The organism is Thermomonas flagellata (assembly GCF_022419185.1).
Lineage (GTDB): Bacteria > Pseudomonadota > Gammaproteobacteria > Xanthomonadales > Xanthomonadaceae > Thermomonas > Thermomonas flagellata.
Map to the genome: position 1 here is coordinate 1 of NZ_JAJOZK010000001.1, position 56,124 is coordinate 56,124.

The 56,124-nt window shown below is 74.4% G+C and carries 47 protein-coding genes and 1 tRNA gene (1 of these 48 only partly in view); 28 read left to right on the plus strand and 20 right to left on the minus strand.

What is annotated here, in order from left to right:
- A partial coding sequence (locus ML340_RS00005; RefSeq protein WP_240095400.1) for a hypothetical protein occupies window positions 1-225 on the minus strand: 225 nt, incomplete at its 3' end.
- Between ML340_RS00005 and ML340_RS00010 the strand changes: the two genes are divergently transcribed.
- The 6 genes from ML340_RS00010 (at window position 224) to rpoH (ending at window position 4,728) form a co-directional block, all read left to right on the plus strand.
- Window positions 224-379 (plus strand): hypothetical protein, encoded by a 156-nt coding sequence (locus ML340_RS00010; protein ID WP_240095403.1) that lies wholly within the window; start codon window positions 224-226, stop codon window positions 377-379. The genes ML340_RS00005 and ML340_RS00010 overlap by 2 nt on opposite strands.
- 127 nt (window positions 380-506) lie before the next feature.
- Window positions 507-1,196, plus strand: coding sequence for a cell division ATP-binding protein FtsE (locus ML340_RS00015; protein ID WP_240095405.1), 690 nt, complete (start codon window positions 507-509; stop codon window positions 1,194-1,196).
- The gene (gene ftsX / locus ML340_RS00020) at window positions 1,189-2,142 is read left to right on the plus strand and encodes a permease-like cell division protein FtsX (protein ID WP_240095407.1); all 954 of its coding nucleotides are present in this window, start codon (window positions 1,189-1,191) and stop codon (window positions 2,140-2,142) included. Before ML340_RS00015 ends, ftsX begins: the two co-directional genes overlap by 8 nt.
- Window positions 2,139-2,984, plus strand: a complete 846-nt coding sequence (locus tag ML340_RS00025) for a response regulator (protein WP_240095409.1) — start codon at window positions 2,139-2,141, stop codon at window positions 2,982-2,984. Before ftsX ends, ML340_RS00025 begins: the two co-directional genes overlap by 4 nt.
- Window positions 2,981-3,712, plus strand: coding sequence for a uracil-DNA glycosylase (gene ung / locus ML340_RS00030; protein ID WP_240095411.1), 732 nt, complete (start codon window positions 2,981-2,983; stop codon window positions 3,710-3,712). The genes ML340_RS00025 and ung overlap by 4 nt, the downstream gene beginning before the upstream one ends.
- 137 nt (window positions 3,713-3,849) lie before the next feature.
- Window positions 3,850-4,728, plus strand: coding sequence for an RNA polymerase sigma factor RpoH (gene rpoH / locus ML340_RS00035; protein WP_240095413.1), 879 nt, complete (start codon window positions 3,850-3,852; stop codon window positions 4,726-4,728).
- A gap of 70 nt (window positions 4,729-4,798) precedes the next feature.
- Here the strand turns inward: rpoH and tal are convergent, their stop codons facing one another.
- Together tal and ML340_RS00045 are read right to left on the minus strand one after the other, a co-directional pair.
- On the minus strand, window positions 4,799-5,743 hold the full coding sequence (tal, locus tag ML340_RS00040) for a transaldolase (RefSeq protein ID WP_240095414.1): 945 nt from the start codon (window positions 5,741-5,743) through the stop codon (window positions 4,799-4,801).
- Window positions 5,744-5,795: 52 nt separating this feature from the next.
- Window positions 5,796-7,982 carry a primosomal protein N' gene (locus ML340_RS00045; protein WP_240095416.1) on the minus strand — a complete coding sequence of 729 codons (2,187 nt, stop codon included), beginning with the start codon at window positions 7,980-7,982 and terminating at the stop codon, window positions 5,796-5,798.
- Window positions 7,983-8,419: 437 nt separating this feature from the next.
- On the opposite strand from ML340_RS00045, the gene ML340_RS00050 reads away from it, so the two are divergent.
- The 4 genes from ML340_RS00050 to sppA all read left to right on the plus strand — a co-directional run bounded on the left by ML340_RS00050 (window position 8,420) and on the right by sppA (window position 15,727).
- The gene (locus ML340_RS00050; RefSeq protein ID WP_240095418.1) at window positions 8,420-9,733 is read left to right on the plus strand and encodes a DUF3106 domain-containing protein; all 1,314 of its coding nucleotides are present in this window, start codon (window positions 8,420-8,422) and stop codon (window positions 9,731-9,733) included.
- 120 nt (window positions 9,734-9,853) lie between these two features.
- Complete coding sequence (locus ML340_RS00055) at window positions 9,854-12,304, plus strand: hypothetical protein (RefSeq protein ID WP_240095420.1); 2,451 nt, start codon at window positions 9,854-9,856, stop codon at window positions 12,302-12,304.
- Window positions 12,305-12,403: 99 nt separating this feature from the next.
- Window positions 12,404-13,756 (plus strand): MATE family efflux transporter, encoded by a 1,353-nt coding sequence (locus ML340_RS00060; protein ID WP_240095422.1) that lies wholly within the window; start codon window positions 12,404-12,406, stop codon window positions 13,754-13,756.
- Between the two features lie 75 nt (window positions 13,757-13,831).
- Window positions 13,832-15,727 carry a signal peptide peptidase SppA gene (sppA, locus tag ML340_RS00065; RefSeq protein WP_240095424.1) on the plus strand — a complete coding sequence of 632 codons (1,896 nt, stop codon included), beginning with the start codon at window positions 13,832-13,834 and terminating at the stop codon, window positions 15,725-15,727.
- Window positions 15,728-15,771: 44 nt separating this feature from the next.
- On the opposite strand, the gene ML340_RS00070 is transcribed toward sppA, so the two are convergent.
- Entirely contained in the window at window positions 15,772-15,921 is a 150-nt protein-coding gene (locus ML340_RS00070; protein ID WP_240095426.1) for a hypothetical protein, read from the minus strand.
- A 66-nt stretch (window positions 15,922-15,987) separates the two neighbouring features.
- On the opposite strand from ML340_RS00070, the gene ML340_RS00075 reads away from it, so the two are divergent.
- A complete protein-coding gene (locus tag ML340_RS00075; RefSeq protein WP_240095428.1) occupies window positions 15,988-16,767 on the plus strand; it encodes an SDR family oxidoreductase in 780 nt (259 codons plus the stop codon).
- Window positions 16,768-16,782: 15 nt separating this feature from the next.
- Here ML340_RS00075 and ML340_RS00080 read toward each other — a convergent pair whose 3' ends face one another.
- The 8 genes from ML340_RS00080 to ML340_RS00115 all read right to left on the minus strand — a co-directional run bounded on the left by ML340_RS00080 (window position 16,783) and on the right by ML340_RS00115 (window position 30,066).
- Complete coding sequence (locus tag ML340_RS00080; RefSeq protein WP_240095430.1) at window positions 16,783-17,445, minus strand: DUF4124 domain-containing protein; 663 nt, start codon at window positions 17,443-17,445, stop codon at window positions 16,783-16,785.
- A gap of 2 nt (window positions 17,446-17,447) precedes the next feature.
- Window positions 17,448-18,155 carry a hypothetical protein gene (locus ML340_RS00085; protein WP_240095432.1) on the minus strand — a complete coding sequence of 236 codons (708 nt, stop codon included), beginning with the start codon at window positions 18,153-18,155 and terminating at the stop codon, window positions 17,448-17,450.
- 46 nt (window positions 18,156-18,201) lie between these two features.
- Window positions 18,202-19,683, minus strand: coding sequence for an FAD-dependent oxidoreductase (locus ML340_RS00090; RefSeq protein ID WP_240095434.1), 1,482 nt, complete (start codon window positions 19,681-19,683; stop codon window positions 18,202-18,204).
- Window positions 19,680-24,134, minus strand: coding sequence for a glutamate synthase large subunit (gene gltB, locus ML340_RS00095; RefSeq protein WP_240095436.1), 4,455 nt, complete (start codon window positions 24,132-24,134; stop codon window positions 19,680-19,682). Before gltB ends, ML340_RS00090 begins: the two co-directional genes overlap by 4 nt.
- Before the next feature lie 216 nt (window positions 24,135-24,350).
- A complete protein-coding gene (locus ML340_RS00100) occupies window positions 24,351-26,909 on the minus strand; it encodes a DNA topoisomerase I (protein WP_240095438.1) in 2,559 nt (852 codons plus the stop codon).
- A gap of 174 nt (window positions 26,910-27,083) precedes the next feature.
- Entirely contained in the window at window positions 27,084-27,575 is a 492-nt protein-coding gene (locus ML340_RS00105) for a Smg family protein (RefSeq protein WP_240095440.1), read from the minus strand.
- Window positions 27,576-27,625: 50 nt separating this feature from the next.
- Window positions 27,626-28,789 carry a DNA-processing protein DprA gene (gene dprA / locus ML340_RS00110; RefSeq protein ID WP_240095442.1) on the minus strand — a complete coding sequence of 388 codons (1,164 nt, stop codon included), beginning with the start codon at window positions 28,787-28,789 and terminating at the stop codon, window positions 27,626-27,628.
- Window positions 28,790-28,866: 77 nt separating this feature from the next.
- Window positions 28,867-30,066, minus strand: coding sequence for a LysM peptidoglycan-binding domain-containing protein (locus ML340_RS00115; protein ID WP_240095444.1), 1,200 nt, complete (start codon window positions 30,064-30,066; stop codon window positions 28,867-28,869).
- 155 nt (window positions 30,067-30,221) lie between these two features.
- Between ML340_RS00115 and def the strand changes: the two genes are divergently transcribed.
- Genes def through ML340_RS00145 form a run of 6 tightly spaced genes read left to right on the plus strand, consistent with a single transcriptional unit; the run spans window position 30,222 to window position 36,756 of the window.
- Window positions 30,222-30,737: a peptide deformylase gene (gene def / locus ML340_RS00120; protein ID WP_240095446.1), complete on the plus strand. Its 516-nt coding sequence runs from the start codon at window positions 30,222-30,224 to the stop codon at window positions 30,735-30,737.
- A gap of 4 nt (window positions 30,738-30,741) precedes the next feature.
- Window positions 30,742-31,659: a methionyl-tRNA formyltransferase gene (gene fmt, locus ML340_RS00125; protein WP_240095448.1), complete on the plus strand. Its 918-nt coding sequence runs from the start codon at window positions 30,742-30,744 to the stop codon at window positions 31,657-31,659.
- Window positions 31,656-32,942: a 16S rRNA (cytosine(967)-C(5))-methyltransferase RsmB gene (gene rsmB / locus ML340_RS00130; RefSeq protein ID WP_240095450.1), complete on the plus strand. Its 1,287-nt coding sequence runs from the start codon at window positions 31,656-31,658 to the stop codon at window positions 32,940-32,942. Before fmt ends, rsmB begins: the two co-directional genes overlap by 4 nt.
- A gap of 28 nt (window positions 32,943-32,970) precedes the next feature.
- On the plus strand, window positions 32,971-34,623 hold the full coding sequence (locus tag ML340_RS00135) for an ArnT family glycosyltransferase (RefSeq protein WP_240095452.1): 1,653 nt from the start codon (window positions 32,971-32,973) through the stop codon (window positions 34,621-34,623).
- Window positions 34,610-35,614 (plus strand): glycosyltransferase family 2 protein, encoded by a 1,005-nt coding sequence (locus ML340_RS00140; RefSeq protein WP_240095454.1) that lies wholly within the window; start codon window positions 34,610-34,612, stop codon window positions 35,612-35,614. The genes ML340_RS00135 and ML340_RS00140 overlap by 14 nt, the downstream gene beginning before the upstream one ends.
- Entirely contained in the window at window positions 35,611-36,756 is a 1,146-nt protein-coding gene (locus ML340_RS00145; RefSeq protein ID WP_240095456.1) for a glycosyltransferase, read from the plus strand. Before ML340_RS00140 ends, ML340_RS00145 begins: the two co-directional genes overlap by 4 nt.
- Window positions 36,757-36,775: 19 nt before the next feature.
- Here ML340_RS00145 and galE read toward each other — a convergent pair whose 3' ends face one another.
- Window positions 36,776-37,765: a UDP-glucose 4-epimerase GalE gene (galE, locus tag ML340_RS00150; RefSeq protein WP_240095458.1), complete on the minus strand. Its 990-nt coding sequence runs from the start codon at window positions 37,763-37,765 to the stop codon at window positions 36,776-36,778.
- Between the two features lie 74 nt (window positions 37,766-37,839).
- Here galE and ML340_RS00155 point away from each other — a divergent pair, with 74 nt between their 5' ends.
- The gene (locus ML340_RS00155) at window positions 37,840-39,456 is read left to right on the plus strand and encodes an ArnT family glycosyltransferase (RefSeq protein WP_240095460.1); all 1,617 of its coding nucleotides are present in this window, start codon (window positions 37,840-37,842) and stop codon (window positions 39,454-39,456) included.
- Here ML340_RS00155 and ML340_RS00160 read toward each other — a convergent pair.
- The 3 genes from ML340_RS00160 to ML340_RS00170 are packed head-to-tail and all read right to left on the minus strand — an operon-like array spanning window position 39,409 to window position 42,347.
- Entirely contained in the window at window positions 39,409-40,899 is a 1,491-nt protein-coding gene (locus tag ML340_RS00160) for a PH domain-containing protein (RefSeq protein WP_240095462.1), read from the minus strand. The genes ML340_RS00155 and ML340_RS00160 overlap by 48 nt on opposite strands.
- A gap of 21 nt (window positions 40,900-40,920) precedes the next feature.
- A complete protein-coding gene (locus ML340_RS00165) occupies window positions 40,921-41,430 on the minus strand; it encodes a PH domain-containing protein (RefSeq protein ID WP_240095464.1) in 510 nt (169 codons plus the stop codon).
- Window positions 41,427-42,347 (minus strand): lauroyl acyltransferase, encoded by a 921-nt coding sequence (locus ML340_RS00170; protein WP_240095466.1) that lies wholly within the window; start codon window positions 42,345-42,347, stop codon window positions 41,427-41,429. Before ML340_RS00170 ends, ML340_RS00165 begins: the two co-directional genes overlap by 4 nt.
- 49 nt (window positions 42,348-42,396) lie before the next feature.
- Between ML340_RS00170 and dtd the strand changes: the two genes are divergently transcribed.
- From dtd to ML340_RS00185, 3 genes are all read left to right on the plus strand, one after another.
- On the plus strand, window positions 42,397-42,837 hold the full coding sequence (gene dtd, locus ML340_RS00175) for a D-aminoacyl-tRNA deacylase (protein WP_240095468.1): 441 nt from the start codon (window positions 42,397-42,399) through the stop codon (window positions 42,835-42,837).
- Between the two features lie 117 nt (window positions 42,838-42,954).
- Entirely contained in the window at window positions 42,955-44,820 is a 1,866-nt protein-coding gene (gene rpoD / locus ML340_RS00180; RefSeq protein ID WP_240095470.1) for an RNA polymerase sigma factor RpoD, read from the plus strand.
- 80 nt (window positions 44,821-44,900) lie between these two features.
- A tRNA-Ile gene (locus tag ML340_RS00185) sits at window positions 44,901-44,976 on the plus strand.
- On the opposite strand, the gene ML340_RS11985 is transcribed toward ML340_RS00185, so the two are convergent.
- Both ML340_RS11985 and ML340_RS00195 read right to left on the minus strand, forming a co-directional pair.
- Window positions 44,933-46,180 carry a sensor histidine kinase gene (locus ML340_RS11985; RefSeq protein ID WP_425608251.1) on the minus strand — a complete coding sequence of 416 codons (1,248 nt, stop codon included), beginning with the start codon at window positions 46,178-46,180 and terminating at the stop codon, window positions 44,933-44,935. The two genes, ML340_RS00185 and ML340_RS11985, sit on opposite strands and share 44 nt — an antisense overlap.
- Window positions 46,177-46,857 carry a response regulator transcription factor gene (locus ML340_RS00195; RefSeq protein ID WP_240095472.1) on the minus strand — a complete coding sequence of 227 codons (681 nt, stop codon included), beginning with the start codon at window positions 46,855-46,857 and terminating at the stop codon, window positions 46,177-46,179. Before ML340_RS00195 ends, ML340_RS11985 begins: the two co-directional genes overlap by 4 nt.
- A gap of 119 nt (window positions 46,858-46,976) precedes the next feature.
- Here ML340_RS00195 and ML340_RS00200 point away from each other — a divergent pair, with 119 nt between their 5' ends.
- The 4 genes from ML340_RS00200 (at window position 46,977) to hemC (ending at window position 51,454) form a co-directional block, all read left to right on the plus strand.
- Window positions 46,977-48,950 carry an LTA synthase family protein gene (locus tag ML340_RS00200; protein ID WP_240095474.1) on the plus strand — a complete coding sequence of 658 codons (1,974 nt, stop codon included), beginning with the start codon at window positions 46,977-46,979 and terminating at the stop codon, window positions 48,948-48,950.
- A gap of 59 nt (window positions 48,951-49,009) precedes the next feature.
- The gene (locus tag ML340_RS00205; protein WP_240095476.1) at window positions 49,010-49,678 is read left to right on the plus strand and encodes an alpha/beta hydrolase; all 669 of its coding nucleotides are present in this window, start codon (window positions 49,010-49,012) and stop codon (window positions 49,676-49,678) included.
- Between the two features lie 64 nt (window positions 49,679-49,742).
- Window positions 49,743-50,483, plus strand: coding sequence for a LytR/AlgR family response regulator transcription factor (locus tag ML340_RS00210; RefSeq protein ID WP_240095477.1), 741 nt, complete (start codon window positions 49,743-49,745; stop codon window positions 50,481-50,483).
- A 56-nt stretch (window positions 50,484-50,539) separates the two neighbouring features.
- Window positions 50,540-51,454, plus strand: a complete 915-nt coding sequence (gene hemC / locus ML340_RS00215; RefSeq protein ID WP_240095479.1) for a hydroxymethylbilane synthase — start codon at window positions 50,540-50,542, stop codon at window positions 51,452-51,454.
- 8 nt (window positions 51,455-51,462) lie between these two features.
- Here the strand turns inward: hemC and ML340_RS00220 are convergent, their stop codons facing one another.
- Window positions 51,463-52,098, minus strand: a complete 636-nt coding sequence (locus tag ML340_RS00220; RefSeq protein ID WP_240095481.1) for a DUF481 domain-containing protein — start codon at window positions 52,096-52,098, stop codon at window positions 51,463-51,465.
- A gap of 82 nt (window positions 52,099-52,180) precedes the next feature.
- On the minus strand, window positions 52,181-52,900 hold the full coding sequence (locus ML340_RS00225; RefSeq protein ID WP_240095483.1) for a LolA family protein: 720 nt from the start codon (window positions 52,898-52,900) through the stop codon (window positions 52,181-52,183).
- Window positions 52,901-52,952: 52 nt separating this feature from the next.
- On the opposite strand from ML340_RS00225, the gene ML340_RS00230 reads away from it, so the two are divergent.
- From ML340_RS00230 to ML340_RS00240, 3 genes are all read left to right on the plus strand, one after another.
- Window positions 52,953-53,921: a helix-turn-helix transcriptional regulator gene (locus ML340_RS00230; protein WP_240095485.1), complete on the plus strand. Its 969-nt coding sequence runs from the start codon at window positions 52,953-52,955 to the stop codon at window positions 53,919-53,921.
- A gap of 75 nt (window positions 53,922-53,996) precedes the next feature.
- On the plus strand, window positions 53,997-54,269 hold the full coding sequence (locus ML340_RS00235; protein WP_240095487.1) for a hypothetical protein: 273 nt from the start codon (window positions 53,997-53,999) through the stop codon (window positions 54,267-54,269).
- A 90-nt stretch (window positions 54,270-54,359) separates the two neighbouring features.
- Window positions 54,360-56,124, plus strand: partial view of a prolyl oligopeptidase family serine peptidase gene (locus ML340_RS00240; RefSeq protein ID WP_240095488.1) — the 5' portion only. Its footprint extends 326 nt past the window's final position; only the first 1,765 of its 2,091 coding nucleotides appear in the window; it begins with the start codon at window positions 54,360-54,362; the stop codon falls past the right edge of the window.

Genomic DNA, 56,124 nt, shown 5'->3' on the forward strand with positions numbered 1-56,124 from the left:
CTCGCCGGCGAGACCGCCGGCATCCTGCCCTCGCCGGAATGGAAGGCCAAGAACGCGCCGCGCCAGGGCAAGTGGTACCCGGGCGACACCGTCATCACCGGCATCGGCCAGGACTTCTGGAAGGTGACCCCGCTGCAGCTGGCGCAGGGCCAGAACGCGGATGCCGCCGCGGTCGCGTTCGATGCCCTGCAGGCCGCGCGTGGGCGGCGAGGCGGCGGCGAACATGCCCGCCGCCCCGCAGGCGGTCGCGGCGAAGGTCTCTGCGCCCGCGGCCTCCCCCGCGGCGCCGGCCGCCGGCGAAGCGCCGGGGTCGCTGCTCGGGCGGATCGGCCGGCGCCTGCGCGCGCTGGTCACCCGCGCGCCGCGCCAGCAGCACTGAGCGCGCCCGCCGCCGCGGCGCGGCCACGCGCGTCCGCGGCCGTGGCGTCCGGCGCCGGCTGGTCGCCGCCGCCGGCAGCGGCGATACTGCGTGCCGGCCCGCGCCCGCCGCGCCTGAAGGCATCCGCATGACGGTTCTGCGCTTCGACAACGTGAGCAAGCAGTATCCCGGCGGCCAAGCCGCGCTGGCCGGGGTCAGCTTCGCGGTCGAGCCCGGCGAGATGCTGTTCGTGACCGGCCACTCCGGCGCCGGCAAGAGCACCCTGCTGCGCCTGATCCACCTGGTCGAGCGCCCCAGCAGCGGCGCCGTGCTGTTCGGCGAGCGCAACCTGGCGCGCGTGCGCGGCGGCGGCATCGCCCGCCACCGCCGCCAGATCGGCGTGGTCTACCAGGATCACCAATTGCTCGAGGACCACAGCGTCGCCGAGAACGTCGGGCTGCCGCTGCTGCTGCGCGGGGTCCGCCGCGCGGAGGTCGGCAAGCGCGTGCGCGTGTTGCTGGACCGGCTGGGGCTCGGCGCGCGCGCGCAGGCGCTGCCGGCGCAGCTGTCGGCCGGCGAGCAGCAGCGGGTCGGGATCGCGCGTGCGGTGATCGCCGAGCCGGCGCTGCTGATCGCCGACGAGCCGACCGGCAATCTCGATCCGACTCTGTCGGCGGAGATCATGGCGCTGTTCGCCGCCCTGCCCGAACGCGGCACCAGCGTGCTGGTGGCCAGCCACGACCTGGCGCTGGTCCGGCGCATGCGCCGGCGCGTGCTGGTGCTGGACCAGGGCCGGCTGGTGGACGACATCGCCCCGGAGGACCTGGCCGATGCCTGAGCTGCCGCCGAGCGCAAGCGCCCCTGCGGTCGTGGTCTGGTTCGACCGCCACCTGCAGAGCCTGCTGGCCAGCCTCGGCCGCCTGCTGCGGCGGCCGTGGGCGACCGTGCTGACGGTCGCGGTGATGGCGCTGGCGCTGGCGCTGCCGCTCGGGCTGTGGCTGGGCCTCGAGAACCTCGCGCGGCTGGCGGGCCCGGTGCAGGCCGCCGGCGAGGTCACTGCGTTCCTGCGCCCGGGTGCGCCGGCGGCGGACGCCGAGGCCCTGGCCGCGCGCCTGCGCGCGCGTGGCGACGTGGCGGCGGTGGCGGTGGTGACCCCGGCGCAGGCGCTGGCGCAGCTGCGCACCCAGGCGGACGTGGCCGCGGCGATCGCCGCGCTCGGCGAGGCGGCCGCGCAGGCGGCGCTGCCGCCGGCGCTGGAGGTGCGGCCGCGCGGCGACGCCGGCGCGCTGGCCGCGGCGCTGGCCGGCATGCCGGAGGTCGCGCGGGTGGTGCACGACGCGGCCTGGCAGCAGCGCCTGCGCGCGTGGCTGGCGTTCGGCCGGCGGCTGGCGCTGGTGCTGGCGGTGCTGTTCGGGCTGGGCGCGGTGCTGGTGGTCGGCAACACCGTGCGCCTGGACATCCAGGCGCGCCGGCGCGAGATCGAGGTCCTGCAGCTGCTGGGCGCCAGCGACGGCTTCGTGCGGCGCCCGTTCCTCTACCTCGGCGCCTGGTACGGGCTGGCCGCCGGCGCGCTCGCGCTGGCGGTGCTGGCCGGCGTCGACCAGGCCCTGCGCGCGCCGCTGGCGGCGCTCGCCGCCAGCTATGCCAGCACGTTCGCCCTGACCGGGCTGGACCTGCCGCGCGCGCTGCTGGTGCTGGCCGGTGCCGGCCTGCTCGGCTGGCTCGGGGCCGCGCTCGCGGTCGGCCACCACCTGCGCCGCGCGCGCGCCGGGGTACGCGCATGAGCGCCGCGCAGGACTTGCGGCACGTCGTCAGCGATGCGCCGCGGGTGATGGTGGTGGACGGCAGCCGGCTGGTGCGCCGGCTGATCGCCGACACCCTGCTGGCCGAGCTGCCGCAGGCGCAGGTCAGCGGCTGCGCCAGCATCGCCGAGGCGCGCGCGCGCCTGGCCGAGGGCCCGGTCGACCTGGTCACCACCGCGCTGGTGCTGCCGGACGGCGACGGCCTCGCGCTCGCGCGCGCGGTGCGCGAGGCCGCCGGGCAGAGCTACGTGCCGGTGATCGTGATCTCCGGCAATGCGCAGGAGGCGCTGGAGGCGCGCGCCTTCAGCGAGGACATCACCGACTACTTCGACAAGGCCCTCGGCCACGGCGCGCTGGCCGCGTTCATCCGCGGCTATGTGCAGCCGGCCCCGATCGAGGGCGCGCGCGTGCTGTACGTGGAGGACAGCAAGGTGGTCGCGCTGGCGACCCGGCGCATGCTCGAGCGCCAGGGCCTGCAGGTGCTGCACGTGATCTCCGCGGAGGACGCGCTCGAGCACCTGCACCGCTTCCTCGGCCGCCGCGACGGCGACGTCGGCGCCGACCTGCTGCTGACCGACGTCTACCTCAAGGGCGCGCTGTCCGGGCGCGAGTTGCTCAACCAGGTGCGCGGGGTGTTCCGCTACGGCAAGCGCCGGCTGCCGGTGCTGGTGATGACCGGCGACGACAATCGCGACAACCAGGCCGCGCTGCTGCGCGAGGGTGCCAATGACCTGGTGCTCAAGCCGATCGAGGAGCGCCTGCTGGTGACCAAGGTGCTGTTCCAGCTGCGCCTGGCGCGGCTGCCGGAGGCGGGGGCGCGGTGAGCGCGCCGCCCGCGCTGCGCCTGGAGCCGGGCTGGAAGGCCCGGGTCGGCGACTGGTTCGCGCGCGCGGACATGCGCGCGCTGGCCGCGTTCCTGCGCGCGCGCAAGGCCGCCGGCGCCACCCTCTATCCGCCCGGCCCGCAGATCTTCGCCGCGTTCGACGCCACCCCGTTCGAGGCGGTGAAGGTGGTGATCCTCGGCCAGGATCCCTACCACGGCCCCGGCCAGGCGCACGGCCTGTGCTTCTCGGTGCCGCCCGGGGTGCCGGTGCCGCCGTCGCTGGACAACATCTACAAGGAGCTGGCGCGCGACACTGGTTTCGTCCGCCCCGACCACGGCTGCCTGCTGCCGTGGGCCCAGCGCGGCGTGCTGCTGCTCAACAGCGTGCTCACGGTCGAGGCCGGCCGCCCCGGTTCGCACCAGGGCAAGGGCTGGGAGGGCTTCACCGACCACGTGGTGGACGTGCTCAACCGCGAGCGCGAGCACCTGGTGTTCCTGCTCTGGGGCAGCTATGCGCAGAAGAAGGGCGCGGTGATCGACCCGCGCCGGCACCGGGTGCTCAAAGCGCCGCATCCTTCGCCGCTGTCGGCCCACCGCGGCTTCCTCGGCTGCGGGCATTTCTCCGCCGCCAACCAGTACCTGGCGCGAACCGGGCAGGTTCCGGTGGACTGGTCGCTGCCGCCGGCGGCCCTGTTGCAAAACTTTCATCCGGCCCCCACACCGAATTGATGGAGGGGATGGGACAGTGCCCCCGAGGCCCCGCGGAAGGGGCCGGGTAACGTTCCATGAATGCAACGCTCGGGAACTTTCCTGCGTATTAGCAGTCGAATGTTGCGACTGCTAAACTGCCAGCCATGAGGGAGACCATGCCGACCACCACCACCGCCCTGACGGCCCAGGCCCTGCCGATCCCCGTCCCCAGCGCGATGGGGTCGCTGGAGGCCTACATCGGCGCCGTGCACCAGATCCCGGTCCTCAGCGCCGAGGAAGAGCAGCGCCTGGCGCTGCGCCTGCGCGAGCACAACGACCTGACCGCCGCGCAGGAACTGATCCTGTCCCACCTGCGCTTCGTGGTCCACGTCGCGCGCGGCTACGCCGGCTACGGGCTGCCGCTGGGCGATCTGATCCAGGAGGGCAACATCGGCCTGATGAAGGCGGTCAAGCGCTTCGATCCCGCGGTCGGGGTGCGCCTGGTGAGCTTCGCGGTGCACTGGATCCGCGCCGAGATGCACGAGTTCATCATCAAGAACTGGCGTATCGTCAAGGTCGCCACCACCAAGGCGCAGCGCAAGCTGTTCTTCAACCTGCGCAAGAGCAAGACTCGCCTGGGCTGGATGAACGCCGAGGAAGTGCGCGCGGTCGCGCGCGACCTCAACGTCTCCGAGCAGGAGGTGCTGGAGATGGAGGCGCGCCTGTCCGGCCGCGACATCGGCTTCGACGCGCCCGACGACGCCGACGACGAGCACGCGCCGCCGGCCCCGGCCAGCTACCTGGTCGCCGACGAGGCCGATCCCGCCGCCGCCTACGAGTCCGCCGACAGCGAGGCCGACCAGCTGGAGATCCTGCGCGACGGCCTGGCCCGGCTCGACCCGCGCGCGCGCGACATCATCAAGCGCCGCTGGCTGGAGCCGGAGAGCAAGGTCACCCTGCAGGAACTGGCCGACGAATACGGCGTGTCCGCCGAGCGCATCCGCCAGATCGAGGCCAACGCGCTGAAGAAGATGAAGGCGCTGTTCGCGGCGTAAGCGCCGCCGCCATGCGGTATCCCCGACGGCCCGGAGCACTCCGGGCCGTCGGCGTTTTCCGGAGTCGGAATCAGCCCGCCAGCCGCGCGGCCAGCAGGGCTTCCAGCGCGCGCTGGTCGGCGGCGAACTTGCGGATGCCCTCGGCCAGCTTGTCGCTGGCCATCGCGTCCTCGTTGAGCTGCCAGCGGAAGTCGGCCTCGGCCAGCGCCGGCGGCGGGGGCGCGGTGGTCTGCGGGGCGTGCAGCGCGGCGTGTAGTGCGCCCTCCTCGCGCGCCAGTTGCGCGAGCAGCTCGGGGGCGATCGTGAGGCGGTCGCAGCCGGCCAGCGCCAGCACCTGCCCGGTGTTGCGGAAGCTGGCGCCCATCACCACCGTGCGGTAGCCGTGCTGCTTGTAGTAGCGCCAGATGCGCGCCACCGACTGCACGCCGGGATCGTCCTGCGCGGTGGCCGGCGCGGGCAGGCCGTGGGCGAGGTGCCAGTCGAGGATGCGGCCGACGAACGGCGAGATCAGATACACCCCGGCGTCCGCGCAGGCGCGCGCCTGCGCGAACGAGAACAGCAGGGTGAGGTTGCAGGCGATGCCCTCGCGCTCCAGCCGCTCGGCGGCGCGGATGCCCTCCCAGGTCGCCGCGATCTTGATCAGCAGGCGCTCGCGGCCGATGCCGGCATCCGCGTACAGCTGCACCAGCCGCCGCGCCTTGGCGAGGGTGGCCTCGGTGTCGAAGCTCAGGCGCGCATCCACCTCGGTGGACACCCGACCCGGGATCAGCTTGAGGATCTCCGTGCCGATCGCCACCGCGAGCCGGTCGCAGGCATCGCCGAGGCGATCCTCGCCGCCCGCCTGCGCCAGCGCCGCCTCGAGCAGCGGCGCGTAGGCCGGCAGCGCGGCGGCCTTCAGCAGCAGGGACGGATTGGTGGTGGCATCCATCGGCGCATGGCGGGCGATGGCCTCGATGTCGCCGGTGTCGGCGACCACCACGGAATGCTGGCGGAGCTGGTCGAGCAGGGACGGCATGGCAGGCTGCGGGCGGAAAAGCGCGCATTCTCGCGCATCGCGGCGCGCGCGGTCAGTACAGGTCGGCCGGGTCCACGTCCAGCGACCAGCGCACCCGGCGCGCCTCCGGCAGCGCGTGCAGCGCCGGCACCAGCGCCTGCAGCGCCGCGTGCAGCGGGGCGCGCGTGCCGGCCGACAGCAGCAGCTGCGCGCGCACGTGGCCGGCGCGCCGCGGCATCGGCGCCGGCAGCGGGCCGGCGACCTCCAGCGCGACGCCCTGCAGCGCCTCCCGCGCCGCCTGCAGGAACTGCCGCGGCGGATCGGCATGGCGCGCTTCCGCGCGCAGCAGGGCCATGTGCGCGAACGGCGGCAACCCGGCGGCCTCGCGCAGCGCCAACTCGGCCTGCGCGAACGCGGGATAGCCGCCGCGCAGCAGGGTCGTGAGCAGCGGGTGCTCGGGATGGTGGGTCTGCACCAGCACCTCGCCCGCGCGCGCGGCGCGGCCGGCGCGGCCGGCCACCTGCACCAACAGCTGCGCCAGCTTCTCGCCGCTGCGGAAATCGGCCGAGAACAGGCCTTCGTCGATCCCGACCACCACCACCAGGGTCAGGTGCGGCAGGTCGTGGCCCTTGGCCAGCATCTGGGTGCCGACCAGGATGCCCGGGCGCGCCCCGAGGGCGTCGAACTGGCGCTGCAGGGCCTCGCGCTGGCCGGTGCTGCCGCGGTCGATGCGCAGCACCGGCACGTCCGGGAAGCGCGCCTGGAGGGCCTCCTCGAGGCGCTCGGTGCCATTGCCCTGCGGCTGCAGGGCGAGGCTGGCGCAGTCCGGGCAGGCCGGCGGCGCCGGCTTGCGATACCCGCAATGGTGGCATTGCAGGCGCTTGCCCTGCGCATGCGCGGTCATCGGCGTCGGCCGCTCGGCGCTGCTGCAGCGCGGGCAGTGCGCGCTCCAGCCGCAGTCGTGGCACAGCAGCACCGGCGCATAGCCGCGGCGGTTGCGGAACACCAGCACCTGCCCATCGGCGGCGAGGGCGGCGGCGATCGCCCCCAGCGCCTGCTCCGACAACCCGGCCTGCAGCGGACGCTTGCGCACGTCCACCACCCGCACCGGCGGCGGCTGCGCGGCGCCGGCGCGCTGGCGCAGGCGCAGGTGCACGTAGCGCCCGGCCTGCGCGTTGTGCAGGCTTTCCAGCGACGGGGTGGCGCTGCCCAGCACCACCGGCACGCCCAGCGCGCGCGCGCGCACGATCGCGAAATCGCGCGCCTGGTAGCGGATGCCGTCGAACTGCTTGTAGCTGCCGTCGTGCTCCTCGTCCACCACCACCAGCCCCGGCTCCGGCAGCGGCACGAACACCGCCGAGCGGGTGCCGACCACCACCCGCGCCTGCCCGCGCGCGGCCGCCAGCCACGCCGCGGCGCGCTCGCCATCGCCCAGCCCGGAATGCAGCGCCAGCACCGGCACCCCGAGGCGGGCGCGGAAGCGCGCCAGCATCTGCGGGGTCAGGCCGATCTCCGGCACCAGCACCAGCGCCTGCCGGCCGCGGGCCAGGCAGGCGGCGATCGCCTGCAGATAGACCTCGGTCTTGCCGCTGCCGGTGACGCCCTCCAGCAGGAAGGGGGTGAAGCCCTGCGCCGCGGTGATCGCCGCGATCGCCGCCTGCTGCTCGGGATTGGGCGAGAACCCCGCCGCCAGCGGTGCCGGTGCGGGGTTCTCCGTGAACACCACCGGCGCGACCAGCCCGCGCTCGCGCAGGCGCCGCAGCGGCGTGCGCCAGCCCGGCAGCGCGGCATCCAGCCAGTCCTCCTCGCGCGCTTCGACCAACAACTCCGCCAACTGCCGGGGCTTGCCGGCACGCAGGCCCGGCAGCGCGGTGCGTCCGGCCTCGCTCAGCGCCCAGCCGCGGCGGGCGGTGTCCGGTAGCGGCTCGCCGCGGCGCAGCGCCGCCGGCAGCGCGGTCGCCAACACCTCGCCCACCGGCGCATGCAGGTAGCCGGCCAGCCAGCGCAGGCTGGCGAGCAGCTCGCCGTGCAGCAGCGGCGCAGGATCGGGCAGGGCCAGCGCGGCCCGCAGTTCGACCCCGGGTGCGGCCGCGCCATGGCCCAGCACCACCCCGCACAGCTCGCGATTGCCGAACGGCACCCGCAGGCGCTGCCCGACCGCGACTTCCGCCGCGGGGATGCCTGGCGGCGGCAGGTAGTCGAACAGGCGCAGCAGTGGCACCGGGAGTGCCACCTGCAGGGCGACGGGCGCAGCGGGCATGCGGCCAGTCTAGACGGGTGCGGCGCAGTGGCTGCGCTGCAGTTGCCGCCGCCAATTCAGGCGTTCTCCATGAAATTTCTGTAAGCCTCTGTCGTAAAAGGAGATCGCTGTTTATCCACATCGCCTGTGGATAACACTGTGCATGGCCGGCGGCAGAACCCGCGCACGGCGCGCCGCCATGCGCCTGCCCGGGGCTTGGCGAAAAATCCGCCAGTTCGTTCAAATCATTGAAAATCAATGGGTTGCGTGTGAAACACGGGCGTCATGTGACATGAACGCAACGTGAAACCATGCGGATGACGCCGGGATGACGCCTGTGCACAACGCAGTTGTCCACAGCCCGCGCCAGCCTTGGCGGAGCCGCCCTTGCCCGCGCTGTCAAGCCGCGCCGCGGCAGGCGCGGCCGGCGTAGCATGCGCCATGCCCACGTACCTGCCATGACCGCCGCCCCGCCTTCCCACGCTGCCGCGGTGGCGGCCTTCCTGCGCGGCCAGCAGCGGCGGGCACAGGTGCTGGCCGCGGTCCAGGCCGGGACCGCCGAGGCCGCGGGCGCCAGCTTGGAGGCGGTCGCGCGGGTGTTCGCCGGCGAGGCCGCGGCGCGCCCGCTCGCGGACTGGCCGGTGCTGTACTGGCAGCTGCTGCTGGGCCTGCCGGCGATGCGGCACAGCGTGCCGGAGCCCGCCGCCTCGCCGCTGCCGGCGCTGAGCGCGCTGGCCCCGGGCGTGCGCGCGGCGGTGCTGCTGCAGCTCCTCGGCGGCCTCGACGAGGCCGGCATCGGCGCCGTGCTCGGGGTGCCGGCCCCGACCTGGCAGGACTGGATCCGGAACGCCCTGCCGACCGCGGCCGACGGGCAGCCCGACGTGGCGGTCTGGCGCGCCTGGCAGGCGGCCCTGCGGCAGGCGCAGGAGGCCGCGGCGACACCTCCCGCCCCGCCCCCGTCGGCGCCGGTTCCCGCAGCGGCGCCGGCGCACATGCGCCCCGCGGCCCGTGCAGGCGCGCGTCGGGGCTGGCGTCTGGCGGGTGCCGCGCTGCTACTGGCCGTGGCGGCCGCCGCGGCTTGGTGGTGGCTGGCCGCGCCGCGCGGCGGGATCGCGCGCACGCCGCTGCCGCCGGCGGAGGCGCCGAAGGCGCGCTATGCCGCGGACGATCCCGGATCGGAGCCCGACCGCGCCCTGCTCGAGGTGCCGTCCGAGCTGGCGCTGGCCGAACGCCTGCCGCTGCTGGCCTGGCTGGAGGCCAGCGAGGTGCCGCTGCCCGATGTGCCGGCGGCCGCACCGCCGACTGCCGCGGGACCGGCCTGGCAGGCGCGCGTGCAGGCCTGGCGCGCGCTGCCGCCGCTGGAACGCGCGCGCCGGCGGGCGGCGTGGGCGGCTTGGCAGGCACTGGACGCCGATGAGCGCATGCGCCTGCGGGCGCTGGCCGTTCGCTTCGATGCCCTGCCGCCGGCGCAGCAGCAGGCGCTGCGCGCCGGCTACGAACGCCAGCCGGCGGACGCGCGCGACGGCTGGTGGCTGGGCCCGCGGCTGGGCCGGGCGTGGCCGGCGATCGCGCCGCTGTTCGCCTACGTGGACGCCGGCGAGCGCGCGGCCTTGCGGGCCGCCCTGCAACAGGCCACCACGGAGGAGCTGGCGGTGCTGGCGCGGCTGGCGCAGAGCACCGCCCCGGAGGCGCGCGCCGCCCTGCGCCGCGGCTGGCTGGCGCAGCCGCCCGCGCAGCGCGCGGCCTGGCTGCAGGCGCGGCTGCAGGGCTGACTCCGCGCGACCGAGCGCAGAAACGTTCCGGCGCTTTGCTATGGTCCGCGCACGGTCCTGCCGGGTGCGCGGAGGCGCAGGGACCTGTCTTTTTCCACTGACAACCCTCGGGAGACCACCATGCCGCCTCGCACTTCGTTCCGCCGGCCCGCCCGCCGGCCGCTGGCCATCGCCCTGTCCCTGCTCGTACTGGCCGCGGCCGGCCCCGTATTCGCCGCCGACCGTCCCTGCGTGGACAGCAACGGCAACCCCACCGGGGCCTCGACCAACCAGGGCACGGAAGACACCGGCAGCGCCAACGGCGAGAACAGCACCTGCACCTCCACCTCCACCGCCTACGGCTGGAGGAACATCTCCAGCGGCACCTACAGCAGCGCGTTCGGCTACTACAACACCGCCAGCAACTATGCCGGCAGCGCATTCGGCGTGTTCAACATCGCCAGCGGCACTTACAGCAATGCCTTCGGCTACCTCAACAATGCCAGCGGCGACGTCAGCGTCGCGATGGGCGTGATCAACCTCGCGAGCGGCGCGACCAGCAATGCCCTCGGCTATCGCAACACCGCCAGCGGAACCACCACCAGTGCGCTCGGCGTGGCGAACACCGCCAGCGGCGACGGCGGCAGCGCCGTCGGCCTGTCCAACACCGCCGGCGGGGTGAACAGCAGCGCCGTCGGCGCCGTCAACAGCGCGAACGGCAATTTCAGCAGCGCCTTCGGGTACCAGAACACGGCTGACGGCGCCTTCAGCAGCGCCGTCGGCGCGTTCAATGCATCCCCGGCCACGCTCAGCAATGCCTTCGGCCACGGCAACCTGGCCTACGACAACAGCAGCGTCGCGGTCGGCACCTACAGCCAGGCCGGCAGCGTCGACGGCGACCCGACCAACGCGCGCAACAGCGTCGCCGTCGGCACCTGGTTCGACGCCAACGGCAACGGCGCATTCGACTCCGGCAGTGATCGTCGCAACACCGCCAGCGCGATATATGCCAGCGCATTCGGCGTCGGCAACAGCGCCAGCGGCTATGCCAGCAGCGCGTTCGGCTACCTCAACGTCGCCAGCGCCTTCGGCGCCAACGCCTTCGGCCACTACAACAACGCCAGCGGCTACGGCAGCAACGCGATCGGCTACCTGAACACCGCCAGCGGTTTCGGCAGCAGCGCGCTCGGCAATTTCAACAACGCCAGCGGGCAGGCGGCCAACGCGGTCGGCAACTTCACCATCGCCAGCGGCAACTACAGCAATGCCTTCGGCACCGAGGCGCAGGCGCTCAACACCGGCAGCACCGCCCTCGGCTACCTGGCGATCGCCGACCGCGACTACAGCGTGTCGATCGGCAGCACCGGCAACGAGCGCCAGCTGATCCACGTCGCCGCCGGCACCGCCGACACCGACGCGGTGAACCTGGGTCAGATGAACGCGGCCATCAGCACCGCGGTCGGCGGCATCAGCACCTATGCGGGCTTTGCGATCACCGCTGACGGCGGCGCCACCCGCGCGACCATCGGCAGCGGCGATACCGTGCAGTTCCAGGCCGACGATGCGAACGGCAACCTCACCGTCACCCGCAGCGGCAACACGATCAGCTACGGCTTCAGCAGCGCGCCGACCTTCCTCGGGCTGACCGTCGGCGGCGGTGGCGGCAATTTCACCATCGTCAACAACACCACCATCAACATGGGCGGCAACGTGGTGGGCAACGTGGGCAACGGCGTCGCCGCCACCGACGCGGTGAACAAGGGCCAGCTGGACACCGCGGTGGCCGGTGCCAACGCCAATGCCGCCAGCGCGCAGGCCACTGCCAACGCCGCTCTGGCCGCCGCCGGCACCGCGCAGGCCACTGCGGACGGCGCCGCCACCGCCGCCAGCAATGCGCAATCCACGGCCGACACCGCGCTGACCGCCGCCAACAATGCCCAGGCCTCCGCCGACGCGGCGCAGGCCACCGCCAACACCGCGCTGGCCGCGGCGAACAATGCCCAGGCCACCGCGGACACGGCGCTGAGCACGGCCAATGCCGCGCAATCCACCGCCAACACTGCACTCACCGCGGCGAACAATGCGCAGGCCACCGCGGACACGGCGCTGACCGCGGCGAACAACGCGGTGGGCACCGCCAATGCCTATACCGATGCCCGCGAAGCGGCGATCCGCACCGACATGGTGGCCGGCGATGCGGCCACCCTGGCCTCGGCCAAGAGCTACACCGACACCTCGTCGGCGCAGACGCTGGCGGCCTCCAAGGCCTATACCGATGCCAAGTTCGCCGCCTGGAACGACAGCTTCACCCAGTACCAGCAGCAGGTGGATCGCCGCTTCGCGCAGACCGACCGCCGCATCGACCGGATCGGCGCGATGGGCACGGCGATGACCCAGATGGCGGTGAACGCGGCGATCGGCAACAGCCCGCGCGGGCGGGTGGCGATCGGCGTGGGCGCGCAGGGCGGCCAAGGCGCGGTGTCGATCGGCTACGGCGTGCGGATCGGCGAGCGCGGGTCGTTCTCGGCCGGCGTCAGCTTCGGCGGCAACGGCGAATCCTCGGCCGGCGCGGGCTTCGGCCTGGATCTCTGACCTGCGTACACCCGCCCCGGCGCATGCCTGCGCCGGGGCGGCCACGGCGCGCCGGCAGGCCCTAAGATGCGCGGCCGCCCGTCCCGCGCAGGATCCCCGATGCCCGCTGCCGTCCGCTTCCGTGCCGAGGTGCGCGCCAGCGCGCGCCTGGCCGCGCCGCTGGCGGCCGGGCATGTGTCGCACGGGCTGGTCGGCTTCGTGGACACGGTGGTCGCCGGCCACCACGGCACCCATACCCTGGCCGCGGTCGCGGTCGGAACCGCGCTGTTCTGGCTGCCGATGCTGGTGCCGCTGGGGATGCTGATGGCGGTACCGCCCTCGGTCGCGCAGCTCGACGGCGGCGGCCGCCGCGGCGAGATCGCCGCGCTGTTCCAGCAGGCGTTGTGGCTGGCGCTGGCGCTGGGGCTGGCGATGTTCGCGCTGATCTCGCTGCTGCCGCCGCTGCTGCCGGCGCTCGGGATCGACCCGGCGATCGTGCCGGGCGCGGCGCAGTTCCTCGGCGCGATCCGCTGGGGCATCCCGGGCTTCACCCTGTACCTGGCGATGCGCTACCTGAGCGACGGCCTGCACTGGTCGCTGCCGACCATGGTGTTCGGCTTCGGCGGGCTGGTGCTGCTGGCGCCGCTGGGCTATGTCCTGACCCATGGCCGCCTTGGGCTGCCGGCGCTCGGCGCGGCCGGGCTGGGCTGGGCCTCGGCGGCGATGTTCTGGGTGCAGGCGCTGGCGTTTGCGCTGTACCTGGCGCGCGCGCGCCGGTTCGCGCCGCTGGCGCTGTTCGCGCATTGGCGGCGCCCGCACCTGCCGACGTTGGCGGGGCTGGTGCGCACCGGGCTGCCGATCGGGGTCACGGTGACGATGGAGGGCAGCCTGTTCATCGTCACCGCGCTGCTGATCGGGCGCCTCGGCGAGGTGCCGGTGGCCGCGCACCAGATCGCGATCAACGTGGCCACGCTGTGCTTCATGCTGCCATTCGGGATCGCGGAGGCGACCACCGTGCGGGTCGGCCATGCGCGCGGGCGCGGCGACCGCGCCGGCCTGCGCCGCGCGTGGTGGGCCGGGCTGGTCCTGGTGCTGGTGACCCAGGCGGTGTCGGCGGCGGCGCTGGTCGGCGGGCACCGCGCGATCGCCGCGCTGTACACCGCCGACCCGCTGGTGGCGGCGCTGGCCGCGCGCCTGCTGCTGTACGCCGCGCTGTTCCAGTTCCCGGACGGGATCCAGGTGCTGTCGGCCGGCGCCCTGCGCGGGCTGAAGGACACCCGGGTGCCGATGTGGCTGGCGGCGCTGGCCTACTGGGGCATCGGGATGCCGGTCGGGGCCGGACTCGGGCTCGGCCTCGGCTGGGGTCCGCAGGGGATGTGGCTGGGCCTGACCGCCGGGCTGCTGGTGGCGGCGGTCCTGCTGGCGCGCCGGTTCCTGCGCCAGAGCCAGCGGGTGGCGCTCGGCGCGGCATGACCGATGCCGCATCGGACGCGCGCCGGCGGCGGGTAGGATGGTGTACCCCCACGTCGCCGTCCCGGAGCTGCCCCGATGTCCTCCGCCCCGCCCTCCCGCGGCCCGATCGCCCGCCTGCTGGTCGGTGCCTGGCATGCCCTCGACTTCAGCCGCCGGTTGGTGTTCAACCTGCTGTTCCTGTTGCTGCTGGCGGTGGTGCTGGTGGCGCTGCTGGCCGGCGGCAGGCTCAAGCCGCTGCAGCCGCGCACCACCCTGGTGGTGGCGCCGCAGGGACGGCTGGTCGAGCAGTACAGCTGCGATCCGCTCAGCCGTGCGATCGCCGAGGCGCGCCCCGGCACCACCGGCTGCCGCGAGGTGCGCCTGCGCGACCTGCTGCGCGCGCTGGAGGCGGCGCGCAGTGATTCCCGCATCGAGCGGGTGGTGCTGGAGCTGGACCAGCTGCAGCCGGGCGGCTACGCCGCCCTGCGCGAGGTGGCCGCGGCGCTGGCGCAGCTGCGCGCATCCGGCAAGCAGGTGATCGCGCGCGGCGACAGCTTCAGCCAGGGCCAGTACCTGCTGGCGGTGCAGGCCGGGGAGATCTACCTCGACCCGATGTCGCCCGGCGGGGTGATGCTGGAGGGCCTGGCCGACTACCGCCAGTACTTCCACCAGCTGCTGCAGGACAAGCTCGGCATCGACATGCACCTGTTCAAGGTCGGCCGCTACAAGTCCGCGGCCGAGCCGTTCGTGCTGGACGCGGCCTCGCCGGAGGCCAAGGAAGCCAGCCTGTACTGGATGAACGACATCTGGCAGCGCCTGCTCGCCGACGTGGCGCGCGCGCGCCGGCTCGACCCCGAGGCGCTGGCGGCGCAGATCGACGACCTGCCCGCGCAGGTGCAGGCGGCCGGCGGCGACCTCGCCCAGCTGGCGCTGCGGCAGAAGCTGGTGGACGGGCTGAAGACCCGCGACGAGGTGGACGCGCTGCTCGCCGAGCGCGGGGTGGCCGATCCCGACAGCGACACCGGCTACCGCATGGTCGACCTGCCGACCTACCTGCAGCACCTCGACCTCGGCCTGCCGCAGGTGGATCCGCGCCCGCAGGTCGCGGTGGTGGTGGCCGAGGGCGAGATCGCCTCCGGCCAGCGCCCGCCGGGCAACGTCGGCGGCGAGTCCACCAGCGCCCTGCTGCGCCAGGCGCGCGAGGACGAACACGTCAAGGCGGTGGTGCTGCGGGTGAATTCGCCCGGCGGCGAGGTGTTCCCGTCCGAACAGATCCGGCGCGAAGTGGTGGCGCTCAAGCAGGCCGGCAAGCCGGTGGTGGTGTCGATGGGCGACGTGGCCGCGTCCGGCGGGTACTGGATCGGCATGAACGCCGACCGCATCTTCGCCGACCCGTCCACCATCACCGGCTCGATCGGCATCTACGGCCTGTTCCCGACCCTCGACCGCGGCCTCGCCAAGCTCGGCGTGTACACCGACGGCGTGGCCACCACCCGCTATGCCGGCGCGTTCGACCTGACCCGCCCGCTGGCGCCGGGGGTGGCGCAGGTGGTGCAGGCGGTGATCGCCAAGGGCTATGCCGAGTTCACCGGCAAGGTGGCCAAGGCGCGCGGGCGCAGCGTCGCGCAGATCGACGCGGTCGCGCAGGGGCGGGTGTGGAGCGGCGCGCAGGCGCGTGAGCGCGGGCTGGTGGACGCGCTCGGCGGGCTGCAGGACGCGATCGCGGATGCCGCCGCGCGCGCCAGGCTGGGCGCGCGCGAGAAATGGCAGGTGCAGTACGTGGAAGAGGCCGCGCAGCCGTTCGCGCAGTGGTTCGGCCGCTTCCTGCAGGGCCGCCTCGGGCAGGCCTTGCTGGGCCAGAGCGGGGCGGCCGCGCTGCTGCTGCCGCGGCTGCAGGCGCAGGCCCCGCAGGCGCTGCTGGCGCGCCTGGCGGAGCAGGCCGCGCCGGGGCATCCGCTGGCGCTGGCGCACTGCCTGTGCCAGCCGCGCTGAACATCGCCGCCACGGCCCGCTGAGCGGGCCACGGCAGGCCGGCGTCAGCGCGCGTCGGCGGGGCGCGCCGGGGCCGATTCCACCGGCGCGGGGCCGGCCTGCGGCACCGGGCGGCGCTCCTCGTCCGGCGCGCGCGGGGCGCAGCCCGCGAGCAGGCACAGCAGCGGCAACGACAGCAGCAGGATGCGGCGCATGGCGATCGCCTCCCTCGCGGGGACTGGCCTATGCTACGCCGGTCGCAACCTTCGGGGGATTTCCGCATGCCCGCGCAGCGCTGGCGGCTGGACGGACAACGTGCGCTGGTGACCGGTGCCAGCGCCGGCATCGGCCTTGCGATCTGCCGCGAACTGCTCGGGCTGGGTGCGCAGGTGCTGATGGTCGCGCGCGACCCGGAGGCGCTGGAAGCCGCGCGCGCCGAACTGGAGGACGCCTTCCCCGGCCCGGAGGATCCGGTGCTGGCGCTGCCCGCGGACGTGACCGACGAGGAGCAGCGCGCCGAAATCCTCGACTGGGCGGCCGACCTCGGCGGCCTGCACATCCTGGTCAACAACGCCGGCGGCAACCTGACCCGCCCCGCGCTGGACTACAGCGACGACCAGTGGCGCGGCATCTTCGAGCTCAACCTGTTCTCCGCGTTCGAGCTGTGCCGCGGCGCGCACCCGCTGCTGGCGCGCCACGCCGCCTCCAGCATCGTCAACATCGGCAGCGTGTCGGCGCTGACCCACGTGCGCAGCGGCGCGCCCTACGGCATGAGCAAGGCCGCGCTGCACCAGCTCACCCGCAACCTCGCGGTGGAGTGGGCGGAGGACGGCATCCGGGTCAACTGCGTCGCGCCCTGGTACATCCGTACCCGGCGTACCTCGGTCAAGCTGTCCAACCCGGACTACCTCGACGAAGTGCTGGTACGCACCCCGCTGGGCCGGGTCGGCGAACCCGAGGAAGTCGCCGCCGCGGTCGCCTTCCTGTGCCTGCCCGCGGCCAGCTACATCACCGGTGCCTGCCTGCCGGTGGACGGCGGGTTCACCCAGTACGGCTTTTAGCCGCGCCGCGGCCGCTCACGGACGCGCGGGCGGCGCCGGGGCCTCGGTGCTGCAGCGGCTGGCGCGCAGCTTCGCGGTGAGGGCGTCGTACTCGGCCTGGCGCTCGGCGCGGTCGTTGGCCGGCCCGTGGCGGAGGCGGAACTCGGCTTCGTCCACGCGCCGGTACCAGGCCGCGCACAGCTGCGCCTCCGGCACTGCGGTGCAGGTGTCGGCCTTCATCTCGCAGGCGGCACCCATGCCGAGCGCGGCGCTGCCGTCGATCCCGACCACCTGCAGCGGGGCGCAGCGCGGCGGCGGGGTATCGGTCTCGCCGTAGTAGGTGGCCCCGTCCCAGGTGCGGCACTGGAACAGCGCGGGCGGCGGCGGCAGGCGCGCGGCCTCCGGGGCGGGGGCGCGGCGGCTGGCCGGCCCGCTGACCAGCACGAACTCGCCGGCGGGCGGCACGGCCGGCGCAGGGGTGTCCGCGTCCGCGCGCCGCGGTGGCGGGGCGGCCACCGGCACCGCGCCGATCCGGCGCACCTCCTGCCGCTGCCCGGGCGGGCAGGGCGTGCCGTTCTGCAGGGTCACCGTGCCGCGCGCGTCGGTGCATTTGTAGATGGTGGCGTCCTGCGCTGGCAGCGCGGCGGGCCGCAAGCCGGCAAGCAGGACCGCCGCCAACGCGAGGCGCCGACAGGGCATGCTCAGCCCTCCGCGCAGGCCGCGGCCAGGCGCGTCTGCAGCATGCGCCGCTGGGCGCGCAGGTGGTCGCGCTCGCGTTCCTGCGCGTTGAAGAAGCGCGTCTCGAGGGCATCGCGTTCAGCGCGCAGCTGCGCGCAGGCCTGCGCCGGCGGCAGCGGGGTGCAGGGGTCCGGCTGCCAGATGCCGCCGACCGCGACCGGCCCGCCCCAGCGCGGCGGCAGGTGCGTCGGACCCGGCAGTGCCGGCGGCAGCCGGTCCAGTTCCGGGGCCGAGGGCCGCGCCGGCAGCAGGCCGGGGCGGGCGGCGGGCGCGGGCGCGGGATGCCAGTGGCCGAAGCCCCAGCCGGCGAAGGCCCAGGCCGGCTGCCAGCGCAGCTGGCCGCGGCCGTCCTCGTTCAGGTAGCGGTGGCCGTCCGGGGCGATGCACTCGAACAGCGGCGGCGGCTGCCGCACCACCACCGGGGCGGGAGCGGGCGGCGGCATGGAGGGCGCAGTGGGCGCGGTGGGCGCGGGGGACGGCGGCGGATCCTGTGGCCGCTGCCAGTGCTCGACCTGCTGCGCCTGCCCGCGCGGGCAGGGCGAATCGCGCAGGCTCTGGCGGCCGTCGGGCGCGGTGCAGCGGTAGATCGCCAAGGTCGCCTGCGCGCGCGCGCCGGCTGCGGTCGGCAGCAGCAGCAGGGCCAGCAGGCAGGCGGGCAGGCGACGGCGCATGCGCACATGATCGCGCCGCGCCGGGCGGGCGGGAATCCCCGCCGGTTCAGGCCGGGGCCAGCGCGGCCGGGACCGGGCGCACGCCGCGCAGCGCGCGCACGATGCTGGCGGCGGCGTCGCGCCCTTCCTGCACCGCGGTCACCACCAGGTCGGCGCCGCGCACGCAGTCGCCGCCGGCGAACAGGCGCGGGTGGGTGGTCTGGTATGGCAGCCGGCCGGGGCCGCCGACCGCCAGCCGGCCGCCGGGACCGGCCTCGACCCCGGCCGCGGCCAGCCAGTCCGGCAGGGTCGGTGCGAAGCCGAAGGCGATGATCACCACGTCGGCGGCGACCACCTCCTCGCTGCCGGGCACCGGCTCGGCGCTGCGCCGGCCGCGCGCGTCCGGCGCGCCCAGCCGGGTCTGCTGCAGGCGCACCCCGGCGACCGCGCCGGTGCCGTCGTCCACGATCGCCAGCGGCTGGCGCTGGAACAGGAAGCGCACGCCCTCCTCGCGCGCATTGGCGACCTCGCGCGCGGAGCCGGGCATGTTGGCCTCGTCGCGGCGGTAGGCGCAGGTGACTTCGGCGGCGCCCAGGCGCACCGCCGAGCGCACGCAGTCCATCCCGGTGTCGCCGCCGCCGAGCACCAGCACCCGGCGCCCGCGCAGGTCGGGGAGGGCGACCGCGGTCTCCCAGCCGGCGACCGGGCGGCCGCGCGGGTCGGCACCGGTCACGATCCGCCCGTTCTGCACCAGGAACGGCAGCGCCGGCAGCACCCCGGCCAGGTCCTGCCCGGGCAGGCCGCCGTCGGTATAGCGGTAGGCGCCGAGGCCGAGGAACACCGCGTCGTATCCGTCCAGCAGCGCCTGCAGCGGCAGGTCGCGGCCGACCTCGACCCCGAGCCGGAACGCGATCCCCATGCCCTCCAGCACCGCGCGCCGGGTCGCGATCACCTGCTTGTCGAGCTTGAACGCCGGGATTCCGAACTGCAGCAGGCCGCCGATCTGCTCGTAGCGGTCGTACACGGTGGCGGCCACCCCGGCGCGCGCGAGACGATCCGCGCAGGCCAGCCCGGCCGGGCCGGCGCCGACCACCGCCACCCGCCGCCCGCTGGGCACGACCTTGGACAGGTCCGGGCGCCAGCCGCGCGCGAACGCGGTGTCCACGATGTACTTCTCGACCGCGCCGATGGTGACTGCGCCGAAGTCCTCGTGCAGGGTGCAGGCGCCCTCGCACAGGCGGTCCTGCGGGCACACCCGGCCGCACATCTCCGGCAGCGGGTTGGTCTCGTGGCAGAGTGCGGCGGCTTCCTCGAGGCGGCCTTCCTGCACCAGCTGCAGCCAGTTGGGGATGTAGTTGTGTACCGGGCAGCGCGCCTCGCAGTAGGGATTGCCGCAGTCCAGGCAGCGGCCGGCCTGCTGCTGCGCCTCGGCCTCGCCGAAGCGGCCGTACAGCTCCTGCCAGTCGCCGGCGGTGCGCGCCTCCAGCGGCACCTTGGCCGGCATCCGGCGGGCGGCCTCGCGGAACTGGAAGACCTGCTTGCGGCTCATGCGGCGCGTCTCAGTTCGTCGGCCAGCGCCTCCAGGCTGGCGGCCTTGGGCTTGACCAGCCAGAACTTGCCGATGAAGTCGCGGAAGTCCGCCAGCAGGCGCCCCGCCCAGGCGCTGCCGGTGTGGCGCAGGTGCGCCTGCAGCAGCCCGGTCAGGTGCTGGCGGTAGTGCTCCATCCCCTCCGGCGAGAGCCGGGTGATGTCGATCAGCTCGTGGTTGTAGCGGTCCACGAAGTCGCGCTCGAGATCGAGCACGTACGCCAGCCCGCCGGTGAAGCCGGCACCGAAGTTGAGCCCGGTGCGGCCGAGCACGGCGACGATGCCGCCGGTCATGTACTCGCAGCAGTGGTCGCCGGCGCCCTCGACCACCGCGGTGGCACCGGAGTTGCGCACCGCGAAGCGCTCGCCGGCGCGGCCGGCGGCGTACAGCTCGCCGCCGGTGGCGCCGTACAGGCAGGTGTTGCCGAGGATCGGCGCCAGCCGCGCCTCGAAGCGGCTGGCGCGCGGCGGCCGCAGCGCGATCCGGCCGCCGGCCATGCCCTTGCCAACGTAGTCGTTGGCCTCGCCCTCCAGGTGCAGGTCTAGGCCCGGTAGCAGGAACGCGCCGAAGCTCTGCCCGGCGCTGCCCTGCAGCTCCAGCGCGATCGGCGCGCCCGGCAGGCCGGCATCGCCATAGCGGCGCGCGATCTGCCCGGCCAAGCGCGCGCCGATGCTGCGGTCGGTGTTGCGGATGCGCTCCTGCACGCGCATGCCCTCGCCGCGCGCGATCGCGCCGGCCAGCTGCGCGTCCAGACGCGCGGCCAGCCCGTCCGGCGGCGCCTGCAGCGCCGGGCTGCCGCAGTGGCCGCCGCCGGGCGCGTCCGCGGCGAGCAGGCGCGACAGATCGAGCGCGACCCCGTCGCGGGTCGCGTGCAGGTGCTGCTCGAGCAGGTCGGTGCGCCCGATCGCCTCCTCCAGCGAGCGCAGGCCGAGCTGCGCCAGCCACTCCCGCACGTCCTCGGCGACGTTGCGGAAGAAGCATTCCACCCGCTCCGGCAGGCCGCGGAAGTGCGCCTCGCGCAGGCGCGCGTCCTGGGTCGCGACCCCGGTCGCGCAGTTGTTGAGGTGGCAGATGCGCAGGTACTTGCAGCCCAGCGCGATCATCGGCGCGGTGCCGAAGCCGAAGCTGTCGGCCCCGAGCAGCGCCGCCTTGACCACGTCCAGCCCGGTCTTGAGGCCGCCGTCCGCCTGCAGCAGCACCCGCCCGCGCAGGTCGTTGGCCTGCAGCGCCTGGCGCGCCTCCGCCAGCCCCAGCTCCCACGGCACCCCGGCGTAGCGGATCGAGCCGACCGGGCTGGCACCGGTGCCGCCGTCGTGGCCGGCGATGGTGATCAGGTCGGCGCCGGCCTTGGCCACCCCGGCGGCGATCGTGCCGACCCCGGCGTGGCTGACCAGCTTGACCGAGATCAGCGCCTCTGGGTTGACCTGGCGCAGGTCGAAGATCAGCTGCGCCAGATCCTCGATCGAATAGATGTCGTGGTGCGGCGGCGGGCTGATCAGGCCGATCCCCGGCTTGGCATGGCGCAGCCGCGCGATCAGCGGGTTGACCTTGCTGCCCGGCAGCTGCCCGCCCTCGCCGGGCTTGGCGCCCTGCGCGATCTTGATCTGCAGCACCTCGGCGCTGACCAGGTAGCCGGGGGTGACGCCGAAGCGGCCGGAGGCGATCTGCTTGATCTTGCTGCGGCGTTCGCTGCCGTGGCGCGCCGGGTCCTCGCCGCCCTCGCCGGAGTTGCTGCGCCCGCCGAGCCGGTTCATCGCGATCGCCAGCGCCTCGTGCGCCTCCGGCGACAGCGCGCCCAGGCTCATCGCCGCGCTGTCGAAGCGGCGCACGATCGCCTCCACCGACTCCACCGCGTCCAGCGCCAACGGGGTCGCCGCCGGCTTCAGGCGCAGCAGGTCGCGCAGCGCCGCCGGCGGGCGGCCGTCCACCAGCGCCGAATACGCCCGCCAGTCCGCGCGGTCGCCGCTGCGCACCGCGCGCTGCAGCGCCTGCACCACCTCCGGGTTGTACTGGTGGTACTCGCCGCCGTGCACGTAGCGCAGCAGGCCGCCCGGCTCGGGCAGCTGCAGCTCGTCCCAGGCCGCCTCCGCCAGCGCGCGCGCATCCGCCTCCAGGCGCGCGAAGCCGGCGCCGCCGATCCGCGCCGGGGTGCCGGCGAAGCAGCGCGCCACCACCTCGTCGGCCAGGCCCACGATCTCGAACAGCTGCGCACCGCGGTAGCTGGCGATGCTGCCGATGCCCATCTTCGAGAGGATCTTGAGCAAGCCCTTCTTGACCCCGCGCCGGTAGCTGCGCCCGATCTGCAGCGGCTCGCCGCTGGTCTTGCCGCCGAGGATGCCGCGGCGGCCGAGCGCGTGCAGGGTCTGGTAGGCCAGGTACGGGTAGACCGCGGTCGCGCCGAACCCGATCAGGCAGGCGAAGTGGTGCGGGTCGCGCGCGGTGCCGGTCTCCACCAGCAGGTTGACGTCGCAGCGCAGGCCGGTGCGCACCAGATGCTGGTGCACCGCGCCGGTGGCCAGCAGCGCGTGCACCGCGGCGCAGCCGCGGCGCGGGCGGCGGTCGCTGAGCACCAGCAGCTCGATCCCGGCGCGCGCGGCGGCTTCGGCCTCCGCGCACAGGCGGTCGAGCGCCTGCGCCAGGCCGGTGTCGGCGTCGAAGTAGAGGTCGAGGTAGCGGTGCGAGGCGGCAAAGCGCGGCAGCGCCAGGAGCTGGTGCAGCTTGCGCTGGCTCAGCACCGGCGAGTTCAGCAGCACGTGGTCGACCTGCTCCGGGCCGTGCAGGAAGATGTTGCCCTCGCGCCCGATCTGGGTCGCCAGCGACATCACGCATTCCTCGCGCAGCGGGTCGATCGGCGGGTTGGTGACCTGCGCGAACGCCTGCCGGAAGCAGTCGTACAGCGGGCGGATGCGCTGGCTGACCGCCGCCACCGGGATGTCGTCGCCCATCGAGCCGGTGGCCTCCTGCTCGCTCTCGGCCAGCGGACGCAGCACCAGCTCCTGCTCTTCGCGGCTGAGCTGGAACAGCTTCTGGAACCCGAGCAGGGTGGCGTCGTCGAACGGCGCGTCCGCTAGCGCCGGGTCGATCAGCTCGGTGTGCAGCCAGGTCATGCCGCGCTTGAGCCACTGCTTGTACGGGTGGCGCGCGCGGTTGATGGCATCGACCGCGTCGTTATCGAGCAGGCGTTCGCCCTCGAGGTCGACCGCGATCATCTCGCCCGGGCCGAGTTTGCCCTTGGCCACCACCTGTTCCGGCGGCAGCTCCCATACCCCGGCCTCGGAGGCGATCAGGAACACGCCGTCCGCGGACAGCTGCCAGCGCGCCGGGCGCAGGCCGTTGCGGTCGAGGATGCAGGCGGCGTGGCGGCCGTCGCAGGCGACCACCCCGGCGGGGCCGTCCCAGGGCTCGGAATTGAGCGCGTAGTATTCGTAGAACGCGGCGAGGTCGGCGTCCTTGTATTCCAGCGACTGGGTCGCAGGCGGCATCAGGATGCGCAGCGCCTGCAGCAGGTCCATCCCGCCCAGCAGCAGCCATTCCAGCGCCTGGTCGAGGCTCTGCGAGTCGGAGCCGTGCTGTGACACCACCTCGTCGAAGCCGGACACGTCCAGCAGCGGCGAGCGCCACACGCCCTTGCGCGCCTGCGCCCAGCGGCGGTTGCCCTCGATGCTGTTGATCTCGCCGTTGTGCGCCAGCCGCCGGAACGGATGCGCCAGCGGCCAGCGCGGCAGGGTGTTGGTCGAGAAGCGCTGGTGGAACACCACCACGCGCGCGGCCAGGCGCGGATCGGCCAGATCCGGGAACAGGCGCGCCAGGTGCCGCGGCAGCACCATGCCCTTGTAGCCGAGCAGGCGGCAGGACAGCCCGACCACGTGGAAGTCCGGGTGTGCGCGCAGCGCCTGCTCGGCCTGCTTGCGCGCGAGGAACAGCGCGCGTTCGGCGGCGTCGGCATCGGCCTGGGGGCAGGCCACGAACAGCTGGCGGACCTGCGGCAGGGTCGCGCGTGCGTGCGCGCCGCAGGCAGTCTCGTCCAGCGGCACCGCGCGCCAGCCGGCGCAGGCCAGGCCGCGTGCCGCCAGCGCCTGTTCGAGCGCGTCCACGCACGCCTGTGCGGCAGCCGGGTCGCGCGGCAGGAATACGTTGCCGGCGGCGATGCGCGCGGCCGGCAGCGCGATCCCGGCCTCGCCGGCGAGCACGCGCACGAAGTCCTCCACCCCGTGCAGTAGCACCCCGCAGCCGTCGCCGCTGAGGCCGTCGGCCGCGACCCCGCCGCGGTGCTGCATGCGCGCCAGCGCCTCCAGCGCGGTGTCGACCAGCGCGCGCGAGCCGGGACCTGCGACCTGCGCGATCAGGCCGAAGCCGCAGCTGTCGTGCTCGCTGGCGGGGTCGTGCAGTCCCCCGGAAGGACTGGCGGGCATGGGTGCTCCGTGGTCGAGGACGCATCCGCGGCGGACGCGCGCGGTGCGGGGTCGTCCCGACTAGAGCACAAATTGTGCGCTGCCACAACGGACGGTTGCAGCGGAAAATCATTGCCGTGGGAACCGCCTGGCGCAGCGCATCCGGTGCGGCGGTCGCCGGCCGTGGCGACAGGCCGCAGGCCGCCCGCGGCGCCTCCCCGCGCACACGGGCCGCCTTCAGAACGGCGTGGCGTCCGCGTCCGCCGGCGTGCGCCGGGCGGCGCGCTTCGCCGCGGCCTTCTTGGCGGCGGTCTTCTTCGTCGCGGCCTTCTTCGCCGTAGCTTTCTTCACCGCAGACTTCTTCGCGGCGGTCTTCTTCGCCGCGGTGGTCTTGCTCATTGCCGTCTTCGTCGCGGCGGTCTTGCGCGCGGTCGGGGCGGCGTCCGCCTTGCCCGCACGTGCCTTCTTCGCCGCGAGCCCGCGCCGCGCGGGCTTGCCGGTCTCCTCCAGCAGCTGCAGCGCTTCCTCCAGCGACAGCGAGGCCGGGTCGCGATCCTTGGGGATCTTGCCGTTGCGCGTGCCGTCGCTCAGGTATGGGCCGAAGCGGCCGTTGAGCACTTGCACCGCATGCCCCGGCCATTCCCGGATCACGCGGTTGCGCGCGAGCTCCTCCTTCTCCTCGATCAGCTGCAGCGCGCGCGCCAGGTCGATGCTGTAGGGGTCGTCCTCCTTCTTCAGCGAGGCATAGGTGGCGCCGCGCTTGGCGAACGGGCCGAAGCGGCCGATGCCGACGCTCACCTCCGCGCCGTGGGCGTCGGTGCCGAGCACGCGCGGCATCTGGAACAGCTTGAGCGCCTCGGCGAGGTCGATGCTGTAGATGCTCTGGCCCGGGCGCAGCGAGGCGAAGCGCGGCTTCTCCGCGTCCTCGGCGGTACCGATCTGCACCAGCGGGCCGAACTTGCCGATCCGCGCGCTGACCGGGCGGCCGCTGGCCGGGTCGGTGCCGAGCACGCGCACGCTGCCGGCATCGGTCTTGTCGAGGCTGGCCTTCTTGTCGTCCACCAGCGCCTTGAACGGCTTCCAGAACCGCTCCAGCAGCGGCACCCAGGCCTCCTCGCCGCGGCTGACCGCGTCCAGCTCGTCCTCCAGGCGCGCGGTGAAGTCGTAGTCCACGTACTGGGTGAAGTGGCCGGACAGGAACTTGCTGACCGCGCGGCCGATGTCGGTGGGCTTGAACGCGCGCCCCTCCAGCACCGCGTACTGCTTGCCGAGCAGGGTCTGGATGATGGCGGCGTAGGTGGAAGGCCGGCCGATCCCGTATTCCTCCAGCGCCTTCACCAGCGAGGCCTCGGTGTAGCGCGGCGGCGGCTGGGTGAAGTGCTGCTCGGCCAGCACCTGCGCCAGCGGCAGGTCCTGGCCCGGCTGCATCTGCGGCAGCTTGCGGCCCTCGTCCTCGTCGTCCTTGCCGCGGGTGTCCTTGCCTTCCTCGTACACCGCGAGGAAGCCGGGCACTACCACGGTGGTGCCGCTGGCGCGGAACGCGTGCTGGCTGCCGGCGGCCAGCTCCACGGTGACCGTGTTGAGGGTGGCCGGGATCATCTGGCAGGCGATCGTGCGCTTCCAGATCAGTTCGTACAGCCGGCGCTCGTCCTCGCCGAGGAAGCGCGCGACCTGCGCCGGGGTGCGCAGCGCGGAGGTCGGGCGGATCGCCTCGTGCGCCTCCTGCGCGTTCTTGGACTTGGTCTGGTAGACGTTCGGGCGGTCCGGCAGCGCCGCGGTGCCGTACTCGCGCGCGATCACGTCGCGGATCTCGGCCAGCGCGTCCTGCGCCAGGTGCACCGAGTCGGTGCGCATGTAGGAGATCAGGCCGACCGTGCCCTCCTCGCCCAGCGCCACGCCCTCGTACAGCCGCTGCGCGACCTGCATCGTGCGCCGGGTGGTGAAGCCGAGCTTGCGCGCGGCCTCCTGCTGCAGGGTCGAGGTGGTGAACGGCGGCGCCGGGCGGCGCTTGCGCTCCTTGCTGGCCACGTCGGTGACGTGCAGGCGGCCGCCGGCGGCCTGCTGGATGCGCGCGCGCGCGGCCTCGGCGGCGTCGGCGTCGGTCAGGCTGAACTCCAGGCGGGTGGTGTCCGCGGCGAAGCGGTGGCCGTCGAGCTTGACCAGGCGCGCGCGGAACGGCTGCGCCGGGTGCGCGACCTCGGCCTCGATCGTCCAGTACTCGCGCGCGCGGAACGCCTCGATCTCCTCCTCGCGCTCCACGATCATGCGCAGCGCCGGCGACTGCACCCGCCCGGCCGACAGCCCGGCCTTGATCTTGCGCCACAGCACCGGCGACAGGTTGAAGCCGACCAGGTAGTCGAGCGCGCGCCGCGCCTGCTGGGCGTCCACCAGGCTGCCGGCGATCGCGCGCGGATGCGCGATCGCCTCGCGGATCGCGCGCGGGGTGATCTCGGTGAACACCACCCGCTGCAGCGGCTTGCCCTCGAGCAGGCCGCGCTCCTTGAGGATCTCGGCGATGTGCCAGCTGATCGCCTCGCCCTCGCGGTCGGGGTCGGTGGCCAGGTACAGGCGCTCGGCCGCCTTCGCCGCGCGCGCGATCGCATCCACGTGGCGGGCGTTCTTCTCGATCGTCTCGTAGCGCATCGCGAAGCCGTGCTCGGGATCGACCGCGCCCTCCTTCGGCACCAGGTCGCGCACGTGGCCGTAGCTGGCCAGCACGGTGAAGTCCTTGCCCAGGTATTTGTGGATCGTCTTGGCCTTGGCGGGCGATTCGACGATGAGCAGGTTCTTGGCCATGGCGGGCGGTCCGGGGTCGCGGGAGGTGGCGCGGACGCGGCGTCCGCAGATGCCAACGCCCGGGGCGGACGGCCCCGGGCGTTGCTGTGCTTATTACAGTGGAATCACGCCCATGCCCGCGCTGTCAAGCCGGCGCGGCGGCGGCAGGCCCGCGTGCGGGCCCGGAACGCGGCCTCAATGCACCGGTTCGGGCTCGTCCAGGAACATCTGGGTCTCCATCCAGGCGTAGGCGGCCTCGCTGCCGGGCTGGTCGAACAGCACCATCAGCACCACCCACTTGAGGTCGTCCAGGTCGATCTCGTCCTGGTCCAGCGCCATCGCCCGATCCAGCACCAGCTCGCGCTGGTCGGCAGTGAGGATGCCGTGCTGTTCGAGGAACAGCAGAAAGCCGCCGGCCTCGCGGGTCAGCTTGGCCGCCTCGGCCGCGTGCAGCACCCGCACCGGGCCTGGCGCGTGCGCCGGGGCCGCGGCAGGGCGCTGGCGCGCCAGCGCGTCCAGCCAGTCGAAGGCCTTGCCGATCTCCGCCGGCGAGAACCCGGCCTGGGCCAGCTCCTTCACCAGCGGGCCCTCGGCGGCGGTGAGGTCGGGGTCGGTCGGCGCGTAGGCGTCGGTTGCGAAGTAGTGCTCGAACAGGTACAGCAGGACGTCCAGGATGCTTTCTTTCATGGCCCTCGGCCTGCGCCGCACGCGGCGCGGTGGAAGGAAACCGCTGGTGCTCACACCCCGATCCGGGAGTAGCGGCCGTGTGCGGACGCGACCCGCCCTTCCAACTCCAGCGCCAGCAGGATGGACGAGGCCCGGGCGGGCGTCAATCCGCTGCGTTCGAGCAGTTCATCCATAGCGGTTGGGTCGTGGCCGAGTGCCTGCCACAACCGCTGGTGGTCGGCGTCCGGCTCGGACGGGCCGCCGGCGGGCGCGGGCGGGCCGGGCGGGGGCGCTGCGGCGGCGAGCCCGCCCGGCTGCAGTTCGCCCTTGAGCTGCGCCGCCAGGGCGCGCACGGCCGGGGCCAGCGCCTCCACGATCTCCTCCGGCGCTTCGACCAGCCCCGCCCCGTCGCGCAGCAGGCGGTGGCAGCCGCGCGCCTGCGGGTTGTCGATCGAGCCGGGCAGGGCGAACACCTCGCGCCCGGCCTCGGCGGCCAGGCGCGCGGTGATCAGCGCGCCGGAACGGGCCGCGGCCTCCACCACCAGCACGCCAAGGGCGAGCCCGGCGAGGATCCGGTTGCGCGCCGGGAAGTGCGCGGCGCGCGCGCCGGTGCCCGGCAGGTGTTCGCTGACCACCGCGCCGGTGGCGGCGATTCGCGCCTGCAGCCCGGCGTGGCGCGGCGGGTAGGCGCGGTCGGGACCGGTGCCGAGCACCGCCAGGGTGACCCCGCCGGCGTCCAGGGTGGCCTGGTGCGCGGCGGCGTCGATCCCGGCCGCCAGTCCGCTGGCGATCGCCAGCCCGGTCGCGGCCAGGGCGCGGGCGAAGCGCGCCGCATGCGCGCGGCCGCCCGCGGTGGCGGCGCGGCTGCCGACGATCGCCAGCGCCGGCCGCCACAGCAGGGCGGGGTCCCCGGCCACGAACAGCGCCGGCGGCGGGCCGGGGATGCGCCGCAGCAGCGGCGGGTAGTCGGGATCGCGCCAGCCGAGCAGGTGGTGGCCGGGTTCGGCCAGCCACGCTTCGCCGCGCGCCAGCCGCGCCGGGTCGGGCCGGCGCAGGGCGCGGCAGGCCTCGGCATCGAGCCCGTGGCTGGCCCAGTCGCGCGGGCCGGCGGCGAGCACCGCGGCGGCATCGCCGTGGCTGTCCAACAGGCGGCGCAGCGGCGCCGGGCGCACGCCGGCGGCGAGCAGGCGCAGCAGGGCATGGGCGGCGGCGGGCGGTGCGGGCGTGCGGGGCATGCCGCCAGCGTGGCCCGCAAACGGCGACGGCGCCCTCGGGCGCCGTCGCGGTGGTCGGTCGGAGGATGCCGCCGGCCTCAGTAGGGCGCGTCCGGATGCTTGAGCTCGTAGCCGACCCGGGTCGGCTTGACGCTGCTCATCACCAGCGCATAGCTGACGTCGCCGAAGGTGCGGAACACCATGGCGTGGCCGGCGTACTCGTCGGGCAGGCGCACCTTGTTCTCGAACAGGGTCAGGTCCTCGTCGCGGTCCAGCCCGTCCTTGACCCGGTCGGTGACCGAGTGGCCGCGGCGCCAGATCGAGAACACGGTGCCGTTGTCGATGCCCTGGCGGCTGCCGCCGGAGATCGCGATCACGTCGCGCGGGCCGGCGGTGGTGTACATGTCGGCCACCGCCATCACCTGCAGGCGCCCGTACGGCAGCTGCTGCTTGGGCGGATGCGGGAAGAACTGCAGGTCGTAGGGCTGCGCCTGCACCGGGATCAGGCGGTCGCCGACCCGGACCTCGCGGCCCTCGCTGTCCAGCAGCACGGTCGCGGCCTGGATGCCGCCGACCTCGCCGCGGGTGACGGTGCCGGTGGACTGGGTCATCAGCTCGTAGCCCAGGAACTCGGCGTTCTTGGTCGGGAACACCACCTCGCTCCAGTACGAGTCGCCGCTCAGCAGCGGCTTGCCGCGCGCATCCAGGTCCTGGGTCACCACGCGGTCGCAGCACAGGCCGGCGCGCTCGAGCAGGCGGTAGCGCTTCTGCGGGCGCACGATCAGGTAGCGGGTGCCGGGGGTCGCATCCTGCAGGCCGCGCACGTAGGCCAGCTGGCCGTTGCTGCCGCGCAGGCGGTCCTCCTCGAGGCCGACCACGTAGGGCAGCTCGTCGATGCTGTCCACCACCCGCAGGTCCTTCAGGAACGGCTCGATCTGGGCCAGCGGGATGGCGTTGATCGGGGCCTCGGTGCGCGGGCCGGGCTGCACGCTGGCGCTGGCCACGCGGCCGAGGTAGGCCAGGCTCAGCACGTCGCCGGGGTAGATCAGGTGCGGGTTCTTGATCTGCGGGTTGGCCTGCCAGATCTCCGGCCACAGCCAGGGCTTCTTGAGGAAACGGCCGGCGATGTCCCACAGGGTGTCGCCGCGCTTGACCACGTAGGTGTCGGGGTGGTCGCCACGCAGGTCGACCGCCACCGCGTAGGTGGCCACGGTCAGCAAGGCCGCGGCGAGTACGGCGCGCAGCCCGCGCGCGGCCGGCGCGGCACCGCCCAAGGTCCGGGAAACTCGTTCAAGCATGGCAGCCAACTCCCCGCTCCGTATGGTGAAATCCCCCTGAAGCCGCGCCACTATAGCCCACAAAAACCGCCCCGGGGCAAGCGGCGGGCGGCGGCGGCCGCGCTACAATCGTGTCGCCGTTCGCAATTGCGACGCCCCGACCCGGAGTGCCCGCCATGGCCCTGCTGCCGATCCTCGAGTTCCCCGACCCCCGCCTGCGCACGGTGGCGGCCGAGGTCGACCCCGCCGAGCTGGCCACGCCCGAGTTCCAGCGGCTGATCGACGCCATGTTCGAGACGATGTACGCGGCCCCCGGGATCGGCCTGGCCGCCAGCCAGGTCGACGTGCACAAGCGCTTCATGGTCATCGACGTGAGCGAGGACCGCAGCCGGCCACTGGTGTTCGTCAATCCGCGGATCGTCGCCAGCGAGGGCGGGCAGGTCTACCAGGAGGGCTGCCTGTCGGTGCCGGGGATCTTCGCCGACGTCACCCGCGCCGACACCATCACCGTGGAATTCCTCGACCGCCACGGCCAGCCGCAGGTGCTGACCTGCGACGGCCTGCTCGCGGTCTGCATCCAGCACGAGATGGACCACCTGATCGGCAAGCTGTTCGTGGACTACTTGAGCCCGCTCAAGCGCGAGATGGTCCGCAAGAAGCTGCAGAAGGCCAAGCGCGCCGCCGCGGCCTGAGCCGATGCGGATCGTCTTCGCCGGCACGCCGGAATTCGCCGTGCCCAGCCTGCGTGCGGCCGCCGCGCGCGGCGAGGTGGTCGGCGTGTACACCCAGCCCGATCGCCCGGCCGGGCGCGGGCGCGGGCTGACGCCCTCGCCGGTGAAACTTGAGGCCGTGCGGCGCGGCCTGCCGGTGTACCAGCCGGAGAATTTCCGCACCGCCGAATCCAGGGCCACCCTGCGCGCGCTGCAGCCGGACCTGATGGTGGTGGTCGCCTATGGGCTGCTGCTGCCGCAGGCGGTGCTGGACATCCCGGTGCACGGCGGCTGGAACGTGCATGCCTCGCTGCTGCCGCGCTGGCGCGGCGCGGCGCCGATCCAGCGCGCGATCGAAGCCGGCGACACCCGCACCGGGGTGTGCCTGATGCGGATGGAGAAGGGCCTGGACACCGGCCCGGTGCTGCTGGCGCAGGCCACCGACATCGGCCCCGAGGAGACCGCCGGCCAACTGCACGACCGCCTGGCCACGCTCGGCGCGCAGGTGCTGGGCGATGGCCTGGGCCTGCTGCGCGCCGGCCTGCTGCCGGTGCCGCAGCCGCAGCCGCAGGCGGGCGTCACCTACGCGCACAAGCTGGACAAGGCCGAGGCCCGGCTCGATTGGTCGCAGCCGGCCATCACGCTGGCCAACAAGGTGCGCGCGTTCCACCCGTGGCCGGTGGCGGAAGCGCCGCTGGCCGGCGAGCGCGTGCGCATCCATGCCGCGCGCGCGCTCGACGAGGCGCACGCCGCTGCCCCCGGCAGCGTGTTGCGCGCCGGGCGCGAGGGCATCGACGTCGCTTGCGGGCAGGGCGTGCTGCGCCTGCTGAGCCTGCAACGCGAGGGCGGCAGGCCGGTGTCCGCGCAGGATTACCGCAACGCCCGCCGCGACGTGTTCGCGTGAGCGATGGCGTCGCCCCCCGCGTCGCCGCGGCGCGCACCCTCGACGCGGTGCTGCACCGCGGACGCTCGCTGAAGGCGGCGCTCGGCGCCGGCCTGCCGGCCCTCGCCGATCCGCGCGACCGCGCGCTGGTGGAAGCCATGGTGCTGGCCGCGCTGCGCCAGCGCGTGCGCTACAACGCCGCGCTGGATGGGTGGACGCCGCGCCCGCTGGGCCCGCGCGACGCCCTGCTGCGCGCCCTGCTGCTGGCCGGCTTCGCCCAGCTCGAACTGGGCCTGCCTGCGCACGCGGTGCTCGCGGCCACGGTGGACGCCGCGCGCGCCCTGGGCCGCGCGCACCAGGCCGGGATGGTCAATGCGCTGCTGCGCCGGGCCACCCGCGAGCCGCTGCCGGCCGCCGCGCCCGAGGCCGCGTGGCCGGACTGGCTGGCGACGCAGGTGCGCGCGGACTGGCCGCAGCAGGCGGCGGCCATCTTCGCCGCGAGCGCGCAGCTGCCGCCGCTGTGGCTGCGGGTGAACCGCCGCGTGCAGCCGCGCGACGCCTACCGCACGCGCCTGCACGAGGCCGGCATCGAGAGCGCGATCGACGACGCGCTGCCCGACGCGCTGCGCCTGTCGACGCCGCTGCCGGTGCAGCAGCTGCCCGGCTTCGAGGCCGGCGCGGTGTCGGTGCAGGACGCCAGCGCGCAGGCGGTGGCCGACGCGCTGGCGCCCGCACCCGGCGCGCGCGTGCTCGACGCCTGCGCCGCGCCCGGCGGCAAGGCCGCGCACCTGGCCGAGCGCGATCCCTCCCTGCGCATCACCGCGCTGGACGTGGACGCCCGCCGCGTGCGCCGGATGCAGGACACCTTCGCGCGGTTGCGGCTGGGCGCCATTGAGGCGCGCACCGGCGACGCCACCCGCCCCGCCGCGTGGTGGGACGGCACCCCGTTCGACGCCATCCTGATCGACGCCCCGTGCAGCGCCACCGGCATCGTGCGCCGCCAGCCCGACGTGCTGCTGCACCGGCGCGCGGCCGACCTCGCCGCGCTCGTGCAGACCCAAGCCGCGCTGCTGGATGCGCTGTGGCCGCTGCTCGCGCCGGGTGGCGTGCTGGTGTACGCCACCTGCTCGATCCTGCGCGCGGAGAACGCCGCGCAGGTCGAGGGCTTCCTCGCGCGGACGCCAGACGCGACTCCGGAACCGCTGGATACGCGCTTCGGCCACGCCAGCGGCGCCGGCCGCCAGCGCCTGCCCGGCGAGGGCGGCAGGGACGGCTTCTTCTATGCGCGGCTGCGCAAGGGATGAGCGGATGCCGCGGCTAGAATCCGCCCCCATGCCCGCCGCGCGCCGCGAGACCTGGCTGTTCTGGGGACTGGCCCTGCTGATCCTGGGCGCGGGCCTGGGCCTGCGCGATCCGTGGCCGGCGGACGAGCCGCGCTTCGCACTGGCGGCGCGGCAGATGGTGGAGAGCGGGCAGTGGCTGTTCCCGCACCGCGGCGCGGAGCTGTATTCGGACAAGCCGCCGCTGTTCATGTGGCTGCAGGCGGGGCTGCTGTGGCTGACCGGCGAGCTGCGCCTCGCCTTCCTGCTGCCCTCGCTGCTGGCCGCGCTGGGCACCCTGTGGTGCGTGGCGGACCTCGGGCGCCGGCTGTGGACGCGCCGGGTCGGCCTGTATGCGGGCTGGCTGGTGCTGCTGACCCTGCAGTTCACCTGGCAGGCGAAGAAGGCGCAGATCGACCCGCTGCTGGTGTTCTGGATCACGCTGGCCAACTACGGCCTGCTGCGCCACCTGCTGCGCGGGCCGGACTGGCGCTGGTGGACGCTCGGCTGGGCCGCGGCCGGACTCGGCACCATCACCAAGGGCGTGGGCGTGCTGGCGCTGCTGCTGCTGCTGCCGGCCGCGTTCGCGGCGCTGCGCGGCTGGCCGGGGGTGCGCGTGCACGCGCGCGACGGCCGCTTCTGGTTGGGGCCGTTGGCGTTCGTCGCCGCCTGCGGGGTGTGGCTGGGGCCGATGCTGGTGGCCGCGCTCGGCACCGGCAGCGCCGAGTACCGCGCGTATGTGGACGACATCCTGCTGCGCCAGACCGTGACCCGCTACGCCGAGTCCTGGCACCACCAGCAGCCGCCCTGGTACTTCCTGGAAGTGGCGCTGACCACCTGGCTGCCGACCGTGCTGGCGCTGCCGTGGGCGATCCCGGCGTGGCGGCGGCGGCTGCGCCGGCGCGATCCGCGCTACCTGCTGCCGCTGGCCTGGGTGGGGCTGGTGTTCGTGTTCTTCAGCATCCCGGCGGGCAAGCGTGACATGTACATCCTGCCGGCGCTGCCGATGCTGGCGCTGGCGCTGGCGCCGCTGCTGCCGGGCCTGCTGCGCCGGCGCGGGCCGCGGCGCCTGCTGGTGGGGTTCGTGCTGGTGTTCGGGCTGGCCCTGCTCGGCGTCGGCCTGGCCCTGGGGCTGGGCGATCCGCGCCTGGCGCAGAAGGTGCTGGAGGGCCGCGACCCGGCGGTCGTGCACGCGGTCGGCTGGACCCTGGCGCTGGCCGGCGCCAGCGGGCTGCTGGCGTTGGGGGTCTGGCGGCGCGTGGGGCCGGCGCGCGCGGTGGTGGCCATGCTCAGCGTGCTGTGGGTGCTGTTCGGCGTGCTCGCCGCGCCCGCGCTCAACGACGGCAGCTCCGCGCGCGGGTTGATGCGCCGGGTCGGCGCGGCGATCGGGCCGCGGGCCGAGCTCGGGCTGGTCGGCTGGCGCGAGCAGCAGCTGCTGATGGCCGACCGCCCGGCCGCCGAGTTCGGTTTCAAGCGCCCGCCGCAGGCGCAGTTCGCCGCCGGCGTGCGCTGGCAGCAGGCGGCGCCGGCGACGCGCTGGCTGCTGGTGGAGGAAGGCGACGGGCTGCCGGCCTGCGTCGCGCGCGCGCAGGCGCGCGACATGGGCCAGAGCAACCGCCGCCGCTGGTGGCTGCTGCCCGGAGGCGCGACCGGTGGTTGCCGCTGACGGATCGCCCTGGCTGAGCCTGCTGGTGCCGGTCTACCAGGTGGAGGCCTACGTCGAGGCCTGCCTGCGCTCGGTGCTGGCGCAGGCCGATGCCGGGGTGGAGATCCTGGTGCTGGACGACGCCGGCCGCGACGGCTCGTGGGCGAAGGTGGAGGCGCTGGCCGCGGCGCACCCCGGGCGGCTGCGCCTGCTGCGGCATCCGCAGAACCGCGGCATCGCGGCGGCGCGCAACACCCTGCTCGCGCAGGCGCGCGGCGCGTACGTCTGGTTCCTCGATTCGGACGATGTGCTGTTCCCCAGCGCGTTGGCCGCGGTGCGTCCGCTGCTGGCGGCGCCGGATGCGCCGGACCTGCTGCTGTGCGACTTCGCCCTGCTGCGCGCGCGGCCGCGCCTGCGCCACCGCCTGCGCGGCGAAGGCCACCGGCGCACGCACCTTGCCGCGCCGATCCGCACGTCCAGCGACCGCGCCGCGCTGGCCGCCGGCTGGCTGTGGCGGCGCCAGCTGCATCCATGGTCCAAGATCGGCCGCCGCCAGGTCTGGCAGCAGGTCGAGTTTGCACAAGGGCGCTACTTCGAGGACATGGCGGCGATCCCCGACCTGCTGCGTGCCAGCGCCACCTGGGCCTACCTGCCGCGGCCGTTGGTCGGCTACCGCCAGCACCCGGCCAGCATCGTCGCCAGCCCGACGCCGGCCAAGCTGCGCGACCTGCTGTGGGCGCACGCCCGGCTGCGCACTGGCGTGCTGGCGCTGGCGGAGGGCGGCGATCCGCGCGTGCAGGCCGCGCTGGACTACTTCGGCCTGCGCACCTTTGCCAACCTGGCGCGCAAGCTGGGGCGCGAGGATCCGGCGCTGGAGGCAGAAGCCCGGGTGGCATTCGTGGCGGCCTTCCCCGACCTTGGCCGCGCGGCCCTGCGCGCGCTGCGCGCGCGCGGCGAGTGGCTGCGCGCATGGCGGATCCGCCGCAGCCTGGCGCGCCGGGGCTGGGCATGAGCGCCCCGGTGCGGGTGCTGCACTTCGTCACCGGCGGGTTCTCCGGTGGTGCGACCCAGGTGGCGATCCAGCTGGTCGAGGCGGCGCGCGCGGGCGGGGCGATCGAACCGCTGCTGGTGCTGCGGCGCAAGCGGCGCACGCCGCCGGAGCGCATCGCCCAGCTGCGCGCGCGCGGGGTGCCGCTGGCGCTGGTGCCGGGCTGGTCGCACCTGGCCACCGTCCTCGCCCTGGCCGGGCTGTGCCGCCAGTTCCGCCCCGACGTGCTGATCGCGCACGGCTATTCCGAACACCTGTGGGGGCGCTACGCCGGGCTGCTGGCGCAGGTGCCGCACCTGGTGCACGTCGAGCACAACACGCGCGAGCGCTACACCCGCTGGCGGCTGGCGCAGACGCGCTGGCTGGCGCGCCGCACCGACCGCATCGTGGGCTGCTCGGAAGGCGTGCGCCAGGTGCTGCTGGCGATGGGCATGCCCGCCGGGCGCACGCTGGCCATCCCCAACGGCATCGACCTGACCCCGTTCGCGCAGGCCGAGGCGCATCCGCATGCCGCGCGCATCCCCGGGATCGTGATGGTCGCGCGCTTCTCCAGGCAGAAGGACCACGCCACCCTGCTGCGCGCGGTGGCGCTGCTGGCGGCGCGCGGCCTGCGCGTGCCGGTGCAGCTGCCGGGCGGCGGCAAGGCCCTGCACCGCAAGCCGCTGGAACGGCTGGCGGCAGAGCTGGGCATCGCCGCGCAAGTGGAGTTCCCCGGGGTGGTGCGCGACGTGCCGCAGCGGCTGCTGGCGCACCAGCTGTGCGTGCTCAGCACCCACTACGAAGGCATGCCGTTGGCGCTGCTGGAAGGCATGGCCGCCGGCTGCGCGGTGGTCGGCAGCGCGGTGCCGGGCGTGCGCGAGGTGATCGCCGACGGCGTGGACGGGCTGCTGGTCCCGGAGGGCGATGCCGAGGCGCTGGCGCAGGCGCTGGAGCGCCTGCTGCGCGATCCGGCGCTGGCCGCGCGGCTGGCCGCGCAGGCGCGCGCCACGGCGCTGCGCGAGTACGGGCGCGAGCGCATGCACCGCCGCTACGCGCAGCTGTGCCTGGCGCTGGCCGGGCGCGTGCCGGACGCGGAGGGGGGCGAGGCGGACGCCGCCAGCGCATGAGCCGCGCGCGCCGGCGCGCTCAGCGCCGCCATTCGGCGTGGCGGCGCTCCCAGGCCCAGGCGTGCGCGAGGATGGTGTCGAGGTCGGCGTAACGCGGCTGCCAGCCGAGCACGCGGCGCGCGGCGCTGGCATCCGCCACCAGCACCGGCGGATCGCCCGGCCGGCGCGCGCCCACCTGTACCGGGATCGGATGCCCGGTGGCGCGCCGCGCCGCCGCGATCACCTCGCGCACCGAATGGCCGTTGCCGTTGCCCAGGTTGTAGCGCGCGCTGTCGCCGCCCTGCAGCAGCTGCCGCAGGGCCAAGAGGTGCGCCTGGCACAGGTCCTCGACGTGGATGTAGTCGCGGATGCAGGTGCCGTCGGCGGTGGGATAGTCCTCGCCGTACACCGTGATGTGCGGGCGGCGGCCGGAGGCCACCTGCAGGACCAGCGGGATCAGGTGGGTCTCCGGTTCGTGGCATTCGCCCAGCTCGCCCTCGGGGTCGGCGCCGGCGGCGTTGAAGTAGCGCAGGCAGACCGACTTCAGGCCGTGGGCGCGGTCGAAATCCTCCAGCACCTGCTCGACGAACCACTTGCTGCGGCCGTAGGGGTTGATCGGCGCCTTCGGATGCGCCTCGTCGATCGGCACGTACTGCGGGTCGCCGAAGATCGCCGCGGTGGAGGAGAAGATGAAGCGCGCCACGCCGTGCGCGCGCATCGCCTCCAGCAGCGCCAGGGTGGCGGCGACGTTGTTGCGGTAGTACTTGCCGGGCGCGGCCACCGACTCGCCGACCTGGATGAAGCTGGCGAAGTGCATCACCGCCGCCGGGCGCAGGGCGGCCAGCAGCGGGCCGACGAACGCGGGGTCGCCGATGTCGCCGACGTGCAGCGGCGCGCCGAGCACCGCCTCGCGGCGGCCGGAGGACAGATCGTCCGCCACCTGCACCGCGAAGCCCGCGCGGCGCAGCTGCTTGACCATGTGCGCGCCGATGTAGCCGGCGCCGCCCACCACCAGGATGCAATCGCCCATCGCCCGTCCGCGGCTCGTGCCTGCCCGCGATTCTCGCCGATGCCGCGGTCGCCGCGCACCGCTATCCTTGCGTGATGATGCTCGCCCGGGATTTGCGTGACCTGCGCGCGCCGCTGCTGGCCTGGGCCGCGGTGGCGCTGGTGTCGATGTTCCTGCACGGCCCACTGCCGCTGTATTCGACCCGCTCGCTGGCGGTGGCGTGGGAGATGTGGGACCGCGGCAGCTGGCTGGTGCCGTTGTTCAACGCCGCACCCTACTCGCACAAGACCCCGCTGCTGCCATGGCTGATCCACGCCGGCTGGGCGGTCGCCGGGGTGAACGATGTCTGGCCGCGGCTGCTGATGGTGCTGCTGGGCACCGTCGCGATCGCCCAGACCGGCCTGCTGGCGCGCCGGCTGGCCCCGGAGCGGCCGGCGCTGGCGCCGCTGGCGGCGTGGGCGATGGCCGGGCTCTGGTACTACTTCCTGTTCGCCCTGCAGGTGATGTACGAGCTGCCGCTGGCGGTGGCGGTGCTGGCCGGGCTGCTGGCGCTGTGCCGGCGTGAGGGCGAGGACTGGCGGCCCAGCTGGGCCGGCTTCGCGCTGGCGGTCGGGTTCGGCCTGCTGGCCAAGGGGCCGGTCGCGCTGCTGCACCTGGGGGTGCCGCTGCTGACCGCGCGCGCCTGGCACCCGGCGGCGCGTGCGGACGGCCGCAGGTTCGCCCGCCGCGCGGCGCTGGCGGTGCTGGGCGGGATCGCGCTGTTCGCGCTGTGGCTGGTGCCGGCGCTGGTGCTGGGCGACCCGGAGTACCGCCGCGCCCTGCTGCTGACCCAGACCGCCGGCCGGATCAAGGACAGCTTCGACCATGCCGAGCCGTGGTGGTGGTACGCGCCGATGGTGCTGGTGCTGCTGGCGCCGTGGTGGTGGCAGGCCTGGTGGTGGCGGCAGGTGCCGGCGCTGTGGCGGGATGCGGCGCTGCGCATGCCGTGGCGGTGGCTGCTCGGGGTGCTGCTGCTGTTCAGCCTGATCAGCGGCAAGCAGCCCTATTACCTGCTGCCGGATTTCCCGGCGGTGGCCCTGCTGCTGGCGGCGGCGGCCGAACGCCGGCCGCGGCTGGGCTGGATGCCCGGGCTGGTGGTGCTGGCGCTGGCGCTGGCGATGCTGGCGGCGCCGTGGATCGCCGCGCGGATCGCGCAGCCGTTCCCGCCGACGTTGCCGGCCAGCGCACAGCTGGGCGGCGCCGTGCTGCTGCCGCTGGCGCTGGCGATGTGGCGCTGGCGCACGCTGCCGGTGCAGGCCGCCGGCGTGCTGCTGGCGGCGGCCGTTCTGCACGCGGCCGGGACCACGCTGCTGCGCGCGCAGTTCGACCTGACCCCGACCGCGCAGCTGCTCGGGCAGGCGCAGCGTGCCGGCCGCCAGATCGCGTTCATCGGCGAGTACCAGCTGCAGTACCACTTCGCCGGCCGCCTGCATGCGCCGATCGCGGTGCTGGACGAGGCCGACGCCCGGCGCTGGGCCGAGCGCCATCCCGACCAGCTGATCGTGGTCAACAGCCTGCAGGCCTGGGATGCGCCGGGGCCGCAGCCGCTGCTGCAGCAGCCCTGGCGCACGCGCTGGGTGCAGGTCTGGCGCGCCGGCACCTGGCGTGCGCTGCCGGCGCAGCAGCTACCGCTGGCGCCCGCGGCCTACCATCTGCGCTACCAGCCGCGCTGACAGCGCGCGCGCCTCCGCCTGCGGCAGGTGCCGCAGCAGCAGCGGCGTCCCGTGCGCGCCGCCGCCGGCGGTGTCCAGCAGCAGGCTGGCCATGCCAAGCCGGCGCTGCAGCGGCGACTGCCGCAACTGCAGCGCCTGCAGCTTGGCGATCTCGGCCAGGTGCCAGCGGTGGTCGAGCCAACCGCTGCGCCAGGCCACGTGGCGGCCGTCGCAGGCCCAGGCGCAGGCGCGCGCCAACCGGCGTGCGCGCCACAGCGCGAGCGGCAGCAGCACCAGCGCCAGCGCGCCCATGGGGCCGATCCGCCATGCCAGCAGCCCCGCCGACGCCAGCACCAGCAGCACGCCGGGCCCGGCCAGCAGCCGCCAGGCGCGCGGATGCAGCGGCTGCCAGGCCAGGCCATCCCAGTCCAGTCCCGGCAGGAAGTGCTGCAGCAGGGCGCGGCAGCGCGCCGGGGTGGCGATCGGCGCGATCTCGCGCAGGGGGTGGCCGCCGGCATCCTCGGTGTGTGGGGTGGCGGCGGTGTCCACGCCCAGGCTGCAGCGATGGAACAGCCGGTGCAGCAGGCTCTCGCGCAGGCGCCAGGCCTGGATCCGGCGCAGCGGCGCCGCGGTGCGCGTGCGCGCCAGCAGGCCGCGTTCGACCTGCAGGCGGCCGTCCTCCTCGCGCAGGGTGAAGCCGTGGAACTGCACCAGCGCCAGCAGCACCGACAGCAGGCGCAGCCCGACCACCACCGCCAGCAGCAGGCCGAACGCGGCCAGTCCCAGCGCCAGCGGGCCGTCGTGCAGGTGGCGGCCGAGGCCGCGGCCGAGCGCGTCCAGCGCCCACCGGCCCCAGCGTTCGAACAGCGCGTACAGCACGTTCTCGCCGGCCTGGCTGAGCGCGCCGAAGGCCGCCGCCACCACCAGCAGGCCGCGGTTGGAGATCAGCCCGAGCCGCACCAGCTCGGCGTCCGTCAGGGTCAGCAGCGGCGGCGCGCTGTCCTCGGCGCTGCCGGCCTGCCCGCGCTGGCGGCGCACCAGCGCCTCCAGCGCCAGCGCCTGGTCGAGCCGCAGCACCCGCATGCGCGCCTCGGCGCCGGCGCCGCCGGCCGATTCCAGGCGCACTTCGGCGACCCCGAACAGGCGGTGCAGCGGCGACTGGTGCAGGCTGACGTTGTGGATGCGCGCGAACGGCAGCTCGCGCCGGGTGCGGTGCAGCCAGCCGCGGCGGATGGTGATCGCCTGCGCGCCGATCGCATAGCGGTAGGTCAGGGACTCGGCGAACGCGGCCAGCACCAGCACCGCCACCGCGAGCAGGCCCCACAGGTCGTGGCGGTCGCCGCGCCCGGCGACCAGCAGCACCAGCAGCGGGACGATGAACTGCTGCAGCTGGTGCAGCAGCACGAACAGCCACGACAGCGGATGCAGCCGCTGCTCCGGCGCCGGTACGTCCGCGGCGCTCATCGGCGCGCATGCGGCGTGCGCTCACAGCGCATCGCCGGCCTCGTCGAGCGGTCGCGCGAGGGCGTCGCGCAGCGCCTCGGCGTCGGCGCGGTCCAGCCCGCGCACCGCCACGCCGGCCAGGTGCGCGGCGGCGGTGTGCACCACCAGGGTCGCCAGCCCCAGGCGCCGCTGCAGGGGGCCGTGCTTGAGGTCCACGTGCTGGACCCGGCTCGCCGGCACCCGTGTCTCGCGCCACCACAGCCGGCCCTGGCGCAGCCACAGGCCGTCGCCGTCCAGTTTCCAGCGCTGGTAGCGCAGGCGCGCGCCGAGCAGCGCGCCGAGCGCGGCGGCCAGCCCCAGCAGCGCGGCCGCGGCCGGGCGCAGCGCCGGCACCCGGCTGCCCTCCGCGGCCAGGTCGAGCAGCAACAGCGCCGGCGGCAGCGCCAGCGCGGCCAGCGCCAGCGCCCACAGCGCGGCCTGCAGGCGCACCGCGCGCGCCGGCGGCGCGTGCCAGCCGGCCGTGGGCTCGGGGGGGATGACGGAGGCGCTCATCGGTACAGGTCCCAGTACGGGTTGCCCTCGCCGCTGCCGGGCGGGCGCAGGGTATAGCGCTTGTAGGTCCACTGGTACTGGCTGAAGTCGCGGCGCGCGACGGCCTCCACCGCGGCGTTGAGCGCGGCCACGGCCCGCACCGGGTCCGGGTCGGCGATGTCCGCCGGCGCCGGCGCGAAGTGCAGCGAAAAGCGCGGCGGACCCTCGCCCGGCAGGCGTTCGCACCAGGCCAGCAGCACCTGCGCGCCGCTGCGCGCGGCCAGCCGCGACAGCAGGGTCATGGTCAGCGCCGGCTTGCCGAAGAACGGCGCGAACGCGCCCTCGCCTGCCTTGGGCTGCTGGTCGGGCAGGATCCCGACCACCCCGCCGGCCTGCAGGCGCTTGAGCAGGGTGCGCACGCCCGCGGCCTCGGCGCGCACCTGCTCCACCTGCTGCCCGGCGCGCGCGCGCACCCGGCGCAGGAAGGCCTCGCCCAGGGCCGATTCCGGCGGCCGGTACAGGATCGCCAGCGGGGTGTGCGCCGCCAGCCACTGGTTCAGCAGCTCCCAGTTGCCCATGTGCGGGGCGGCCACGATCAGCCCGCGCGGATCGGCCAGGGCGGCGTCGAACAGGGCGCGCCCGTGCACCTCCACGATGTCCGCGAGGTTGCGCGCCGGCGGCCGCGTCCACAGGCGCAAGGTCTCGACCGCCTGGCGCGCGGTGGTGCGCACGATCCGGCGCAGCAGCGCCTCGCGCGCGGCGGCGTCGAGATCCGGCCGGATCAGCTCGAGGTTGCGCCGCGCGACCCGCGCCTCGCGCGCATCGGTGGCGACGGCCGCGGCGGCGAGCGCGTCCGCCAGCGCGCGCAGCAGCGGCCACGGCCACCGGGCCACGGCCCAGGCCAGCGCATACAGCAGGGCCGCGGCGAGATCACGCATGGCGGCAGTCTATCCGCGGCGGTCAGCGTTCGCGGTTACCCTTGCGCGCATGCTCGCCCTCATCCAGCGCGTGACCGAAGCCCGGGTGACCGTCGCCGGCGACACCGTCGGGGCGATCGGCCCGGGCCTGCTGGCCCTGGTCGGGATCGAGCCCCGGGACGGCGATGCGCAGGTGGCGCGGATGGCTGGGCGCCTGCTCGGCTACCGCGTGTTCGCCGACGCCGAGGGGCGCATTAACCGCTCGCTCTCCGACACCGGCGGCGGCCTGCTGCTGGTCAGCCAGTTCACCCTCGCCGCCGACACCCGCTCCGGGATGCGCCCGGGCTTCAGCACTGCGGCCGCACCGGCGCAGGCGCGGGCGGTGTTCGAACGGCTGCTGGACGCCTGCCGCGCGCGCCATCCGGCAGGGGTGGAAAGCGGCCGCTTCGGCGCCCATATGCAGGTCAGCCTGGTCAACGACGGCCCGGTGACCTTCCTGCTGCGCGCCTGAGCCCAGACCCCGAAACTGAACGGCGCGCGCGGGTAAGTCCTTGGCCGCGCAGGTATAATGCAAGGTTCCCCGCGCCGGCGGCTGCCGGCGCCCCGCTCCCGACACGGTGCCCGATCCATGGCCAACGAACGGCAGACCGCCCCCCAGTCCGACCTCAAGCTCCTGATCAGCAAGGGGCTCGAGCAGGGCTACCTGACCTATGCCGAAGTCAACGACCACCTGCCCGACGACATGGTCGATCCGGAGCAGATCGAGGACATCATCGGCATGATCAACGGCATGGGCATCGAGGTGCACGAGGTCGCGCCCGATGTGGAGACTCTGCTGCTGGCCGGGCAGCAGACCGGCGGCCGCGAGGTCGACGAGACCGCCGCCGAGGAGGCCGCCGCCGCGCTCACCTCGCTGGACGCCGAGGGCGGCCGCACCACCGACCCGGTGCGCATGTACATGCGCGAGATGGGCACCGTCGAGCTGCTCACCCGCGAGGGCGAGATCGCGATCGCCAAGCGCATCGAGGAAGGCCTCGGCCAGATGATGTCGGCGCTGGCCACCTTCCCGTGGTCGACCACCCTGCTGCTGGAGGAGTACGAGCTGCACAAGGCCGGCAAGAAGCGCCTGGCCGAGGTGGTGGTCGGCTTCAACGACGAGGAGCCGCCGGCCGAGGACGTGCCGGTGGCGCTGGCCGAGGCCGAGGTCGAGGCCGAGGTGGACGACGAGGACGAGGACGCGGAGGAGGGCGCCGGCGAGGCCGACGAACCCGCGCCGACCGGGCCGGATCCGGCCGAGGTCGCCGCGCGCATGGAGGCGCTGGCCGCCGCCCACGCCCGCTTCGCCAAGGCGCACGCCAAGCACGGCCCGGAGGCCAAGCCGGTGCTGAAGGCGCGCGCCGAGATGGCGGAGATCTTCGTCACCTTCAAGCTGCCGCTGGCGCTGACCGACGCGCTGGTGAAGAAGCTGCGCGACGTGGTCAACCAGGTCAAGGAGCACGAGCGGCGCATCCTCGACCTGTGCACCCGCGTGGCCAAGATGCCGCGCAACGACTTCCTCAAGGCCTGGGAGGGCAACCAGGGCAACCTCGGCTGGGTGGACGAGCTGCTCAAGCGCAAGCAGAAGTGGTGCTCGGGCCTGCGCGACGTGCGCGAGCAGGTGATCGCCGAGCAGGAGGCGATGCTCGCGGTCGAGAAGGCGATGCAGGTCACCCTCGCCGAGCTGAAGGAGATCAACCGCGCGATGGCCTACGGCGAGGCCAAGGCGCGCAAGGCCAAGAAGGAGATGGTCGAGGCCAACCTGCGCCTGGTCATCTCGATCGCCAAGAAGTACACCAACCGCGGCCTGCAGTTCCTCGACCTGATCCAGGAAGGCAACATCGGCCTGATGAAGGCGGTCGACAAGTTCGAGTACCGCCGCGGCTACAAGTTCTCCACCTACGCCACCTGGTGGATCCGCCAGGCCATCACCCGCTCGATCGCCGACCAGGCGCGCACCATCCGCATCCCGGTGCACATGATCGAGACCATCAACAAGCTCAACCGCATCTCGCGCCAGATGCTCCAGCAGTACGGCCGCGAGGCCACGCCGGAGGAACTGGCGCGCGAGATGGACATGCCCGAGGACAAGATCCGCAAGGTCATGAAGATCGCCAAGGAGCCGATCTCGATGGAGACCCCGATCGGCGACGACGAGGACTCCCACCTCGGCGACTTCATCGAGGACACCAACGCCTTGTCCCCGCTGGAGGCCACCACCGACATCAACCTGACCGAGACCGTGCGCAACGTGCTGGCCGGGCTGACCCCGCGCGAGGCCAAGGTGCTGCGCATGCGCTTCGGGATCGACATGAACACCGACCACACCCTGGAGGAGGTCGGCAAGCAGTTCGACGTCACCCGCGAGCGCATCCGCCAGATCGAGGCCAAGGCCCTGCGCAAGCTGCGCCACCCCAGCCGCTCCGAGCAGCTGCGCAGCTTCCTCGACATCGACTGACGGCGCCTGCCCGCCGGGTTCCTGCCGCGGCCCGCCCTCCGGCGGGCCGCGGCCGTTGCAGCCCCTACAATTCCCGCCGCGGGCCTATAGCTCAATGGTCAGAGCAGGGGACTCATAATCCCTTGGTTCCAGGTTCGAGTCCTGGTGGGCCCACCAGCCCCGCGTCGGGGGCGCCGATGCCGCTGACCGTGATCGCGGCCACGCCTTCCCACTGCACCTGCCAGCCGAGCCGCTGCGCCAGCCGCTCCAGCAGTGCGGAGCCTGGCCCGGCGTCGGCCGTTGCGGCGGGGGCGGGGCCGGCCTCCGGCGCGGCGGCTAGGCGCAGGCGGTGCCCGCGCGCGTCCAGCACGAGTCCCTGCCCCGGCGCGCCGGCCTGCAGCTGGCGCAGCAGCGCGGCCAGCAGCAGGCGCGCCTCGCGCCGCGGCAGCCGCCAGCGGCCGCGGCCATCGATGCGTACCCCGGCCGCGGGCAGCCCGGCGGCGTCGGCCACCTCGGCCAGGAACGCGGCGGCATCCACTGTCTCGGCCTGCAACGGCTGCCGGCGCGCGGCCGCCAGCAGGCTCTCCAGCAGTTCACGCATCTGCGCGATCCCGCGCTCCAGCCGCTGCAGGCGCGCCGCCGTGGCCGGATCGGCGCCGGCGTCGTCGAGCAGCACTTCGGTCACGCCCTGGATCACCGCCAGCGGCGTGCGCAAGGCGTGGCTGGCATCAGCGAAGAAGGCCTGCTCGCGGGCGTCCGCGGCGACCAGCCGCGCCTGGTAGGCGTCGATCGCGCGCGCCAGCCGCCCGAGATCGTCGCGGCTGGCGGTCTGCGCCAGCGCGGTCGCGGTCGGCTGGTCGGGCAGGGCGTCGACCGCCTCCGCCAGCCGGTGCAGCGGCGCCAGCGCCAGCCCGGAGAACCACCAGCCCAGCGCGCCGGCGAGCAGGGTCCCGAGCACCACCATCGCCGCCATATAGCCGTGCAGGTGGCGCTCCAGGGCCTCGATGTCGCCGAGGTCGATGGTGAACACCAGCCGCCCGGCGGCGGTGTCGAACACGCCGACGTGGATGTCCGGCTGCGCCGGATCCTCGCGCACCCCGGGCGGGAAGCCGGCGTAGGCCGGCGGCAGCGCGGGGTCACCCTGGCGGTAGCCGCTCAGGCGCTGGGTGCGCGGCAGCCGCGCGCGCTGCCCGGTGGCCAGCAGCAGGCCGTAGTCGTCGGCTTGCCCGCGCAGGATCTCGGTCGCCACCAGGTATTCGTAGTCCTCCGCCAGCCAGGCCGCGGTGCCGGCGGCCAGCAGGCTCAGCAGCAGGCCGAGGGCGGTCGCCACCAGGGTGGCGCGCAGCCGCAGCGGCAGCGGGCGCCGCGCGGCCGCGCTCATGCCGGCGGCACCAGGCGGTAGCCGACCCCGCGCACCGCGTGCAGCAGCGGTGATGCGAACGGGCGGTCGATCTGCGCGCGCAGCTCGTAGATCTGGGTCTGCAGCGCGGCCAGGTCGGCGCCATGCTCGCCCCAGCCGGCCGCGATCAGGCGCGCATGCGGCACGATTCGCGGGCAGTGCTGCAGCAGCAGCTGCAGCAGCGCGCCCTGCAGCCGGGTGAGCGGGATCGCGCGGCCGTCGCGGGTGGCGGTGCGGGTCTGCGGGTCGTAGCGCAGCGGTCCGCAGGCGAGGGCATGGTCGGGCGGATGGGTGCGCCGGTGCAGGGCCAGCAGGCGCGCCTCCAGCTCGCGTAGGGCGAACGGCTTGACCAGATAGTCGTCGGCACCCTCGGCGAATCCGCGCAGCTTGTCCTCCAGGGTGTCGCGCGCGGTCAGCATCAGCACCGGCACGCCGTGGCCGGCCTCGCGCAGGCGCCGGCACAGCGCCAGTCCGTCCAGCCGCGGCAGGCCGAGGTCGAGCACGATCGCGTCGAACCCGCCCTGCAGCGCGCGCGCCAGCCCGCTGCCGCCGTCTGCACAGTGGTCGACGGCATGCCCGCGGCGTTCCAGGAAGTCCCAGATGTTGGCGGCGATGTCGTGCTGGTCCTCGATCACCAGCACGTGCAGGCGGGGCGGCATGGCGGCAGGGGCGGTGGCGGCGCGCATAGCCTGCCACGGCCGCGCGACCACGGGCGGCCTTAACGAAAGCTTGAACTGCGGCTGAGACCGGCTTAGCCAAGCCGTGGGATGCTGGACGGATGCCTGCGATCCCCGCCCCCGTCCGCGCCGCCCTCGCCAGCCCGCTGGGCCAGCGTTTCCGCCCGCTGCTGTGGCTGGCGGCCTGCTTCCTCGTGCTGTCCACCCTCACCCGGTTGGCGCTGCTGGTGGCCACCGGCGCCGGGGTGCCGCCCAACCCCGGCTATTGGCTGTACGCGTTCGCGGTCGGGTTCGGCTACGACCTACTGGCGCTGGTGTACTTCGCCTGGCCGCTGGTCCTGCTGCTGTGGCTGCTGCCGCGCGGCTGGCTGCTGCGCCGGCGCGGGCGCTGGCCGGTGGCGGCGCTGTCGCTGCTGTTGCTGTACGTGCTGCTGTTCGTGGCGGCGGCGGAGTGGACGTTCTGGGACGAGTTCCAGGCGCGCTTCAACTTCATCGCGGTGGACTACCTCGTCTACACCACCGAGGTGATCGGCAACATCCGCCAGTCCTACCCGGTGGGCTGGATCCTGTCGGGGCTGGCGGTGGTGGGGATCGCGGTGTTCGTCCTGACCCGGCGCTGGCGCCAGCCGCGCGCGGACCGCGCCGGCTTCGGCGCGCGCTCGCTGGTGCTGGCGGTGTGGCTGGCGGCGAGCGTGCTCGGCACCTGGCTGGTGAGCGGCGAGCTCAAGGACCGCACCGCCAACACCTACGTCAACGAGCTGGCCGGCAACGGCATCTACCAGTTCTTCGCAGCCTACCGCAGCGCGGCGCTGGACTACCCGCGCTACTACCGCACGGTGCCGGACGCCGAGGCGTGGGCGACGGTGCGCGCGCAGATCGCGCGGGCGCAGCCGGACGCGCGCTTCACCGGCCCCGAGGGCATCGGGCGCTGGGTGCTGACCCCCGGCCCGGAGCGGCGCCTGAACGTGGTGCTGATCAGCGTGGAGAGCCTGTCGGCGGACTTCTCCGGTACCTACGGGCGCGCCGACAGCCTGACCCCGCAGCTGGACGCGCTGGCCCCGGCCAGCCTGGTGTTCACCGACCTGTGGGCGACCGGCACCCGCACCGTGCGCGGGCTGGAGGCGCTGGCGCTGTCGGTGCCGCCGACCCCGGGCGAGTCGATCGTCAAGCGCGAACGCAATGAGGGCCTGTACACCCTCGGCCAGGTGTTCCGCGACAAGGGCTACCACGCCATGTTCCTGTACGGCGGGTACGGCGCGTTCGACAACATGAACTACTTCTTCGGGCACAACGGCTACGACGTGCACGACCGCACCGAGATCCCGTCGGCGCAGATCCACCACGAGAACGTGTGGGGGGTGGCCGACGAGGACCTGTACACCATGGCGATGCGCCACTTCGACGCCGACGCCGCGGCCGGGCGGCCGTTCTTCGCCCACATCATGACCACCTCCAACCACCGCCCCTACACCTTCCCGGCCGGGCGCGGGCCGTGGCCGCAGGGCAAGCGCGAGAGCGCGGTGGCCTACACTGACTGGGCGATCGGCGACTTCCTGCGCCGCGCACGCGCGCACCCGTGGTTCCGCGACACCCTGTTCGTGATCACCGCCGACCACTGCGCCTCCAGCGCCGGGATCGCCGCGCTGCCGGCCTTCCGCTACCGCATCCCGCTGTGGATCTATGCCCCCGGCGGGCAGGTCGCGCCAGGACGTCACGACCGCATGACCAGCCAGATCGACATCGGCCCGACCGTGCTCGGCCTGCTCGGCATGCGCTACTACAGCCAGTTCTACGGGGTCGATGCGCTGCGCCAGCCGCCCGGCAGCGAGCGCGCCTTCATCGGCACCTACCAGCTGCTGGGCTACCTGCGCGACGGCGTGCTGGTGCAGCTGGCCCCGCACCGCCAGGTCGCGACCCTGCGCCCGGCGCTGCAGCGCGACCAGCCGCAGCCGCCGCTGCCGGAGCGGCCGCAGCTGACCCTGGAGGCGATCAGCAACTATCAGACCGCGGCTGCGGCGTTCACCGGCGGCGCGCTGCGGGTGCCGCGCGCGTTGCCGCCGGTGCCCGCGCGCTGACGCGGGCGGCATAATCGCCGCCCATCCCCGGCCCGTCGCCCCACCGCCCCGTCGCCGCCATGCTCGAGACCGTCGAACACCAGACCGGGCCAGACCCGCAGTGGGCCGTGCTGTGGCTGCACGGGTTGGGCGCCGACGGCCACGACTTCGCGCCGATCGTGCCGGAGCTGGTGCGCGCCGGCTGGCCGCCGCTACGCTTCGTGTTCCCGCATGCGCCGGTGCGTCCGGTGACGATCAACGGCGGCATGCGCATGCGCGCCTGGTACGACATCCGCGACCTCGACCTCGCCCATCGCGCCGATCTGGCGGGCGTGGATGCCTCGGTGGCGGAGGTGGAGGCACTGATCGCGCGCGAGGCGGCGCGCGGCATCCCGCCGCAGCGGCTGCTGCTGGCCGGGTTCTCGCAGGGGGGCGCGATCACCCTCGCGGCCGGGCTGGCGCGCCGGCAGCCGCTGGCTGGGCTGGTCGCGCTGTCCACCTACCTGCCGCTGCCGGCGGAGACAGCCCGGCAGCGGATGCAGCCGGAGGCCAGCGCGCAGCCGGTGTTCCTCGCCCATGGCCGGCTCGACCCGGTGGTGCCGTTCGCTGCGGGCGAGGCGGCCGCGGCCGCGCTGCGCCGGTTCGGCTTCGGCGTGGACTGGCACGCCTACCCGATGCAGCACGCGGTGTGCGCGGAGGAGATCGCCGACCTCGGCGACTGGCTGCAGGCCCGGTTCGCCCGGGGCTGACATGGCCGCGCCCGCCGCCGCGGGCTACCATCGGGACCGCGCCATCTGCCGGATGGAGGCCAGCATGGGGACACCGCCGCTGCGGGTGCTGATCGTGGACGACGAGCCGCTGGCGCGCGCGCGCCTGCGCACGCTGCTGCAGGCCGATCCGACGGTGGTGGTGGCGGGCGAGGCGGCGGACGGCGAGGCGGCGCTGGCGGCCTGCCGGTCGCAGCCGCCGGACCTGGTGCTGCTGGACATCGCCATGCCCGGGATGGACGGGCTGCAGACCGCGCGCGCGCTGGCCGAGTGCCAGCCGCGCCCGGCGGTGGTGTTCTGCACCGCGTACGACGCGCACGCGCTGTCGGCGTTCGAGGCCGAGGCGCTCGACTACCTGGTCAAGCCGGTGCGCGCCGAGCGCCTGGCCGCGGCGCTGGCGCGGGTGCGCACCTTCCTCGCCGGGCGCGCCGCCCCGGCCGCGGACGCCCCCGGCGCGCGCCGCCACCTGACCGCGCGCCTGCGCGGCAGCCTGCGCCTGATCCCGATCGAGGAGGTGCACTACCTGCAGGCGGAGGAGAAGTACGTGGTGGTGCACCATGCGCGCGGCGAGGACCTGATCGAGGAGCCGCTGAAGGCGTTGGAGGCCGAGTTCGCCGGGCGCTTCGTGCGCATCCACCGCAACTGCCTGGTGGCGCGCGCGCAGCTGGCCGAGCTGCGGCGCACCGCGGACGGCCACGTGCAGGCGGTGCTGCGCGACGTGCCGCGGCCGCTGGACGTCAGCCGCCGCTGCCTGGGGCCGCTGCGCGAGCTGCTGCAGCCACGCTGAGCAGGCCTGCGGCCGCGCGGGCCCGCGTGCCAGCCGCGAGCGGCGATAATCCGCGCATGACCCGCCTGCGCATCGCCACCCGCAAGAGCCCGCTCGCCCTGTGGCAGACCGAGCACGTCGCCGCCCGCCTGCAGCAGGCGCACCCCGGCCTTGCGGTCGAGCTGGTGCCGCTGAGCACCCGCGGCGACGAGATCCTCGACCGCTCGCTGGCGGCGATCGGCGGCAAGGGCCTGTTCCTGAAGGAACTGGAGCTGGCGATGCAGCGCGGCGAGTCCGACTGCGCCGTGCATTCGCTCAAGGACGTGCCGATGGAGCTGGAGCCCGGCTTCGCGCTGGCCGCGATCCTCGCCCGCCACGACCCGGCCGATGCCTTCGTCAGCCCGCGCTTCGCGGACCTGGCGGCGCTGCCGCCGGGCGCGCGGGTCGGCACCTCCTCGCTGCGCCGGCAGGCGCAGCTGCGCGCGCTGCGCCCCGACCTCGACCTGCGCGACCTGCGCGGCAACGTGAACACCCGCCTGGCCAAGCTCGACGCCGGCGACTACGACGCGATCGTGCTGGCCTGCGCCGGGCTGGAGCGGCTGGGGCTGGGCGCGCGCGTGCGCGCGCGGCTGGCCGCGCCGGACTGGCTGCCGGCGCCGGCGCAGGGCGCGATCGCGATCGAATGCCGCAGCGACGATGCCACCACCCGCGCGCTGTGCGCGGCGCTGGACGATCCCGCCACCCGCACCTGCGTGGAGGCCGAGCGCGCGATGAACCGCGCCCTGCACGGCAGCTGCCACGTGCCGGTGGCGGCGCTGGCCACCCTGGACGGCGCGCGCCTGCACCTGCAGGGGCTGGTCGGCAGCGCCGGCGACGGCCGCCGGGTGCGGGCAGCGGCGGAGGGCGCGGCGGACGCGCCGGAGGCGCTCGGGCAGGCGGTGGCGCAGGCGCTGCTGGCGCAGGGGGCGCGCGCGCTGCTCGACGCCGGCTGAGCCCGCGGTCAGAACGCGTAGCGCAGGGTCAGGTTGGCGTCGGTCTGGTTGCGGCTGCGCACGTCGCTGTCGCGGCGCAGCTCCAGGCCGGAGTCCAGGGTCCAGGCCGGGCGCAGGGTCCACTGCAGCTGCACGCTGTTGCGCAGGTAGGTGCCGCGCTGGCCGGTCTCGACCCGGGTCACCTGCGACAGCCGCGCGTTCGGCCACAGCGCCTGCTGCCATTCCATGCGCCCGCGCAGGACCGGGCCGGTGCCGGCGATCCCGTCCTCGGCGTAGGCCTGCAGCCGCCAGCCGGTGTCGACCGCCAGCTTGAGCCGGGTGGCCTCGGTGTCCATCGCCTCGATCCCGTACTGCAGGCCGAACCGCGCCTTGCTGCCCTCCGGCTTCATCCATTCGCGGTGGCGCGCGTCGGCCAACTGCAGCTGGACCCGCCCGCCGGGCAGCGCGTCGGCATCCACCCGCAGCTGTCCGGCCGGGATCGCCGGCTGCGCCTGCGGGTTCCACTCGCTGTCCAGGCAGCGCATCCAGCCGCAGGCGGGGACCGCCAGCAGGCGCGCGGCCAGCACCGGCTGCGGCAGCACCGGCGGGGCGTGTTCGAGCGCGATCGGCGGGGCGATGAACGCCGGCCACAGCAGGGCGAGCATGCAGGGCGCAGGGGCGGGGGAACCTGCGCCGATTGTAGGCGCCGCACATGAACGCGGCGTGCCGGCCGGCGCCGGCCGGCGCTCACTGCGGCGCGGCGATGGCGATGGCCGGGTCGTCCCAGCGCGAGTACTGCAGCGTCACCTGCCGCGGCGGCTGGCCGGTGCGGGCTTCCAGCTGGATCGGATAGCCGCTGCGATCGATCCACCACACCACCTCGCCGGCGTCGCTCGCAGCGCGGCGCAGCACGAACTTGCGCGACGGTCGGCCCTGGACCATTTGCATCCCGGCCGCTTCGGCGGTGTATTGGGACAGCCCGCGCGCGATCTCCTGCGGCAGCCGCAGCGCCGCCAGCGTGGCCGGGTCCGCTGCCTGCTTGGTGGCCTGGCCCTGGCGCGGCCGGTGGACGGCATCGCCGATCACGACCTGGGTGCCGCCGGTGGCGGACTGCAGCCGGTAGCGGTCGGGGGCGACGAAGTCCAGTTCGGTTTCCTGCGGCTTGCCGGTCGCGCCGCTGCGGGTGGTCAGGCGCGCGTGGTAGCGCTGCAGGGCGAGGAACTTCTGCGCCGAGGCCTGCACCTGGGCTCGCGCGTCGGCACTGCCCGACGCGGGTGTGGCGGTGCCGGCGATCGCTGCCGATGGAGCCGCGGCCGCCGCAGGTGTCGGCGTGGTGGAGGGCGCCTTGGCCTCGGCCGCGGCGGTAGCGGTGGCGGCCGTGGAGGCAGCGGGCGGGGTGACGGGCTGGCAGGCGGCCAGCGACAGGGCGGCGAGCAGGGTGGCAGCGGGGCGCAGGGCGGTCGGCATGCGGGAGTCCTCGGGCGGCGGGCCCAGGCCCGCCAAGCGGCATAATCGTCGCATGGACCGCTATGAACGCATCATCGCCCTGCACCGCACCTTCAAGGCGGCGCGGCAGCCGGTGCCGCTGCGCCGGCTGCAGGACGAGCTGGGCTGTTCGCGCGCGACCGTGTACCGCGACCTCGCCTACCTGCGCGATGCGCTGATGGCCCCGGTCGAGGGCGATGCCGAGGCCGGCTTCCGCTACACCCGGGACGAGGGCGAGCGGTTCGAGCTGCCCGGCCTGTGGCTGACCTCCGAGGAGCTGCACGCGCTGATCGCCGCGCAGCAGCTGCTGGCGCGCAGCGGCGGCGGGATGCTGGCCTCGGCGCTGGCGCCGCTGCAGCAGCGGGTGGAGCGCCTGCTGGCGCTGCACACCGGCGGCCGGGCGCTGCCGCTGCAGCGGGTACGGGTGCTCACCCACCACGGCCGCCGGATGGACGAGCACGTGTTCCGGATCGTCGCCTCGGCGGTGCTGGAGCGGCGCCGGCTGGCGTTCGACTACCGCGCGCGCAGCACCGGCGACCTCACCCGGCGCACCCTCAGCCCGCAGCGGCTCACCCACTACCGCGACAACTGGTACCTCGACGCCTGGGACGAGGAGCGCGCGGCGCTGCGCAGCTTCTCGCTCGACCGCATCAGCGGCGTGCGCGTGCTCGACGGGCTCGCGCGCGACGTGCCCGAGGCCGAGCTCGATGCGCACCTGGCCGCCAGCTACGGCATCTTCTCCGGCAGCCCCAAGGGCTGGGCCACCATCCGCTTCTCGGCCAAGGCCGCGCGCTGGGTGGCGGACGAGCGCTGGCACTCGCAGCAGCAGGGCCGCTTCCTGCCCGACGGCCGCTACGAGCTGAAGGTGCCGTACTCGGTGCCGCGCGAGCTGCTGATGGACGTGCTGCAATACGGCGCCGACGCCGAGATCGTGGAGCCGCTGGCGCTGCGCGAGCAGATGAAGGCCATGCTGCAGCTGGCGCTGTCCAGCTACGAGGCGTGAGCGCGGCGGAGGCGCGTCGCAGCCGGTGAGATGGCGGCGCGGCAGGCTGGCGCCAGTCCTGATGGAGCCGCCGCCATGACCCGCGAAGACCTCGACCGCCTGCTCCGCCACCTGGTCACCCTCGGCGCCCTCGCCGTGCTGCTGATCCCGGCCGCGCGCGGCCATGGCGAATGGCTCGGCTGGCGCCCGCTGTGGCTGCTGGGGATGCCGCTGGCGGCGTGGTGGAGCCTGCGCGGCTGCCCGCTGCCGGCGTGGCGGCTGCGCCTGCCGCGCCGCCGCCGAGCGCAGGCGCGCCGCTGCGTTCCGCGCGCCCGGCGCTTCTGCGCGGCCGGCCTGCGCCGCGCCTGAGGGCCGCCCCAGGCGGCATGGCCTTGGGCACATGGGGCGGGCGCGCGCCTGTGCTAGCGTTCCGGGCTTCTTCACACCGATGCTCCGCGCATGTCCCAGCTCGCCCACGCCGCCCTGCTCGCCAGCCTCGCCGTCGCCGGCGGCGCGTCCGCCCAGACCCCGCCCGACGCCGATCCCTATGCCTGGCTGGAGGACGTGCAGGGCGAGCAGGCGCTGGACTGGGTGCGCGCGCGCAACGCCCGCACCGAGGCCGACATCGCCGCCACCCCCGCGTTCCAGGCGTTGGAGGCGGACATCCGCGCCATCCTCGATTCCAGCGCCAAGATCCCCGCGGTGCAGAAGATCGGCGCCTACTACTACAACTTCTGGAAGGACGCCGAGCACCCGCGCGGGCTGTGGCGGCGCACCACCCTGGAGGAATACCGCAAGCCGGAGCCGCGCTGGGAGACGGTGCTCGACCTCGACGCGCTCAACGCCGCCGAGGGCGCCCAGTGGGTCTGGCAGGGCGCCGACTGCCTGCGCCCGAAGTACCAGCGCTGCCTGATCGCGCTCTCGCCCGGCGGCTCGGACGCCAACGTCACCCGCGAGTTCGACCTCGCCACCAAACAGTTCGTCAAGGACGGCTTCTTCCGCCCCGAGGCCAAGGGCGGGCTGGCGTGGATCGACGAAGACACCGTGTACGTGTACACCGACTTCGGCCCCGGCAGCCTGACCAGCTCCGGCTACCCGCGGATCGTCAAGCAGTGGAAGCGCGGCACCCCGCTGGCGGCGGCCACCGTGGTGTACGAGGGCAAGCCGGACGACATGTACATCGCGGCCATGCGCGACCACACGCCCGGCTACCAGCGCGATTTCGTCAGCCGCACCCTGGCCTTCTACAACGACGAGCTGTACCTGCGGAACGCGGACGGCCGCCTGACCAAGATCAATGCGCCCAACAGCGCGCAAAAGAGCGTGCACAAGGACTGGCTGCTGCTGGAGCTGCGCGAGCCTTACACCGCCGGCGGCAAGACGTGGAAGCCGGGTTCGCTGATCGCGACGAAGTTCAATGACTTCATGGCCGGCAAGCGCGACTTCACCGCGCTGTTCGAGCCGACCGACAAGTCCTCGCTGGCCGGCTACACCTGGACGCGCGACCACCTGGTCCTGAACGTGATGGAGGACGTCAAGAACCGCCTGTCGGTGCTGACCCCCGGCAAGGCCGGATGGACGGCCGCGCCCTTCGTCGGTGCGCCGGCGATGGGCACGGTCGCGGTGGCCGCGGTCGATCCGGACGCGAGCAACGCGGTGTGGCTGACCGCCACCGACTTCCTCACGCCGACCACGCTGTCGCTGGCCGAGGTCGGCAAGGCGCCCGAGGTGCTCAAATCCAATCCCGCGTTCTTCGACGCCAGCCGCGACGTGATCGAGCAGCACTTCGCCACCAGCAAGGACGGCACCAAGGTCCCGTACTTCCTGGTGCGGCCGAAAGACCTCAAGTTCGACGGCCGGGCGCCGACCCTGCTGTACGGCTACGGCGGCTTCGAGATCTCGATGACGCCGACCTATTCCGGCGCGGTCGGCAAAGGCTGGCTGGAGAAGGGCGGGGTGTACGTGCTGGCCAACATCCGCGGCGGCGGCGAGTACGGCCCGCGCTGGCACCAGGCCGCGCTCAAGGCCAACCGCCACAAGGCCTACGAGGACTTCGCCGCGGTCGCCGACGACCTCGTCGCGCGCAGGATCACCTCACCGGCGCACCTGGGCGCGATGGGCGGCAGCAACGGCGGCCTGCTGATGGGCAATATGCTCACCCAGTACCCGGACAAGTTCGGCGCGATCGTGATCCAGGTGCCGCTGCTGGACATGAAGCGCTACA

Bases quoted from the DNA above. Each gene is read 5' to 3' on its own strand.
- ML340_RS00050 (WP_240095418.1), top strand. From the start codon at position 8,420: ATGACCGCCGCCCCGCCTTCCCACGCTGCCGCGGTGGCGGCCTTCCTG.
- ML340_RS00015 (WP_240095405.1), top strand. From the start codon at position 507: ATGACGGTTCTGCGCTTCGACAACGTGAGCAAGCAGTATCCCGGCGGC.
- ML340_RS00220 (WP_240095481.1), bottom strand. From the start codon at position 52,098: ATGCTCGCCCTGCTGTGGCCGGCGTTCATCGCCCCGCCGATCGCGCTC.
- hemC (WP_240095479.1), top strand. From the start codon at position 50,540: ATGACCCGCCTGCGCATCGCCACCCGCAAGAGCCCGCTCGCCCTGTGG.
- ML340_RS00025 (WP_240095409.1), top strand. From the start codon at position 2,139: ATGAGCGCCGCGCAGGACTTGCGGCACGTCGTCAGCGATGCGCCGCGG.
- ML340_RS00200 (WP_240095474.1), top strand. From the start codon at position 46,977: ATGCCTGCGATCCCCGCCCCCGTCCGCGCCGCCCTCGCCAGCCCGCTG.
- rpoD (WP_240095470.1), top strand. From the start codon at position 42,955: ATGGCCAACGAACGGCAGACCGCCCCCCAGTCCGACCTCAAGCTCCTG.
- ML340_RS00090 (WP_240095434.1), bottom strand. From the start codon at position 19,683: ATGAGCCGCAAGCAGGTCTTCCAGTTCCGCGAGGCCGCCCGCCGGATG.
- ML340_RS00070 (WP_240095426.1), bottom strand. From the start codon at position 15,921: ATGCGCCGCATCCTGCTGCTGTCGTTGCCGCTGCTGTGCCTGCTCGCG.
- ML340_RS00195 (WP_240095472.1), bottom strand. From the start codon at position 46,857: ATGCCGCCCCGCCTGCACGTGCTGGTGATCGAGGACCAGCACGACATC.
- ML340_RS00205 (WP_240095476.1), top strand. From the start codon at position 49,010: ATGCTCGAGACCGTCGAACACCAGACCGGGCCAGACCCGCAGTGGGCC.
- ML340_RS00145 (WP_240095456.1), top strand. From the start codon at position 35,611: ATGAGCGCCCCGGTGCGGGTGCTGCACTTCGTCACCGGCGGGTTCTCC.
- sppA (WP_240095424.1), top strand. From the start codon at position 13,832: ATGTCCTCCGCCCCGCCCTCCCGCGGCCCGATCGCCCGCCTGCTGGTC.
- ML340_RS00230 (WP_240095485.1), top strand. From the start codon at position 52,953: ATGGACCGCTATGAACGCATCATCGCCCTGCACCGCACCTTCAAGGCG.
- ML340_RS00170 (WP_240095466.1), bottom strand. From the start codon at position 42,347: ATGCGTGATCTCGCCGCGGCCCTGCTGTATGCGCTGGCCTGGGCCGTG.
- gltB (WP_240095436.1), bottom strand. From the start codon at position 24,134: ATGCCCGCCAGTCCTTCCGGGGGACTGCACGACCCCGCCAGCGAGCAC.
- ML340_RS00235 (WP_240095487.1), top strand. From the start codon at position 53,997: ATGACCCGCGAAGACCTCGACCGCCTGCTCCGCCACCTGGTCACCCTC.
- ML340_RS00060 (WP_240095422.1), top strand. From the start codon at position 12,404: ATGCCCGCTGCCGTCCGCTTCCGTGCCGAGGTGCGCGCCAGCGCGCGC.
- ML340_RS00105 (WP_240095440.1), bottom strand. From the start codon at position 27,575: ATGAAAGAAAGCATCCTGGACGTCCTGCTGTACCTGTTCGAGCACTAC.
- ML340_RS00160 (WP_240095462.1), bottom strand. From the start codon at position 40,899: ATGAGCGCCGCGGACGTACCGGCGCCGGAGCAGCGGCTGCATCCGCTG.
- ML340_RS00075 (WP_240095428.1), top strand. From the start codon at position 15,988: ATGCCCGCGCAGCGCTGGCGGCTGGACGGACAACGTGCGCTGGTGACC.
- rpoH (WP_240095413.1), top strand. From the start codon at position 3,850: ATGCCGACCACCACCACCGCCCTGACGGCCCAGGCCCTGCCGATCCCC.
- ML340_RS00225 (WP_240095483.1), bottom strand. From the start codon at position 52,900: ATGCCGACCGCCCTGCGCCCCGCTGCCACCCTGCTCGCCGCCCTGTCG.
- def (WP_240095446.1), top strand. From the start codon at position 30,222: ATGGCCCTGCTGCCGATCCTCGAGTTCCCCGACCCCCGCCTGCGCACG.
- ML340_RS00115 (WP_240095444.1), bottom strand. From the start codon at position 30,066: ATGCTTGAACGAGTTTCCCGGACCTTGGGCGGTGCCGCGCCGGCCGCG.
- ML340_RS00055 (WP_240095420.1), top strand. From the start codon at position 9,854: ATGCCGCCTCGCACTTCGTTCCGCCGGCCCGCCCGCCGGCCGCTGGCC.
- ML340_RS00010 (WP_240095403.1), top strand. From the start codon at position 224: ATGCCCGCCGCCCCGCAGGCGGTCGCGGCGAAGGTCTCTGCGCCCGCG.
- ML340_RS00210 (WP_240095477.1), top strand. From the start codon at position 49,743: ATGGGGACACCGCCGCTGCGGGTGCTGATCGTGGACGACGAGCCGCTG.
- dprA (WP_240095442.1), bottom strand. From the start codon at position 28,789: ATGCCCCGCACGCCCGCACCGCCCGCCGCCGCCCATGCCCTGCTGCGC.
- fmt (WP_240095448.1), top strand. From the start codon at position 30,742: ATGCGGATCGTCTTCGCCGGCACGCCGGAATTCGCCGTGCCCAGCCTG.
- tal (WP_240095414.1), bottom strand. From the start codon at position 5,743: ATGCCGTCCCTGCTCGACCAGCTCCGCCAGCATTCCGTGGTGGTCGCC.
- dtd (WP_240095468.1), top strand. From the start codon at position 42,397: ATGCTCGCCCTCATCCAGCGCGTGACCGAAGCCCGGGTGACCGTCGCC.
- galE (WP_240095458.1), bottom strand. From the start codon at position 37,765: ATGGGCGATTGCATCCTGGTGGTGGGCGGCGCCGGCTACATCGGCGCG.
- ML340_RS00155 (WP_240095460.1), top strand. From the start codon at position 37,840: ATGATGCTCGCCCGGGATTTGCGTGACCTGCGCGCGCCGCTGCTGGCC.
- ML340_RS00085 (WP_240095432.1), bottom strand. From the start codon at position 18,155: ATGCGCCGTCGCCTGCCCGCCTGCCTGCTGGCCCTGCTGCTGCTGCCG.
- ftsX (WP_240095407.1), top strand. From the start codon at position 1,189: ATGCCTGAGCTGCCGCCGAGCGCAAGCGCCCCTGCGGTCGTGGTCTGG.
- ML340_RS00135 (WP_240095452.1), top strand. From the start codon at position 32,971: ATGCCCGCCGCGCGCCGCGAGACCTGGCTGTTCTGGGGACTGGCCCTG.
- ML340_RS00165 (WP_240095464.1), bottom strand. From the start codon at position 41,430: ATGAGCGCCTCCGTCATCCCCCCCGAGCCCACGGCCGGCTGGCACGCG.
- ML340_RS00080 (WP_240095430.1), bottom strand. From the start codon at position 17,445: ATGCCCTGTCGGCGCCTCGCGTTGGCGGCGGTCCTGCTTGCCGGCTTG.
- ML340_RS11985 (WP_425608251.1), bottom strand. From the start codon at position 46,180: ATGAGCGCGGCCGCGCGGCGCCCGCTGCCGCTGCGGCTGCGCGCCACC.
- ML340_RS00100 (WP_240095438.1), bottom strand. From the start codon at position 26,909: ATGGCCAAGAACCTGCTCATCGTCGAATCGCCCGCCAAGGCCAAGACG.
- ML340_RS00045 (WP_240095416.1), bottom strand. From the start codon at position 7,982: ATGCCCGCTGCGCCCGTCGCCCTGCAGGTGGCACTCCCGGTGCCACTG.